Here is a 57,671-nt window from a genome sequence, read left to right on the forward strand (position 1 = left end):
GGTTGGTGATGTACTCAAAATCAAAACCTTTGTCCAGCAAGCGCATTTTTGTGGTCTTTGTTTTACCGTCCCTAAGGGGAAAGCTGTCCAAAATCCTATAATTCTTGCGAAGCTTATTGTTGATGTTCCGCACTAGATTTTTGCTATCTCTGTTGAGCAGATTGTTATAGGCATTCCTACAATGGTCGGAACAGTATTTTTGGTCTATACGGCCCAGTAGCTTTTCACCGCATACCAAACATTTTCTTTCGGGCATAGGATAAGATTAGGTAACCACAATATCATACTTTTTTAATAAACCGATTAATCCTTCTTTGCTGAAACGGGTTTTCTTTAAGTGATTGATGGATGGGTCGATATTAAAATTTATCGCAGAAGTAAAATCAGCTTGCTCTAGTCCGGTACCATCAAATAAGGCATTTTCAAAATCACAGTTTGGAAACTTGCCTTGTTTTAAAATACTCTCCGAAAAATCGGTTTGATGAAATTTACAACCTTGGAATACGGTACCCGATAGGTTTAAACCGTTAAAAGATGCGATAGAAAGATTGCACCCTATAAATTGTAAGGACAACAAAAGTGGGTTGCAGGTTTCAAACTGGACCCCTACCATTTTGCAATTTTCAAAAGTAGCATCGTTAAAAGTGGTATGGGCAATATTGGCATTGGTGAGATCACAGCCCTCAAAGGTGCAATCCACAAAATTTTGGTTGTCCAAGTACCCCTTGGAGAACAGGCAGTCCACAAAACGGCAATTTTCGTAATCGCCCTTGGGCAATTTTTGCTGTGTATAATCCTGTTTTGTGAACTCCTGATTCGTCCAAAAGGTAGATGCCATTACTCTCCTGTTAAAATAATAGCGGGTATGTCCAATGCTTTGAACATGTTGTTGTACTCTTTCATGCCGTTTCCTACAATGGCATTTTTCTCATTTTCAAAAGTTTTCCATTCAGACATATTGTCCCTGAAGAGTTCTTTTGCCCCTTCGGTTACTTTGGGCTCGGCCACGTCTATAAAACCTCTCAAATGCATAAAATCGGCATTTAGCTTGCTGCTGAAGTTGACTACATCTTGGAAAGTTTTTTGTTTGGGCTGAATCAAATTCTCTTCCCAAGTATTGATGCGCTCCAAAAGCGCATCGCCTTTCTCCAGCAATTCTTTGGCATTTTCATTGTCCTTGAGCAGTTCCTTATATTTTTTGAGCTGGCTTTTTGCCATGCGCATTTGGTTGACCGCCTTGTGCATATTCACCAAAGTTTCGTCAATTCGTGTCAAGTAGGACTGTTGTTCTGCATAATCGGCAGCAGTGGCATCGATCAATGGATCTGCCATTACAACCGCTTTGGTTTCTACTGTTTCATTTTCCATGGATAGGCGAAGTGTGTAGGTGCCTGGTGCCACTCGTGAACTTCCATAGCCATCATAGCCAAAAACATTTTCTATAGAAGGTGAGGGTTCACGGTAAAAATCCCAAGTAAATCGGTTGTACCCTTTAGCTGCGGGCAACACCTTTGGTTTTGAGGGTCCACCAGGCCAACTCTTGAAATCTTTGGGAGCTTGGTTGGTATAGGTTCTGATGACCTTTCCGCCCGAGAGTACTTCCAATTTTAGCTCGGTGGAATCCAATTTTTTGGGCAGGTAGTAATCGAATGTTACTCCAGATTTAGGGTTCTGGCCCAATCCTGGCACATATTCGTCAGTGCTACCGTTAAAAATTCGGTATGATGGTTTAGGTGTTACAATTTGAAGTGAAGTGGCAGGGGTCAAACTATTTTGAATGGCACCTAGATCGTCCAATATCCAAAAAGCCCTTCCTGCTGTAGCAGCAACCAAATCGTTATCTTGAATGATAAGGTCATTGATCGGAACAACAGGCAAATTCAATTGCAACGGTTGCCAATTTTGCCCGTCATCCATGTAAACATATAGTCCCGTCTCTGTTCCGGCGTATAACAATCCCTTTTGCTTTTTGTCTTCACGGACAACGCGTGCAAAGGTGTGCTCCCCATCTATTCCATTGGTGATCTTTGTCCAAGTTTGGCCATAATCCTTTGTTTTGAAGATGTAGGTGTCCAAATCCATGAACTTGTATCGCATTAAGGTAATATAGGCCGTAGCAGGGTCGTGTGGAGATACCTCAATACTGTTGATGATGCCTTCTTTAATGTTCGGGGGGGTGATGTTCTCCCAAGTTTCACCACCATTTTTGGTAATATGAACCAGTCCATCATCGGAACCTGCATAAAGTAACCCTTGCTCATGTGGCGATTCCACCAAGTACATGATGGTGTTATAGTTTTCACCACCTGCGGCTTCGTTGGTATATGGTCCACTTCCAGGACCCTGCTTTTCAATTTCGTTTCTTGTAAGGTCTGGGCTTACCACATCCCAGCTATATCCTCCGTCAGTAGTTCTAAAAACTACGTTACCTGCATGATAAATAGTGTTACGGTCATGGGGTGAACTAATGATGGGAGCATTCCAATTGTAACGGAATTTAAAATCCTTCGGAATGTTTCCAAGGCCCAATTCTGGATATTCCTTTATGGGTTTTGCCTCGCGGGAAGCTTTGACCCATTTTTCAATGATTCCCTGATAGCATCCACCGTAAACAAACTCCGGATTATCAGGGTCAAAGGCCAAATACGCACTCTCGCAACCCGCAACGGCGTACCAGTCTTTCCAATCTATACCACGATCTCTCGTTCTACTTGCAATGGCTACGGAAGAATTGTCCTGTTGTCCTCCATATACATGGTACGGCACTAAATTATCCGTGATTACGCGGTAAAACTGTGCGGTGGGCTGGTATTGTTGTGAGCTCCAGCTCATACCACCGTTATTGGACACATTGGCGCCTCCATCATTGGAGTTGACCATAATCTGATTGTTCTCCGGATGTATCCAAAGGTCATGATTGTCGCCATGTGGGGTTGAAACGGGGGTAAAGGTTTTGCCACCATCAATGGATTTGGTCACGGGAGCGTTCAGTACATATACGATGTTTTCGTCTTGGGTGTCGGCGAATATTTCCATGTAGTACCAAGATCGCGCAATATTGATTCGGTTTTTATTGGTCTGTTTCCACGTTTTTCCTGCGTCCACACTTTTGTATACGCCACCTTGTTCACCTTCGGCTTCAAGTACGGCATAGACCACATCCGAATTTGCCCTGGAAACGGAGATGCCGGATTTTCCAAATTCTTTGGGTAAACCTTTTTCCATTTTGTTCCAGGTAGTCCCTCCGTCGGTGGATTTATAAAATCCAGAGGAGGTTCCTCCAGAAGTAATCGTCCATGGGGTTCTTTCGTGTTGCCACAGAGCAGCGTACAAAATCAGGGGATTGTTCATGTCCATACTTAGGGACGAAGCTCCAGTGATGTCGTTTACGTAAAGTACTTTTTCCCAAGTTTCCCCTCCATTGGTAGAACGATAAATACCGCGGTCTTTGGATGGCCCATACTGTGCACCTTGGGCCGCAACAAAAATAATGTCGGGATTGGTGGGGTGAATGATCACATCGGAAATATGACGGGTATGATCCAGCCCAATGTGTTTCCAGGTCTTTCCTGCGTCGGTTGATTTGTAAACGCCATCGCCCATTGAGGTCATTACGCCACGAGCTGCATGTTCCCCCATTCCAGCGACAACGATGTTGGGATTGGTTTCGGAGACGGCAATGTCGCCTACGGTGCCTGTTTTTAGGAATCCATCGGAAACGTTTTTCCAAGTGATACCGTCATCGGTAGTTTTCCATATACCACCACCAGTAGATCCCATGTAATAGGTATGGGGCTGTCCTACAACCCCGGTCGATGTGACGCTTCGCCCGCCACGGAACGGGCCGATATTTCGCCATTTTAATCCTGGAAAAAGGGAGTCGTTGACTACAATGGAAGGTTGGTCTGATTTTTTGTTTCTGCGTTGGGCATCCATGGGATGCAATGCCAATAACATGGCACATAAAAGTAGAAGTCTTAGTTTCACGAGAGTGTTGGAATTAGTTAGTCTGTTAAAGATACTAATTCAACTTCTTCCAATGAAACTAAATTACTTTGCTCTTTTGTAGGCAAAAAGGATTTCCTCTGAGTCACCTTCTTCTTCCACAAGGACCCAGACATTCATTTGGTCGTCGCTTATTTTTTCCATAGTAAGCCCTTCAAAATACACCTTGTTCGGCTCCACTTTTACCAGTTTAAAATCGATGGTTTTCTCCTTTTCTTCCCAACCCCTCATATTTCCGTCAAAATGTTTGAGCTGCAGTATAATGGAATCGTCCAATTGTTGGATGTGTCCCGATTCGTAAAAGGAGACTTTGTCATCGTTCACCAATCGGAAAACGAACATCATGGAATTGCCCAAGGGGGCACTCCAAATTTCTTCGGCAATACCGCCAAAAGCTTTTCCCTTCCAATGGCCTTCTATCCAAGAAACATCCTCCAAACTTGCCTTGGGGGATGGTTGTCCTTCTGTGAGTTGCATGGTTTCTTGCCCAGAAACAAGACCCGCGCTGAACATTAAAATAAGTGCAATTGATTTCATAATTGGTTTTGTTTGATAATTGATTGCCTAATTGGACAAAGCGAATTTTACGTTGACGTTGGTCTCCACCTTTATTTTTTCAAAGTCGATGTCCAAAGGTTGTGCCTGACCCATATCTGCGGAAACGGCTTTCATTTCCATCATGGGAGCTTGGTTGTATCTGGGATAGTATTGTGAATTATCTGCGATATGGATGGCCATGCCCACTTTTTGACCTAGTGGTTTGGTCAGGGCCTCAGCTTTTTGCATGGCTTTTTTTACGGCCCTGGTCTTAAGCTCCAGTTCCAGTTCATCTATTTTGGAATATTCTGTTTTTTCAATACTGGTGTTGGCAATGTCCAATTGTTCGAGTGCCATCATCACTTCCCCCAATTCCTTTCCTGAATACACCAAAAGAGAGTATTGTTTGCTTTTGAGCACTTCTTTTTGGCGTAAAAAGTATTTTTTGAAGTTGCTGCTGGCATCCTTGATCACGAGTTGCTCGTCTACATCTATTCCCATGGCTTTAAACCGTTCTGCCATTTGGTTTTCCTGTTCTTCCACGGAAACCCGGCCTTTGGTATCCTTTTCTTGGATAATGATGTTGAGATATATTTTATCAGGGGTTACCATGGTATCCACTCTGGCCTGTGTTTCCAGGTATGGGGTGTCCAGAAAGTTTTTGGTTTGGGCAAAAATTGTGGTGCTGAATAAAACCGTTACTATAAAAATGATTGCTTTTCTCATGATGTAATTTTATTAAAGGTATATACTTAAGCCTTATGTTCAAAACCTGTGCCGCTTTGTATGTAACCCTTGTGTTAATTAAATTCTCTGGTTAAATGGATTAACTTGAGTACATTGTAGGTATGAAATTTATTTTGGCACCCGATAAATATAAAGGCTCCCTTACAGGACGTGAATTTTGTGAAACCGTTGCCCGAGGTATCGGAAAAGTTTTTCCGAACTCGGACATTATACATAGGCCTTTGGCCGATGGTGGCGATGGTACCATTGATGTGGTCGCTGATTATCTCAATGCCTCAAAAGTTTCTGTTCATGTGAAAGACCCGCTTTTTCGTGAAATCAGTACGCAATATCTGCTTTCGGAGGATAAGCAAACTGCTTTTCTAGAAATGTCCGAAGCTTCGGGCTATAAGTTGCTGCAAAAGTCTGAAATGAATTGTATGGATACCACCACCTTGGGAACGGGTGAAATGATTTTGGACGCCCTTGAAAAAGGGGCGAAGAATATTGTTCTGGGGATTGGAGGCAGTGCAACCAACGATGGGGGCATGGGGATGGCCAAGGCCCTGGGCTATGCGTTCTTGGACGTGGATGGAAACGAATTGGAACCGATAGGGAAGAACTTGGGCGAGGTAAAGAAAATTCAAAGAGACCAAGTAAACCCTAAGGTATATGATGCTAAAATCCAAGTAGCTTGCGATGTGAACAATCCCTTTTATGGTGAAAATGGTGCGGCCAAAATTTATGGGGCACAAAAAGGGGCATCAGCAAAAGAAATAGCGCTTTTGGACAAAGGTTTGGAAAGCTTTGCGGCGGTACTAAAATCCACTTTTGATGTTGATGTCCAAAACATTTCTGGAGCCGGAGCTGCTGGTGGTGTAGGTGGGGGTGCTGTGGTTTTTTTAAATGCAGAATTGGCCTCTGGTGTGGATTTGGTGATGGAGCTTGCCAATTTTGATCAAGTTTTGGAAGGTGCCGATTGGGTGATTACGGGCGAGGGACAGTTGGATGGCCAAACCTTTTCCGGAAAAACCATAAATGGAGTGGTGCAGGCTGCGAAAAAGCATCAGGTTCCCATTGCGGCATTTTGTGGTTCCATTGATGTATCCATAGAAGAAATGCAAGAAATGGGATTGGGTTATGCCGTTTCCATCTTGAATCAAATAGGAAACCTGGACGATGCCAAGACCAAAACGGTAGAAAACCTGGAATTGGCCAGTTATAATTTCGCCCATTTGCTGAAGTTGGGCAAAGGCTAGCTCACTTGGTTTTTGCCCAGCTTAAACTCCAACGCTGTTTTTACCGTTTTCCATTCACTGTTTAAAATGGAGTATACCACGGTATCCCGTAGATTTCCAGAGTCATCAACACGATGGTTTCTCAAAATGCCATCTTGTTTGGCCCCTAAACGGAGAATGGCATTTCTGGACGGATGGTTGTGAAAATGGGTGCAGAACTCCACGGCTATGCAGTCGAGGTTTTCAAAAGCATATTTTAGCAAAAGGTACTTGCACTCCGTATTTATTCCTGTTCGCTGCACTTTTTTCGCGTACCATGTCGCACCGATCTCCACCCGTTTGTTTGTTGCATCCACATTTAAAAAGCGGGTGCTCCCCACAATAGTGTTGGTTTTTTTGTTGATGATGGCAAAAGGCAATGCATGTCCGGATGCCTGCTGGGATAGGGCAATGTCCAAATAGGAATCTATGGTTTTTGGCGAGGGTACCGAAGTGTACCATAGTTCCCAAAGTTTTCCGTCCGATGCGGCAAATACCAGATCCACTTTTTGTGATTTCTGCAAGGGGACGAGCTTTACCAATTCGCCTTCCAATTGTATGGGACGTAACCAAGAATCCATAGGTTGAATTTATGGTTCAAATATAAGTTTTAATCGATTGATTAAAACAAAGAAAAAGCCAGGGTTTTCCCCTGGCTTTACATCAATCAAAAAACGAAATTATATCAACTATTTCGATTCAAATTCCTCGATAATAAAGAAGTTTTTGTTCTTCTTGTTCACGAGATAGTTGTTTTCCAGCACGTTGTAGTGCATGGATTTATCATCAACATTGATGTCAAAACCGTCATCGGTCTGTACAACCTCAAAGTCGTTGTTTTCGGTGCCCTTGTATTTAAGTACCATGTAGTCATCATAGTTTGCATCGGAATCACTGTCAATGGCTACCAATTTCGTCACAAAAGGCGAGGAAAGTTTTCTGTCTTGATTGACCATTCCCTTATCCTTGTTGTTCAATTTCATGCCATATTTTCTGCGTTCCATCACTTTTACGCTGTACTCTTTTTCAACACCGTTTTCGGATACGGTAAAGGTATTGAGCTGTGTGGTGGCCTTCATGATCCCAGAGTTTTGGCTTTGCCCATATCCTGCAAAGGCTGTTAAAGTTGCGAATGATAGTATAGTGAATAGCTTTTTCATAGTCTTGTTTTTTGCGGTTAATAAATCAGTTGTGTGAGAGAAATTTATGTTTCCTACTTTAGGAAAGAAGTGAACATCCAGTGTCTTTTCTCCAACTCGGTCATAAATTCAGTCAACATGTTTTCTGTGACAACGTCTCCAGTTTCGAGCGAAGCATTAACGGCATCTAACATGCTATCGTGCAATACTTCGTAATCATGCAGTACTTCTCTTACCATTTCCAATGGAGAAAGATTTTTATCTTTTTCTTCGATTTTGGAGAGCTCCAATGTTTTCTTCATGGTGAAATTGGTTTTCACACCAAACACCCGGATACGTTCTGCTACGATATCAATATTTTCTTTTACCGTGTTGTATTCATTTTCAAACTCCTCGTGGAGCTCAAAAAAGTCTGGTCCTTCAATATTCCAGTGAAAATTTCTCAGTTTATTATAAAATACCTGATAGTTGGCCAATAACGTGTTCAAACTGACCACGATTTCAGCTGTTTCCAAGTAAGTGAATCCTAATTTTTTAAATGTTTTATTTTTTGCTTTAATAGCTTCCATATAATAGATTTTTGATTTGTTTAGTATAAATGTACAAGTCTATACCCGTGAGGATTGATTGTAACGATGTAATTCTTAATGCAATAGGTTTTTGAGTAACCTAAACAGGGTGAATCAGTAGAATTAATGCCCTTTCAATAATCATTTTAATAGATATCTTTTACATTGCACATATAAAAAGATAAGTGTATGTTGCAGAAAACCAATTGTTTAACGTAATTTAACGCTTATTGGGATTTGTTTTGGTTTATGGGGTCGATATCGTCTCTAATAATGAAACCATTGCAAAGCGATTCGTAGACTTCAGAAGATATGTCGGTCAAATGTTCCTTCTCCTGACCAAATACTTTTTGAGGATTTCCATGGGTGAAATCTTTTTCCTGAATATATATGGTTTCGCATATATCGTACATTTTTTTACAGAAGCTGAACCTTTTGATGACTTTGTACTTATGGATGGTTCTAATGTGCATTGGGCAGAGGGTTTTCGGTTGCTCAATTGGACACAGTATTACCTCATAAGTCACTTTTAATTAAATACAATTGATTACATACGTTTACAAACGAAAACAAATGATTGCAAACCGAATATCTTTTTAGGGTGATTATAAGTTTGCCCTGTCGGACTATGAGAGTTTGATTGCAGAATTTTAAACTTAAATCTTACTATTATGAATTCACTTAAGAACAAAGTTCAATTGATTGGTAATTTGGGTAATGACCCAGAAATCATCCTTATGGAAAATGGAACCAAATTGGCCAAGTTTTCTCTCGCTACTAACGAAACCTATAAGAATGCCAAAGGTGAAAAGGTTACGGATACGCAATGGCACAATATTGTGGCGTGGGGAAAGTTGGCGGAAATCTCCGAAGACTTTTTGTCCAAGGGCAAAGAGGTCATGATCGAGGGCAAGCTTATGAACCGCACCTACGAGACCAACGAAGGCGAGAAAAGATATATTACGGAAATCAAGTGCAACGAATTACTGATGCTCGGAAAGTAAGTATATGGAAATTACAACGACTGAAAAGGGGCAACCGTCCCTTTTTTTGGTTTTTGTGTTAGGGTAAATCCTTTTTAAGTTGTTACATAGTCGAACGCCAGAACTTTTGTAAATGAACAAGGTATTTAGTAAAACTCAAACAAATGAGATTAAAAGTTCACATCACGATAGTATGGTTTACTTTAGGATTGGCGGCCATTGCTTTTGGGCAAGAAAAGAACGTTCCTTTTTATGAAAAGCAGGCTTGGAAAGATGCCCATCAAGAACAATCTACTACCTTTTCCAGTTTAGAAGATGAAAAGGATTTTTGGCAAGATCAAAATCGCTATGAAAACGATCTAAAAACCAAGGATGATCTTGCTTACTATAGTTATATGATAGCTAAAAGGGCTGCCTATTCAGAGCATGCCAAAACTTGCGGAAACCATTGTGCCCATAGCGATTATTACTACGAACAGGCAAGTATATATTTTACCTTTAAAAACAACAAAGATTTTTCTAAAGAAGCAATTGGGACTTTAGTTCAAGTAGCTTCCCCTCGAATATTTTAATGTGTATTTTAGTTAGTTAATCCAAAAAGCGCTCGATTTAATCGAGCGCTTTTTTAGTATTCCCTTATAGCTCAGATTTAGTTCTGACCACCATCTCTTTCAGGTGAACGTGGGGTGGGCCATTCCAATTGTTCTCCCGTTCTATTGCTTATGGGCAGCACTGCTTTTTCCCTCGATGTCTTTTCTGGATACTCGCTTGCCATATAGGCGAGAATTGCAGTAAGAATAGCATTGTTTCGAACGTCATCAAAAATAATTTTGTCGTAAGTGTCCCTATTGGTGTGCCAGGTATAGTTCCAGTAGGACCAGCTTAAAGAACTTAAACTAAAAGCTGGGGCTCCAGCGGCTTGGAACGACGCATAATCCGACCCACCGCGTGCAGGCGTTCCGGGAAAGGTCGTTTCGATTTCATCGGTAATCTCTCTAGGTACTTCGTGTAGCCATTTGCCCAAATAATCATAGGAATTCAAAAATCCACCACCGGAAATTCGAACCACTCTACCCGTACCATTGTCCTGATTAAATAGGGCCTGTACTCCTGCTACGATTTCTGGGTGGTCTTCCACAAAAGCCCTAGAACCGTTAAGCCCTTGTTCTTCGCTGCCCCAATGGCCAACTAAAATAGTTCGCTTTGGATTGGGATATACTTTTTTCAAAATACGCATGGCCTCCATCATTACCAAAGTTCCTGTGCCGTTATCCGTGGCGCCAGTTCCGCCATCCCAAGAATCAAAATGTGCTGATAGAATCACATATTCATCTGGTTTTTCAGAACCTTTTATTTCAGCAATGGTGTTGAATGTGGGTACTTTGCCTAATTCTTTGGATTTCGCTACAATATGTAGTTCTGGTTTTTGTCCGGATGCTACCAATCGATATAGCATTCCATAGTCTTCCAATTCCAAATCAACGGTCGGAATTTCTTTGGTGTAGGCCCCGAATATTTTGTTAACACCAAAACCTCTGGACCAGTAGGAAGCAACAATCCCAACCGCACCAGCGTCTTCGAGAGCAACGGGCAATGTTCTTCTGTTGAGTCCAGTGTTTTGCATGTTCTCTCTCCAGGCATCATTTTGCGCATCACGCTCTTTTTTCATTTTTTCAAAAGACTTTTCGGTAGCAAACTCCTCCCAATTATAATCGGGTCTTCCCGTGGGTTGCGGCATAGAGATCATTACGAGTTTACCTTTAACATTGGGTAGCCAGTTCACAAATTCCAAGGAGTCCGATACGGTTGGTAAAACCACCAATTCTGCGGTAACACCTTTTTTGGGAGTGCTAGGGCTCCAAGCCAATTGGGTTCCCCTTAAGCTCTGTACTCTGGGATGTACCATGTCTATATGGGTAATTCCACGTTCCCAGCCTTTCCATTCACCCCATTGTTCGTTGCGAGCGGGAATTCCCCAACTTTTGTATTTGGCAACGGCCCAATCGTGGGCATTCTTCATTTGTGGTGTGCCCACCAACCTGGGTCCTATGCCATCCATTAGCTGATGGCCCAAGGTTTCCAGTTGGGAATTTTCGTTGGCTTCTTGAATGATTGCTTCGATTGTAGCGTCCTTGTCCTGTGCCAACATCGAAATGCTGCAAACAAGGAGCATGGTAAATAAAAGGGAGGTTTTTTTGATCATGGTTTCTAGTTTGCCCTAAAAATAGCACAAATAAAGCAACCTTTGGTGGGACAGGGGGGAGAGTATACAGGCAGTTGGCCGAGTGATGTTTATGCCACTTTTTTAAGTAGATCAAAGCAAGGACATTTTTTACAGCGCTTGCTTTCACTTTTCTTATATTTTTTACAACATTTTGATTTTACCTTCCCGGTTGGTGGTAAATCTCTAAGCTTTGCTTTTTTGAGTTTCTTTTTGTCCTTTTTCTTTCCCATAAGTAGAAGCGAAATAGAGGACTAAAATAACTATTTTAAATCAATCTAAATAAAATTTAACGTTTTAGAGTTACAGCACAAGTATTTATGTTAAAATATCTTGTGCCAAACGAAAAGTATTGGCATGTGCTTCCACTATAATTCTGATTTCTGGCGAATAACCGCCGCCCATGCTACATTGAACCGGAATCTTGGCGTCATTGCAAGTTTCAAGTACAAAACGGTCCCGTTCCTTGCAACCATCCAATGTCATGGACAGAGTGCCCAATTTATCGGTTTCCAGCACATCAACCCCACAGAGGTAGAAAATAAAATCTGGACGGACCTCCTCCAATAATTCGGGAAGGGTCTTTTTTAAAATGGATAGGTACTCTTCATCCGTAGTGCCCTTTTCCAACGGGATATCCAAATCCGAAGTTTCCTTTTTAAAAGGGTAGTTGCCCTTGCCGTGCATGGAGAAGGTGAAAACAGCATTGTCGGTCCTAAAGATTTCGGCTGTGCCATTGCCTTGATGTACATCCAAGTCCACGATCAATATCTTTTCGGCCAATTTGTGCTTCAACAGATATCGAGCCCCAATGGCTTGATCGTTCAGCATACAGAAGGCCTCGCCTCTATCCGAATAGGCATGGTGCGTTCCTCCGGCAATATTCATGGAAATGCCATTTTCAAGGGCATAATGGCAACCTTTTATGGTTCCATCGGCTATAATGCGTTCACGTTTGACCAGCTCATCACTTAATGGGAAACCAATTTTTCGGGCTTCTCTTTTGGATAGCTCCAAGTTGATTAAATTTCTGTAGTAAGATTCATCGTGGGCTGCCAAAATATGATGGTCCTCTGGAAAGGAGGGCTCAAAAAAGTTGTCCTTGGTGCAAGTACCCTCATAAAGTAATTGCTGTGGCAACAGCTCGTATTTGATCATCGGAAACCGATGTCCCAAGGGCAATGGGTGTTTGTAGATGGGGTGATAGGCTATTTTGAGCATTAGGCACCTTGTTTATGCAAAGCCAACTGTATTCGCTTTCGAGGCACATCTACGTCCAATACTTTTACCACTACCTGTTGATGAAGGCTCACATGTTCGTTGACATCTTTTACAAAAGTATCCGATAGATTGGAAATGTGCACCAGTCCACTCTCCTTGATTCCGATATCCACAAAGCACCCAAAATTGGTGATGTTATTGACAATACCGGGTAGCAGTTGACCTTGTCGCAAATCGGTAATTTCTTTGATGTTTTGATTAAAGGTAAAAACCTTGGCCTTTTCCCGAAGATCTAACCCGGGTTTTTCCAATTCCTTTAAAATATCCTCCAGAGTGGGCATCCCTATGGTGTCCGTACAATAGGTTTTTAGGTTGATGTCTTTCAAAGCGGCCTTGTTCCCAACAATTTCAGTGAGCGAAACACCTTGGTCCTTGGCCATTTTTGACACCAAGCCGTAGCTCTCAGGGTGTACGGCCGAATCATCCAAAGGATTATCGCCATTTTTGATGCGCAGAAAACCTGCACTCTGTTCAAATGCTTTACCCCCTAATCGAGGTACGTTTTTAATTTCTTCCCTGCTTTTGAATGCCCCGTTTTCGTTTCGGTGGGCAACAATGTTTTCCGCGAGTTTGGGGCCAATGCCCGATACATAGCTTAACAGTGGTACACTTGCCGTGTTAATGTTCACTCCAACGGAATTCACACAGCTTTCCACCACTGTGTCCAAAGAAGTTTTTAGTTGGGTCTGGTCCACATCATGCTGGTATTGCCCAACTCCAATGGACTTGGCATCAATTTTCACCAATTCCGCCAAGGGGTCTGCCAAACGACGACCAATGGAAACTGCCCCCCTTACCGTTACATCGTAATTTGGAAATTCTTCCCGTGCAATTTTGGAAGCCGAGTAAATGGATGCCCCAGCTTCACTTACCACAAAAACGTCGATATCCTTTTTAAAAGGGACGCGCTTTATCAATTGCTCCGTTTCCCGGGATGCAGTTCCGTTGCCTATGGCAATGGCCTCGATTTTATAGGCATCCACCAAGGAGCTTATTTTTTTGATGGCCCCCGAACTATCTCGCTGTGGTGGATGGGGATAAATCGTTTCATTGTGTTTTAAATCGCCCTGCTCGTCCAAACATACCACTTTACAGCCCGTCCTAAAACCAGGGTCAATGGCTAAAATTCGTTTTTCGCCAAGAGGAGCGCCTAGCAACAATTGCTTTAAATTTTTGGAAAAAACCTGAATGGCAGCGGCATCTGCCTTTTCCTTGGCGATATTCAGAATTTCCTTGGACAATGATGGAAATAGGAGTCTTTTATAGGCGTCTGCAATGGCGAGTTCTATTTGCTCTGCACAGGCATTATTGGATTTGACCAAGCGGCGTTCCATATGTTGTAGCGCACGTTCACCATCAATTTCAACCTTGACTCGGATAAAACCTTCCTTTTCTGCTCGCATAATGGCCAAAAAACGGTGCGATGGGCATCGGTTCAAAGGTTCGCTCCAATCAAAATAGTCGCGAAATTTTTGGGCCTTTTCATCGTCTTTTTTGGTTTTGACAACCTTAGTCGTAATCAAGGCGTGCCGTTCCAACTGACCCCGCAATTGGTTACGGATATCGGTTCGCTCATTGATCCATTCAGAAATAATATGGCGGGCTCCTTCGAGGGCCTCATCTTCGTTGATGACATTCTTGCTGAGATATTTGGAGGCAATGAATTCAATTTCATCGCTCCGTTGTGCCATAATGATCTTGGCCAAAGGCTCCAATCCATTTTTACGCGCAGTCTCGGCTTTGGTCTTTTTACTCTTCTTAAATGGCAGGTAAAGGTCCTCCAAACTGGTTAGGTCGGAACAGTTCAAAAATTTGGCTTCTAGTTCAGGGGTAAGCGCATCCTGTTCCTTAACAGCTTTGATAATCGCAGCTTTTCGCTTTTCCAGCGCTTCGAACTGGTTTTTGAACTCAACGATGGAACCAATCTGAACCTCGTCCAAATTCCCGGTAAGTTCTTTTCGATACCTTGAAATAAAGGGAACGGTACAATCTTGGTTCAATAGCGTTACGGTATTCTCAACACTTCTCTTGGAAAGATTGGTGTGGCTAATGATGTAAGGGACAAGTTGCATAGCTTTGTTGAATTTTTAATTAGGTCATTTCACTTTCATTGGGTCGGTTAACCACGAAAATGTCACTTTTCAGTGATAAATGGACTTAATTAATTGTCTCCCCGTTGCTTACATTTTCTTCATCCGGGTTAACGAATACGAGTTTGCCATCCTTGTCTTCTGTCATCAAGATCATACCCTGACTTTCTACACCGCGAAGTTTTCTTGGGGCCAAGTTGGCAACAACGGTTACTTTTTTGCCCACAATATCTTCGGGTTTAAAGCTATTCGCAATGCCCGATACAATGGTTCGGGTATCCAGACCAGTATCCACTTTCAATACCAAAAGCTTATTGGCCTTGGGCATTTTTTCGGCTTCAATAATGGTCCCGACACGCATATCCAATTTGGAGAAATCATCAAATGTTATGGTGTCTTTTTGGGGTGTTGGTTCTTTGTCCATTTGGGCATTTGATTTTTTGGTGGCTTCCAATTTGTCCAATTGTTGTTGAATCTCTTTATCCTCAATTTTTCTGAAGAGCAATTCACTTTTGTTGATGGTGTGTCCTGCCGGAAGTAAAGCTTCGGCAGTTGCAACCCCAGCCCAGTCGGTCTCGACATTGCTTGAGCCTAGATTCAATATCTTCTTCAATTTTTCTGAAGTAAACGGTAAAAAAGGCTCGCTTAAAATAGCCAATCCCGTTGCGATCTGAAGCGCCACGTACATTATGGTTTTTACACGTTCTTCGTCTGTTTTAATGAGTTTCCATGGTTCCTGGTCTGCCAAATATTTGTTCCCCAACCGCGCCAAGTTCATCAATTGTTGACTCGCTTCACGGAAACGGTACCGTTCCAAAGAACTGGAAAGAATTTCTGGATACTCCTTCAAATCATTCAAAGCTTGTTTGTCAATGGCAGTAAAGTCAGATGGAGTTGGCACTTCGCCTCCATAATATTTATGTGTCAATACAGCCACTCGGTTCACAAAATTCCCAAAAATGGCTACCAGTTCGTTGTTGTTCCTCGATTGGAAATCCTTCCATGTAAAATCATTGTCCTTTGTTTCGGGCGCATTGGCCGTTAGGGCGTAGCGAAGCACATCCTGCATATCTGGGAACTCTTCCAAATATTCATGCAACCAGACCGCCCAGTTTTTGGAGGTGGAAAGTTTATTCCCCTCAAGGTTCAAAAACTCATTGGCAGGTACATTATCGGGTAATATAAAATCACCATTGGCCTTTAACATACTCGGGAAGATGATGCAATGGAACACAATGTTGTCCTTACCGATAAAGTGTACCAATTTGGTATCCTCGTCCTTCCAATACGGCTCCCAATCTTTGCCCTCGCGTTTGGCCCACTCCTTGGTGGAGGAAATGTAGCCGATGGGAGCGTCGAACCATACATAAAGTACTTTTCCTTCGCCGCCCTCAACGGGCACCGGGATACCCCAGTCCAAGTCACGGGTAACGGCGCGGGGTTTAAGGCCTTCATCTATCCAAGACTTGCATTGTCCATATACATTGGGTTTCCAGTCGGATTTATGCTCTTCCAAGATCCATTTTCTCAAAAAACCTTCGTAGCGGTCCAATGGCAAAAACCAATGCTTCGTCTTTTTTAAAGAAGGAACGGTCCCGGTTATGGTAGATTTTGGATTGATAAGATCGGTGGCATTCAATGAGGATCCACAATTCTCACATTGGTCACCATAGGCTTCTTCGTGCCCGCATTTGGGACAAGTTCCGATTACGAACCTGTCGGCTAAAAACTGTTTGGCCTCATCATCGTACAATTGCTCCGTTTCTTCCTCGATAAAATCTCCCTGCTCATACATTTTTTTAAAAAATTCCGAAGCAGTTTCGTGGTGGACCTTCGCCGAGGTCCTGGAATAATTGTCAAAAGAAATTCCAAAATCAGCAAACGATTTTTTGATGATGCTATGGTACTTATCAATAATTTCTTTTGGGGTTACACCTTCTTTTTTGGCCTTCATGGAAATGGCCACCCCATGCTCGTCGCTCCCACAAACAAAGGCTACATCGTTTCCTTTTAACCTTAAATAACGGGAGTAGATGTCCGCGGGGACGTAAACTCCGGCCAAGTGCCCAATATGAATGGGGCCGTTGGTGTAGGGGAGTGCCGCAGTAATGGTGTACCTGGAAGGTGATGTATTTTGAGCCATTTAATTTTTATTAGGCCCCAAAAATACTGATTTTAACGGGATAGACATAAAAAAGGAACCCTCCGAAAATGCGACCCTGTTTGGGGTAAGAGGTGCATCATCGAAGGGCTCCACAAAATGGATAACAAATTGTCCCGCTTCTTTACGCAATCATTACTGATTTGCTCATCTTTTTTTCTCCTACGGAGATTCGATATATATATTTTCCTGTGGATAAACTATCTCGCATACGTTCACGGATATTGATGTCCACTGCGCCTTCCAACATCATTTCGTTGAATAAGGTTCCCACACGTTGTCCCAAAATATTGAAGAGTTCAATATCTACATGGGCCGAAACTGGCATTTCCAAATGGATGTACGGATCTTTTGGAGATGTTGCTGGGTATACGGCTGCGTGTTCTATGGTATCCAAAATATCAATATTTGGGTCCAAAGGGTCTTGACTTGGTGGTGTTTCCGGTAATATTGGTGGATCGTTGTCCATGGCAATATCATCAAAAGTTTCCCCGCTACAATTAAATCCAAGGTCGATTGCCTGATAGGGATGCCCCAATAAATGTTGTTCTACGGATGCTCTTGGAACACAGAGCCATTCTGCCAATACAGTTCCATAGAGGTTTCTAAAGTCCATGGTATATTCCAGGTTTCCACGGTTATTGGGTTCGTCCAAGGATGGGTGGTCACCAACAAAAGCGCTTCCGCTTAATCCTGAACCAAAGAACAGGGTAGGAGCAGCCTTTCCGTGATCGGTACCGTTGGAGCCATTTTCGAATATTCTTCGACCGAATTCGGAAAAAGTCATGCTCAATACTTTATCATCCTGTTCAGTAAAAGTGAGGTCTTCGTAGAAATTATTGATGGCAACGGATAAGTTGGACATCAATCGTTCGTGTACAATGGGTTGGTTTCCGTGGGTGTCAAATCCTCCCATGGAGATCATATACACTTTGGTGCCCAAGTTTCCTTTGATCAAACGCGCCAATAGTGCCAATTGTCTTGCAAAACCATTGTCTTGATACTCTACTTGATTTTGACCTGCCATGTAGGCATCATGAATAATGCCGGCATATTCGTAAGTAGTGTTAGCCACACCACGAAGGAACTTCAATTGGTCCCCGTACATACAATCATCAAACGGGGCATTTTCAATATCGTAAAAGGTTCCGGTCTCTGCGATTTGTTCTAATTGATCTACGTTGTTGGTCACAAAGGCATAGTTGGTTTCTTCACCTTGGAAGACCAAGTTCGCCAAGTTTCCAATTTGAATAGCTGCCGGGGCAGCTGGTGGATTGATCAGATAATCTGGATAAAGCTCCTCAAAGTGACGGCCCATCCAGCCAGTGTTCTCCCCAGAGAAACCGGTTGTGGTCAAATCCGTATTGGCAAAAATATCCGAACCTGTAAAATGGGAAAGGCTTTGATTTTCATATCCAACCCCGTGCACAGCCTTAAATTGGCCATCTCCCCAAAGAGGTTCTAGGGCACTCATATACGTGGGCACCCCAAAATCGTCGGTAAGTTTCAGGACCTTACTTTCTGGAATATAGATGTTGGGCCTTGCATTTGCATAAGTATCATATTGTTGAATTGGGATTACGGTACTGAGCCCGTCGTTCCCTCCGGATAATCGTATCAGGATCAGAATATTGTCTGTTTCCGCAGCAGCAACCGCAGCCGTAAGTGGCGATGGTGCTGAAGCTGATATCATATGGCTTCCCAAAAACATGGAACCTGAACCTGCAATCCCCAAAGCTTGGATAAAGGAACGCCGACTCCATTTTTTATGTTCTAGATCATGGCCATCGTGTTCGATGCCCTTGTGAGGAGAATTATCGTGGTTATGGTGATTATCGCACATGATAGGGTTATTTGAGTTGAAATTCGGGTTCTCTTGATATATGACGTAATAAAACGTAGACCTGAGTAGGAACCTCCATACTTGATGAAAGAACCCACCATCCGTTACCGCCAGGAATATAATCTGATGAATAATATTCCTCAGGTACATCATCTATTTTGAAAGCATCCATGGCTTTTTCAAAATCAGCATCCGTTAAAAGGCCTTTGGGCGTAAATTTGTTCACCAATGCCCTAACCACTATTTCTGGATTACTGGTATTGCTGTCGGCAGGACCAACGGCATCCATGGCCAAAGTTCTGAATTGTTCTGGGTCGTTTTGAAAAAAGCGGTCTATGAACACCTCCATGGTGAGCCATCGCCCAATAATGAAATTGGTGTTGATCCACGTTCGGTCTCGTTGCCATCCTTCCACTTCGGGAGGTTGAAAAAAACGTTGTCCTATCAAGGAACAAGCATCGATCATATTTAAAACAGTTCCATCATCATAAGAGAAACCGTTTTCCTTTAGAAAGTTGAAGTATAGGTCTGCAGGACTTTTTATAATGACCCCAATGGCGGTTTCATCAAAAAAGTGTTGACTTTTAAAAAGCTGGCGTAATACAGGTGCTATCTCAAAACCATTGCTAATAAAGGTTTGGGCCAACCCATCAATAATCTGAGGTGCGATTCCTCCATCTTCGTTGGTGGAATCGGGATGAACAAAGAATTCATATAGTTTTTTACAGATGAACCAGCCAATCTCATCTGGCCTTTGATTAAATAGGATATCGATAACATCATCGTATCCCCAATTTCCTGTTTGACCAAATATGGTCTTGTTCTCGGTATTGAATTCCGTTGGGTCGAAAGTTACTTGGGTACACCCTTCCTCACCGCGTTCCGTATATCCTGATAAAGCTTTGGAAGTTTCAATGATGTCTTCTTCGGTGTAGTTGTTTCCCTCTCCCAAGGTAAATAGCTCGTATAGTTCACGTGCATAGTTTTCGTTGGGGTTATCCCCTCTGTTCCGAACACCATCCAAATAATAGAGCATCGCACTGGTAAGGCCAATTTCGCTGGTAAATGTCTTAAAATTGCCCAAGGCATTTCGCTGCAAGCAATTCATATAATAAAACAAAAACTGGGGGCAATCATAAGTCTCCAACTGGGTTACAAAGTGGTTGCTCCAGAAAAAGCTCATTCTGTCCAGCAACTCATTACTTACTAAAGCATTTCCGTATGTGGTAGTAAAATCTTCAATTTGAGCCCTACGTAATTGCCGAGCCATATCCTCGTCTGCAGGGTAATTGGTATCGTTCCAATCCGCCCATTCCGGTGCAGGAATGATGGGCGCGGCAAGCGCTTGATTTACCAAGTTATCGACTAAAGTATCGGCTGTTTGTCCAACAGCGGCATTGATGGTTTGCACCGAAGCACTGAAACCAAGCCTTCGGTACAAGTGGGCCGCACGTAACTCGTCCAATGGAGTAGTGTACGGCGTCAAGGTTGAGGAATTACAATTGATAAAGTACTCCATAGCAATTTCTGGCGTTAATTTGGTACATAGTTTTGGGGAAACTATATGCTTATGCTAGTGTTGGATGTGGTTCAATTGAGCCAACAAATTACAATCTTAACGCTCTTAAGTCCATGAACGACCAAATTTTTCGATGAAATGCGCATTTTTTTTAAATCTTTGCAAAATCTATGGCAAATCATAACACATTTGGGAAACTCGGAGAACAAAAGGCCGTAGACTTTTTAAAGGCTTCAGGGTATATAATCAAAGTACGTAACTATCGTTATCTCAATGCCGAAGTAGATATCATCGCCGAAAAGGATAACATCTTGGCGGTTGTTGAGGTAAAGTCAAGAAACAAAGGGTTCCTCGAAGATATTTCCAATGTGATCTCCCCTAAAAAAATCAAACTTTTGACCTTGGCGGCCAATCACTATTTAGAGGAAATCAATACCGATTTGGAGGTGAGATTTGATGTGATCACAGTGGTAAAAAACAGTAATGATTATGAAATTGAGCACTTTGAAAACGCTTTCTATCATTTTTAACCATTTGTTTGTTTTGTAACAATATGTTATTTTTGTTCAAAAGCAACCTAAAATAATGAAAACAATATCTGCTGTAGTAGAGCATTACATCAAGAAGAAACCTTTCCTTCAGACTGCCTTGGCTCAAGGGATCATCAACCTTACCTCTTTATCTCGACAAATAAAACCTGAAATCGCCGAAGAATTGGGTAAAGATGTAAAGGATGGCGCCATTGTTATGGCACTCAAACGTCTTTCGGATGATTTGGAGTTTAGGGCCACTCACAAAATCGTAAAAGTGCTCAAAAATATTGGCGAGATCACAGTGCGCTCCAACTTGACGGATTATACTTTTTTGGCTTCCGATACCATACTGCAACAGCAAGCTAGATTGTTGGAGGAAGTAAACGCCAACCAAGATGTTTTCTATACCTCTTCTCGTGGTGTAAACGAAATCAATATTGTGATCAGCAATGTAATGGATGGGGTGGTGGAAAAGTATTTTAAAATGGAGCGTTGTACCCAAAAGGCGGAAGGACTTTCTTCCATTACCGTGAAGTTGCCTGCCGAGAACGTTTCCGTACCCGGAATCTATTACTTCATCTTTCAGCGATTGGCCTGGGAGGGCATTGTGCTGTACGAGGTGATTTCCACAACCAACGAGTTTACTATTTTGGTGAACGATGAACAGGTAGACGTTGCTTTTAAAACAATAAAAGACTTAAAATCACTTTAAAATAAGTTTCCTTTTTATGGATCTAAACTAAAAAGGCATCTTCTTCGTTCTTGAAGGAGACACTTTTTGGAAATAATGACCAAAAAAAGGATTCTTTACGGTATTCTAGGCTTAATAGTACTGTACCTGTGCTATTTGGCCTATATTTTTATACTATCTCCCAGGACCAACCTGCAGTCCATTTACTTGATACCAAAAGATGCTGTTTTCATTATTGAATCGGAACAACCCGTAGAAAGTTGGGAAAAAATAAGTAAGAGCGAAGCTTGGCACCACCTTAAAAAGAACGACTATTTTTCGGACCTTACCGAAAACATTCAAAGGGTAGATTCTGTTTTCAACGACAATCATAAACTGTTCGAGTTTTTTGACAACCGTTCCCTGTTTATATCCATCCATATGATTTCCCAAAAGGATTATGGGATTTTTTATGTACTGGACCTCAAACGCATAGCAAAACTGCAATTGCTCAAAACCTATTTGAACACGCTATTGGATGATGGTTATGTGCTAAGCAAACGGACGTACCACGAACACGAAATTTTGGAAGTACACGACCTGGAGAGCAAGGAAACCATGTATCTGGCCTTTATCAAAAACCAGTTGGTGGCTTCCTATACACATACCTTGGTCGAAGCTTCCATTGATCAATATGTGGAACCGGTTTTGGGACGTAACCTCAATTTTTTGGAAATCAATCAGAAAGTCGGGCATGAGGATCTGTTTCGATTGTACACCCAGTATCATTATTTTGATGATTACATTAAAATGTATTCGGACAGGCCTTCCGATTGGGTAAAACGGGTTAGCGAAAACTTTTTGTTCTCGGGCTTCTATTTTGATCTGGATGATAACAGCACGCTAACGGCCAACGGATATACCAACATCAGCGCCGTGAACGAATACTATTTGGAAGCCCTGCAAAAATCGGGCAAGGCAGAGCGCTCCATTCCCGAAGTGGCACCGAATAGCACAGCACTCTACATTAGTTATGGGTTTGATAGCTTCACCGAGTTCTACAGGAATTTCGAGATGGTACAGCAGAACGACCCCGAACAGTTCGAGAGCTATCAAGAGGGAATTGGCAAGGTGGAAAAAATCCTCAAGATCGATATAAAGGAAAATTTTGTGAGTTGGATCGGTGATGAAATCGCCGTACTTCAAATCCAATCCCACATTACCAAAGGTAAAAATGATGTTGCGCTTGTACTCAAAGCCAACAATGCTAAAGATGCCAAAACCAATTTGGATTTTGTGGTGGAACAGATCCGCAAAAAAACACCCGTAAAGTTCAAGGCGGTAAATTACAAGGACTACGAAATCAATTTCCTCTCCATCAAAGGATTTTTCAAGATGCTCTTGGGTGGTAGGTTCGAGGAGTTTGACAAACCTTACTTCACCCAAATCGATGACTTTGTGATTTTTAGTGATAGCCCCAATACCCTAAAGGGTATAATTGATAAGGTCTCAGAGGGAGACATACTTGCGACCTCGGAAAGGTTCAAAAATTTTGATCAAAAATTCGATTCGGAATCCACTGTTTTCGTTTACAGCAACGTGCCTTTGCTGTTTGATAATATGTATGCCTTGGCTGATGCCCCGACCAAACAAAAAATGCGCAAGAACAAGGATTTCATTATTTGTTTCCCACAAGTGGGGTTGCAACTGACCCCTGAAGATGATTTGTTCGAAAGTCGTTTGGTGCTCAACTATCAAGATGTGGAGGAAGTAAAGAAAGCGACCAGTCTTCCGAAAAGGATCAACACAACGACTCCAAAAACTCAAAATACGGTTTCAACCGAGATCACTGATGCGGTTTTCGATCTAAATCCTATCTATCCAACGGATTTAAATGCCAAATCCTTCAGTAAAAAATACCCCAGCGGAAACATACGGTTTGAAGTGGACTTAAAAGATGGTTTAAAGCACGGGCGTTATGAGGAATTTTATCCGGACGGTACTCGAAAAATCCGTGGCCGCTTCCGCAATGACGAGCAAGTAGGTACTTGGCGCTATTATGATAAAGAGGGCGACCAAGTATATAAAAAGCGATTTTAGATTTCTCGTCGCTACGCTCTGTCGAAATGACCTCGAAACATTCCATGTCATTTCGAACGGATGTGAGAAATCTATTTTAAAATCCTAAGCGAAGCTAAGAATCCCTTTTAAAATTCCCCGATTGCGATGAGTGGATAAATTCGGCAACAATCACTACCTTTCTTGCTTAAAACCAAACCTCCGACAAATGAAAAACATGCTAGTTGCAGCAGCTCTTCTTGTTGCATTCACGACAACACTGGACACCAGCGCACAACAAATCAATTTCCCCAAACGCTATGAAACTTGGAAGTCTCCGGAAAAAGGGCAATTCAAGTATGATGAAGTAAAGCTGAACAAAGCTGTGGAATATGCCAATGCCAACGAGTATTCGGGTTCACGGGATATCCGACAAGCTATACTGGAGGGTTTTAAACGTGAACCTTTTCATGAAATTCTAGGTCCAACTAAAAAACGAGGTGGTCCTGCGGGCATGATCATGAAGAATGGCTATGTATTGGCTTCGTGGGGAGACACCAAACGGGTGGATATGACCTTTAGTGTTACCAAAAGCTTTTTGTCCACTGTGGCCGGACTTGCCGAAGATCAGGGATTGATAAAGGACACCAAGGACAAGGTGATTGATTACATCTGGGATGGCACTTTTGATGGTGCCCACAATTCCAAGATAACTTGGGAGCATTTGTTGCAGCAAAATTCCGATTGGTCGGGTGAACTTTGGGGCGGAAAAGATTGGGCCGACCGTCCACCGAGCGAAGGAGGTCTGGACGATTGGAAATTCCGAACGCTCAACGAACCAGGTACTGTAATGGAATACAATGACGTTCGTGTGAACGTGCTCGCCTATTCGCTTACCCATGTGTGGAGAAAACCGGTACCCATGGTACTCAAAGAAGAAGTTATGGACAAAATTGGTGCGACCACATCATGGAGATGGTTTGGGTACGATAACGCTTGGACTGTGGTGGATGGCCTTAAAATGAAATCCGTAACAGGTGGCGGACACTCGGGTGCCGGACTTTTTATTTCCACAGAGGATATGGCCCGTTTTGGAACCTTGTTTTTGAACAACGGGAAATGGGAAGATGAACAGATTATTAGTGAGAATTGGATCAAAAAAGCTACAACCCCATCAGTTCCGAATGTAAATTATGGCTATATGTGGTGGCTCAACCAGCAAGGTGGTAGATACTGGGAAGATGTTCCCGAGCATGTGTTTTATGCTGCTGGTTTTGGAGGTAATTTTATTGTGGTTGACCAAAAAAGTGGATTGGTCATCGTTACCCGTTGGTTGGAACCTTCAAAAATTGGGGAGTTTGTAAAACAGGTGTACGAGGCTTTCTAATAAAAGTTGATATAGTCAAATTTTGTAATGTGAGACAAAGTTAAGCGGGCCAAAGTTGGCCCGCTTTAATTTTATTGCTCTTCGCAGTTTGAGTCTATTGAAAACCTGAAATTTTTGTCATTTAACTTTGCGATAGAAGGGTCGTTTCTATGGTCAGGTTTATAAGATGCACCTGTACCTAAATCAACACCTATTCCTAAAATACCCCAAGTTAAGACACTTAAAATAAAGTTTCCGGTTCTAAAAGCATTTTCAAAGTTTTTTGTAACTGGTTCGCAGCCATCCTCCTTGATTTCTACCTTTACAGGCCTGTTACGTTTTAATATTTTAGTAACCTCACCTTGACCTGATTTTTCCCCATTGATATAAATATCAGCATTGGGTCTTCCATTTGCTACAAATGTTCCATTGTATCTACTACCACCGAACATTACACCGCAACTTGAAAATTGTAAACTAAGGAATAAAATGGTCATAAAAATACCTGCTCTTTTCATAATTATGAATTAGTTGTTTAGGTTTACTAAAATAGGGAGATTGGTTAAAACTGCATTTAATTTTTTCGCAAAAAATAAGAATTACCCTTATATTTTAAAGGAATTATCTGATAGCTAGGATTTTGGTTGATTGGTTGTAAGATGATTGACAATACTGCTGTATCAAACAAAAGTGGACTGGTCATTGTAACGCGCTGGCTGGAACCGTCAAAAATAGGGGAGTTCGTAAAATTGGTGTACGAGGCTTTTTAGTTGGTAAGTAAAAGTCCATCAACTTGAACTTGTTTCGGGGTCACATAATCCACTAAGGTTGAAAAATACAGGATTGATGTCATTCTGAGCGAAGCGAAGAATCTCCAATACCTAGTAATGGGATGCTGAAAAATAAGTTCGGCATGACGCACATTATGCGGAAACATTTTCCTTATGAGGGGTAAAAGGTTCCAGAACCTGTAACGCTTTGTCCACACTCGTAATCTTATCAAAAACCAAAAGCAATCGTAATCCATTTCGGGTTTGCTTCTCCTTAAGCTTTACCACTTGTGGGTGCGTTTGGGCGTATTGCAGTATTTGGGTAAATACGGCACTTTGGTAAAAACTGGATTGCTGGTCGGCTATAAAGTAACCGATGAACTTGCCCTTTTTCATAATTACCTTTTCCAAACCAATATGGGTGGCAATCCATTTAATTCGAACAGAGTTCATCAAATCAACCGCTGGCTCTGGCAATTCGCCAAAACGGTCCACCAATTGTGCTTCAAATTTTTGTAGACCTTCCTCATCCGCTACATCGTTCAATTGGGTATAAAGGTTGAGGCGTTCCGTAATATTGTTAATGTAATCATCCGGGAACAGCAGCTCAAAATCCGTATCGAGCTGCATTTCTTTCACATACACTTTCTCTTTGTCTCCCTCAACTTCATCATAAAGTTCCTTGAACTCATTTTCCTTGAGTTCATCAATGGCTTCGGACAATATTTTTTGATAGGTCTCAAATCCGATTTCGTTGATAAAACCGCTCTGTTCACCTCCCAAAAGATCTCCTGCACCACGAATTTCCAAATCCTTCATCGCAATATTGAAACCACTTCCCAAGTCTGTGAACTGTTCCAAAGCTTCAATACGCTTTCGGGCCTCTGTGGTCATGACTTCATAGGGAGGGGTAATAAAGTAGCAGAAGGCCTTTTTGTTGCTCCGACCCACACGTCCTCGCATTTGGTGAAGGTCGCTCAACCCAAAATTGTTGGCATTATGGATAAAAATGGTGTTGGCGTTGGTCACATCCAAACCACTTTCAATAATCGTGGTGGAAACCAATACATCAAACTCACCGTTCATAAAAGCGAGCATTAAGGATTCCAGTTTTTTGCCTTCCATTTGCCCGTGGCCGATTCCAATTTTGGCATCGGGAACCAAGCGTTGGATCATCCCTGCCACTTCCTTGATGTTTTCAATGCGGTTATGGATAAAGAACACCTGTCCGCCCCTTTGGATTTCATAGGACACAGCATCCCGAATAATATCTTCGTTCAATCGAATCACTTGGCTTTCGATAGGGTAGCGATTGGGAGGCGGGGTATTGATCACGGAAAGGTCCCGGGCGGCCATCAAACTAAATTGAAGGGTTCTCGGAATTGGAGTGGCAGTTAAGGTAAGTACATCTACATTTTCTTTGATGGAACGTAATTTCTCCTTTACCGAAACACCGAATTTTTGCTCCTCATCCACTATCAGCAAGCCCAAATCCTTGAACTTAACGTTTTTGTTAACCAACTGATGGGTTCCGATAATAATATCGATTTTACCAGAGGCCAATCGCTCCAATACATCCTTCTTCTCTTTGGCGGTACGGAAACGGTTGAGATAATCCACCGACACGGGCATCTCCTTTAATCGCTCCTTAAAGGTTCTGTTGTGTTGAAAGGCCAAAATGGTGGTCGGTACCAAAATAGCCACCTGTTTACCGTTGTCCACGGCCTTAAATGCGGCCCGAATGGCAACTTCCGTTTTCCCGAAACCAACATCCCCACAGATCAAGCGGTCCATTGGTCTTTCACTCTCCATATCCTTCTTTACATCTTGGGTACTTTTTTCCTGATCTGGAGTGTCCTCGTACAAGAAAGACGCTTCCAACTCGTGCTGTAGATAGCTGTCCGGAGCGTATTGAAAACCTTTTTCCAATCGACGCTTGGCGTAGACTTTTATAAGGTCGAAAGCAATTTTTTTGACCCGAGCCTTGGTTTTTTGCTTTAGCTTTTTCCAAGCAGCCGATCCCAGTTTGAATATTTTTGGAGGAGCCCCGTCCTTACCGTTGTATTTGGATATTTTGTGCAGTGAGTGGATGCTGACATAGAGAATGTCACGGTCGCCATAAATCAGTTTGATGGCCTCCTGTTTTTTGCCCTCCACATCAATTTTTTGTAATCCACCGAACTTACCGATACCGTGATCAATGTGGGTAACATAATCCCCAATTTCCAATTTGTTGAGTTCCTTTAAGGTGATGGCCTGTTTTTTGGCATAGCCGTTCTTTAAATGGAATTTGTGGTAGCGTTCAAAAATTTGATGATCGGTGTAGCAGGCAATTTTTAAATCTTGGTCAACAAAACCTTGGTAAAGCGGGAAAATGATGGTCTGATAGTGTACCGTTTCATCGACTTCATCAAAAATATCGTGAAAACGCTTGGCCTGTTGTTCCGTGGAGCAGAAAATATAGTTGCTATAACCTGCATCACGATTGTCGTTGAGGTTCTCAATGAGGAGGTCAAACTTTTTATTGAAGGAAGGTTGGGGCTTGATGTTGAACTGGATTTCGTCACCCTGAACTTGTTTTAGGGTCTCACTGGAAACTCCAATCTCAATACATAAATAATCTTGCAACTGCTCTTTCAGCGAAGCTGAATCCAAAAACAGTTCTTTGGGCTTCGCATGCTTTATTTCCTCGCTTAATTTGGCAAAACTCTCCTCCGCTTTTTCAAAAAAGGAATCAATACGATCATAGATTAAAGCAGGATTCTTGGCAAATACCACCGTTTTGGCAGAAATATATTTCAAGAAGCTTTCCCGAATTTCCTCGGTGAACTTGTTCTCCACATTCGGGATAATGGTAATCTTTTTTACTTTGTCGGTAGAGAGCTGTGTTTCCACATCAAACGTTCGGATGCTGTCCACTTCATCCCCAAAAAACTCGATACGGTAAGGCTCATCGTGCGAGAACGAAAAAACATCTACAATACCGCCCCGAACAGAAAATTCTCCTGGTTCGGTCACAAAATCCACCCGTTTGAACTGATATTCAAAGAGGACCTCGTTTAAAAAATCCAACGAAATCTCGTCGCCTATTTTTATTTTCTGGGTATTCTTGTCTAATTCCTTCCGTGTGACCACTTTTTCAAAAAGCGCATCGGGATAGGTGACGATCACCGCGGGTTTTTTTCTGGAATTGATACGGTTGAGCACTTCGGCACGCAAAAGTACATTGGCGTTGTCCGTTTCCTCAATTTGATAGGGTCTACGATAACTTCCTGGATAAAAGAGCACGTCTTTTTCACCGATGAGTTGCTCCAGGTCGTTTAAAAGGTAAGCGGCTTCCTCCTTGTCGTTTAAAATCAACAAAAATGGGGATTCAGCGGATTTAAAAGCTTCAGAAACCACAAAGGAAAGTGAGGAGCCGACAAGCCCTTTTATATTGATTTTTTGTGATGAAGCGGATTCGTTATCTCTTGTTTGGGCAATACTATCCCTCAGTTTCCCAAGTTGGGGAGACTGTTCAAAAAGTTGCGAAATCGGGGTTTTGGTCAATCCAAAAAACTTTGGTGCAAAGATAAACCGCGAAAAGCTTTACTAAAAATGTTTTTTTGCGTTTCTCGTCCTTGCTGAAAAATACCTGGCCATTCTGAGTAAAACGAAGAATCTGTTGGTTACAGATAGGCCAAAAGCTTAACCTAATCGGCACGACTTATCTCAAATAAAGGGTGTGTCATTCCGCACCCGATGCGGAATCCATATGCTTTTAAGTGGATTCCTGCTTTCGCATGAATGACAATTGGCTACAGGTCCCTGAGCAGAGTCGAAAGGACATTGTGGTTTTTAAACCTTAATAATGCTATCCTCCACAATGGCATACACTTCATCCGAATCTTTAGGGTCAAGGGAATGAGTACCCGTGAATTGACCAAAGGCAGGCAAGATCATTTGGTTGCTGGACTTAAAAAAGCAGGGCAGTTTTATGCGTTCCCTTCCAAAACCCTTGAGTTTTATGGATGGGTGTATATGTCCGCAAAACGTAAAGTACTCTTCTCTTTCCTCAGGATGATGGGTCAATAGAAAAGAACCAATAACCAACTCTGGAAATATGGAAATCTTGAGCTTTTCGAATTTTTCAGGCGCAATAACGTCATGGTTGCCGGCCACCAATAGTATTTCGGCAGGCGTTTTGCCCACCCAATTTTCAAACAATTCCCACTCTTTGTTCAACGATGAATGAAAGAGGTCACCCAAAAAACAGATCTGAAAGGGTTGAAAATCGGAAACGATCTTATCCAGAAGCAGAAAGTTTTTGTGTATGGCCTTTCGGGGAACGGCAGCTCCGAACTTTCTAAAATGGGATACCTTGCCCAAATGCACATCACTGATCAGCAAAAGTGATTTTTCCTCCCAAAACAGTCCACCCAAAGGGTGGAGTTGAAAATCTTGATTATGGATCGTTAGCTTCATTTGGTCAATTTAACCATCATTCGTTTAATACGGTCCGCCAATTTTTCGTTGGACAATTTTTCTCGTAACCTATCTGTGATGATGGGAAAGGAGAGAGGGGTGGGCTGCGAACACGGCTTCCATACGATTTCTTGTTGGGCAATCCGTTCCAGGGCCAAACGTAATCGGCCCTCCTCCAATTGATGCTCAAAAGTTTCGGTGTAGGCCTGCTGGTAGAGCAAATTATCATCCTCAAAATCACGGAAAACATCAAACAGTAATTCCGAACTGCTTTGCAGATGTTTCATTTTGATTCCTTTTTCGGGATATCCGGTGAACACCATTCCGCTGATTACGGCAATGTCACGGAATTTTCTACGCGCCATTTCGTTGGAGTTCAAACTTTTTTGAAGGTCGGACAACATATATTCCGGTGTAAAAAGGTTGTTGTCCAAAATTTCCTGAATATCAATTTCCCTGTCCGATAGCAATTCAAATCCATAATCGTTAAACGCAAGGGAACAGGTAATAGGCCTCAGCAGGCTGATGCGATAGGCCAATAAACTGCTCATTCCCTCATGGATGGCCCTGCCTTCAAACGGGTAGAACATATGGTGGTAGCCATCCCGAGTTTTGAAGGTCTCAATCAAAAATTGATGGGGCTGCGGAACAATGCTTTCTTCCCGTTGTTTGGCAAACATAGGTTGTAGCGCTTGGATTTCTTCCGACTGGTCCGAAAAATCCAACGCTGCGGTGTACAGCTCTTGTCGCAACAGCTCGGACATTTTTGCGGAAAAGCTCAAGCGCCCGCCCATCCAGCTGGGTACTTTGTTTGTCCTTTTTTTGGAGTTGCGCACGTGCGCGGCCATCCCCTTGATCCTTATAAATTCCAGATTTCGACCTGCAAAGGTGAAGACGTCGCCAGGGCTCAATTTGGAGATGAAGTATTCCTCAATACTACCAATGTACCCCCCTTTTTGATATCGTACTGAAATTGTGGCGTCCCCGACAATGGTTCCGATCTGGAAACGATGCCGCATCGCCACTGCCCTGCTGTTCACTTTAAATTTGCCATCTTCTTCGACTTCTACTTTTTTGTATTCGTCGTAACTCTTCAGACTTTGGCTACCCATTACCAAAAAATTGAGCAACCATTGCCATTGTTCTTCGGTCAAGGTCTGATAACAGAATGTTTGTTTGATCTCGGGATAGATTTCATCAGGATAAAACCCATCCGATACTGCCAAGGTGGTCAAATACTGGATGAGGACATCGAAACTGCTCAAGTAGGGAATACGGTCTTCCACGGCACTGTTCAAAACCGCTTTTTGCATGGCCGAGGCCTCAACCAATTCAATAGCGTGCGTGGGCAAAAAATAAATGACGCTTTCCTTACCCGGTCTGTGGCCGCTGCGCCCCGCGCGTTGTAAAAACCGGGCCACCCCTTTGGGTCCGCCAATCTGTATCACCGTTTCCACGGGTGCAAAATCGACACCCAGATCCAAGCTCGATGTGCAGACCACGGCCTTTAGGCTTTCGTTGCGAATAGCCTGTTCCACCCAAAGGCGGGTTTCTTTATTGATGCTACCATGGTGCATTGCCATTTCTCCGGCGAACTCTGGATATTTTTCCAGTATTTTCTGAAACCAAATCTCGCATTGGCTTCGCGTGTTGGTGAAGAGCAAAGTGGTTTTACTGTTGTTAATAATGGGAACAACCTGATCCAAAAGGTGCAATCCCAAATGCCCACGCCAAGGAAAGGTTTCCATTTTACTTGGAATAATACTTTTTACCGTGATTTTTTTGTTGAGGTCGGCCTTAACGAGCATGGAATTTTCCAATTCCGGGGATGTTGGTCCCAACAAGACTTCACGGGCTTGCTCCAGGTTTCCAATAGTGGCCGATATACCCCAAATCCGTAATGTTTCACAGACCGTTTTTAGTCGGGATAGGCCCAACTCCATTTGAACACCTCGCTTGGTGCCCAATAGTTCGTGCCATTCATCTACCACAATAGCGGAGCAGTCCTTGAAGGTTTTTTCGTAGCCTTTGGATGATAGCAACAATTGTAAACTTTCGGGGGTAGTAATCAATAGGTCGGGCATGTTGGTGCGCATTTTTGCCCTTTCTTTTGCCGAAGTATCCCCCGTTCGGATACCCACGGTCATTTGGGTTCCCAGATCTTTGGTGATGCGTTCCGCAGATTGTTTTATTTCTTGGGAAAGTGCCCGTAATGGCGTGATCCAAATAGCTTTTAGCCCTTTTTTATGCTTAGTCTTATAGTTTGGATGGTTTTTGATGTAGTTGAGTACGATCGGAAACCAAAGGGCATAGGTTTTTCCACTACCGGTGGGCGCATTTAAAAGCCCGTGCTTACCATCTAAAAATGCTTTCCAAGTCTCTTTTTGAAAAGGAAAGGGTTTCCAGTTTTGATCTTGGAACCAATTTTCGGCAATTTGAAAAAGTTCTTTTTGCTTCATTTAGATAATCAAACTTTTTAGGTCGTCCAAAGAATTGGCCTCTTCGATTTTTTTATCCTTTCTCCAGCGTAAAATTCTGGGAAAGCGTGTTGCTACACCACTTTTATGGCGCTTGGAGGGAGCAATGCCTTCAAAGGCGATTTCAAAAACATGATGAGGGGTAACGCTTCTCACGGGACCAAAGCGTTCCAACGTATTTTTCTTGATCCAGGCATCCACTTGCCGAAATTCTTTGTCCGTAAGTCCCGAGTAGGCTTTGGCAAAGGTGACCAGTTCTTTTTCACCCTGTTCGTTTTCATCCCAGAGTGCAAAGGTGTAATCGGTGAACAGGTTACTTCGCCGACCATGGCCCCGCATGGCGTAGGTGAGTACTGCATCGATGGTAAGCGGGTCGACCTTCCATTTCCACCAATCGCCTTTTTTTCGTCCTACTTGGTAGGTGGAGTCGTTACGTTTGAGCATCAGGCCTTCACTATGTTTTTCTCTGGACAAGCCCCTTTCTTGGGCAACATTGTCCCAAGAATTGAATTGCATCCGTTCGGATAAAAGCAAGGGTATGGCTCCCTTGTTTGATTTCATCGTGTTTTTGTAAAATGCTTCGAGGATATCCCTTCGCTCCAAATAGCTTTTGTCCCTGACGTCTTTTCCTTTCCACTCCAACAAATCATAAACCTTCAATTTGACCGGGATTTTTTCCAAAAGTGATCTTGAAATGTTCTTTCGCCCAATTCGGGTCTGTAAATCTTTAAAAGTACCGATTTCACCTTTGGGATACGGCAGCAATTCCCCATCCAACACAGTTCCGTTGGGAACAACGCCCACAAATGCCTCAAACTCTGGATATTTGTCGGTGACCAGTTCTTCCCCTCGGCTCCAAACAAATAGTTCATCATTACGTAGAATGACCTGGCACCGAATACCGTCCCATTTGTGCTCTGCGGACCATTGGTTGACATTTCCCAGTTCAGAAACATCGTCTTCCACAGCATATGCCAAAAAGAAAGGATAGGGTTTGGATAGGTAATCGCTCTCCTTTTCTTCCAAAACCAGATGGTGGAAGGTAATACGGTTCGGGTTCCAATTCCCCATTAATTTATAAGCTAAAATATCCTCTTCGATACCTGTGGCTTTTGAAAGTGCACGGGTCATTAATTTTTGGCTGACCCCGATTCTAAAGCTGCCCGTAATCAACTTGTTGAAGACAAAACGCTCGTAATAATCCAGCACGGACCAATGCTGGAAAAGGTATTTCTTTTTCTCTGTTTCTGGTTTTTGTTTCAATGCTAGCATCTCTTGCAAAAAGAACGTTAATGATTTGTCAGTGCCTTGTTCTGTAGAGGGCACCACCAAGGCTATGGTCTCGGCCAAATCGCCAACAATGTGACAGCTTTCCTCGAACAACCATGTTGGTATCTTTGATAGTTCAGCGGCCCAAGTACGCAATAGGGTTGTGTTTACCGGGCGCGGAGGCCTTCTATGGGAAAGAATGGCTATGGTCCAAACCTTATCCTGGTCGCTGGCTTCTTTAAAATATTGGGACAGCGCTTGCACCTTTACATTGGTTTTGTTGGTGCCGTCCAAAGTTTTTATGAGTTGGGCAAACTGTTTCATTCTGCTTCCGATTTTTCTTTTTCCGAAGTATTGATCTCGGACAGTTCGCCTTCATATTGAGTGGCTTCGGTTCGGGCATCGTAGCCAAGTTCCATCAAATATTTGGAGAAAATATCGATGTAGCCATGGGTGCATATTACTTTTTCTGCTCCAGTGGCTTCGACGGTCTCCAGTAGTCCTTTCCAATCACAATGGTCGCTCAGCACAAAACCTTTGTCTATGGCCCTGCGTCTTCGCGCTCCCCTAAAGGCCATCCAACCACTGGCCGTGGCCGTAACATAAGGGACCATTTTTTTAATCCATGTGCTTCCATGTGCACTTGGTGGAGCAACAACAATGTTACCTAAAAGTTCGGCTTTCTTGGTTTCCCTTGTGATCAAATGAGTTGGTGGTAAATCAATCAAGGGACGCAGTACATCCGTCATATTTTCCACTGCCCCATGTGTATATATTTTGCCTATGGAAGTGTCCAAATGCTTGATCAGACGTTGTGCCTTGCCGAGAGAATACCCAAAAAGAACTGAGGTTTTTCCTTCCGATCGGTTCTGTGCCCACCATTGGTTAATGTCATCGAACACTTCTTGCTGCGGTCTCCACTGAAAAGCGGGCAATCCGAAGGTGCATTCGGTAATGAAAGTATTACATTTCACAAGCTCAAAAGGGGTTGTGACCCCATCATCTTCGATTTTATAATCTCCGGTAAAGACCCATACTTCACCTTTGTGTTCTACTCTTATTTGCGAAGACCCAACAATGTGCCCTGCAGGGTGAAAACTAAATTTTACATTATTTACGGTAAATGTTTCACCCCAATCTTTTCCAGAAATGTGTACTTCTCCAATACGATGCTGTACTATGGGTATATTCTTATGGTGAGTGATGTATTTTTTATGCCCCCAACGGCTGTGGTCGGCATGCCCATGTGAAATAATGGCCTTGTCCACTGGTTTCCAAGGATCCAAATAAACATCCGCTTCTTTACAATAAATTCCTTTGGAGGTGAATTGGAGCAAAGGTGTTTTCATAGCAGGGGTAAATTACAAATTTCTTTTGGTGACTTTTTTCATATTTTAATCTGTTTTAAAAATTTATATTTGTGCCACAAAATTTTCGATATGCCAATTTTAGATTTATACGAGCACGGAGATCACAGGACAAATTTGGCCCATTTTGCCACTTTGGCAAGTTTGGCAGCTGTTGATGGGGATATCAACGAAAAGGAGATGGCCGTTTTGGAAAAATTTGCCTTTAAGCTCAATATTAGTGAGGATGAGTTTAAGGAGGTAATGAAAAGGGAGAACAAATATCCTATTGAAACTCCACATAGTGGCGAAAAAAGATTTAAAAGGCTATTCGAGTTTTTCCAGATTATTTTTTCTGATCATTATATAGATGATGATGAGCGCAAGATTGTTGAAAAATATGCCGTTGGTTTAGGTTTTGCCCCTAAAAAAGCATCCGAAATCATCGATAAGTCCATCGCTATTTTCTCTGGTCAGATTGCCTTCGAAGATTACCATGTATTGATAAAGCGTGAGTGTAACTAGGCATTGGCCATAAACTCCTCCGCTTTTTCGACCATTTGTTTGCTTCCACAGAAAAAAGGTACGCGTTCGTGCAACTCGGTAGGTTGTATGTCCATGATGCGCTGGTATCCATCGCTGGCCTTTCCTTTGGCTTGTTCGGCCAAAAAAGCCATAGGGTTGCATTCGTACAATAACCGTAATTTTCCATTTTGGGCTTTGCTGCTTTTGGGGTACATGTAAATACCTCCCTTGATCATGTTACGGTGAAAATCCGAAACAAGAGATCCTATGTATCTTGAGGTGTAAGGTCTGTCACCTTCTTCCATTTGACAGTACTTAATATAATCCTTGACCCCTTGTGGAAAATGAATGTAATTTCCTTCGTTCACCGAATAAATTTTGCCTGTTTCAGGGAACTGCATATCTGGATGGGATAAATAAAAAGTACCCAGAGCTGGGTTCAAGGTAAAACCATTGACACCATCTCCGGTGGTATAGACCAACATGGTCGACGTTCCATAAATAATGTATCCTGCAGCTATCTGGTTTCTTCCAGGTTGTAGGAAGTCTTCCAATGTTACAGGAGTGCCCTCCGGGGTTACCCGTCTGTAAATCGAAAAAATGGTTCCTACGGAAACGTTTACATCAATATTGGAGGAGCCATCCAAAGGATCAATAAGTACAACATACTTGTTCTTGTGCTGTTTGTCAAAGCTGTTAATACTGATAAAATCATCTTCTTCCTCAGAAGCGATTCCGCATACAATTTCGCGATTCTTTAAGGTTTGAATAAACTTTTCATTGGCAAGGACATCTAATTTTTGCTGGTTTTCACCTTGGATATTAGTGTCCCCAGCGGCACCGATAATATCTACCAATCCCGCTTTGTTAACTTCGTGATTCACTACTTTTGCAGCCAAACGGATGCCGTTCAACAGTCGTGATAGTTCCCCGGAAGTGTATTGAAATGAGTTTTGATTGGCGATAATGAATTCGCCAAGAGTGCGATGTTGCTTTTCAAACATGGAAAGGCTGTTTTATTTATGGACAAATATCGGGCATTTTGTGAAACTACAACGTTTTCGAAAGACTTTAATTATGTAATTTTATAACTTTGAGTTTTATTTGTAACAATTATGGAATATACAATCAGAGAGGCCAAACCAGAGGATATGGGGCAAGTATTAAGCTTGATACAGGAACTGGCAAATTTTGAAAAGGAACCGGATGCAGTGGAAATCTCGAAAGAGGATTTGGTAACCCATGGTTTTGGGACAAAAAAGATGTTCCATTGTTTTGTTGCCGATACCCAAGATGGCATAGCGGGCATAGCCTTGGTATACCCCCGATATTCCACCTGGAAAGGTCCTGCCATTCATTTGGAGGATTTAATCGTGTCCGAAAAGATGCGTGGAAGCGGTCTCGGGACGGCTTTGCTGGATGAGGTGGTAAAGTACGGAGATAGTTTGGGCGTAAAACGCATCTGCTGGGAAGTTCTGGATTGGAACGAACCTGCCATCGAGTTTTATGAGAAGAAAGGGGCAAATGTCCTAAGGGATTGGGATGTGGTTCAATTGGATGAAAAAGGAATCAAAAATTATATCGAAAGCCTGAACTAGGCATTCAAAATTCAAGAATATAAATACATGAGGGTATTTAAGTTTGGAGGAGCATCCGTTAAAGATGCTGATGCGGTTAAAAATGTGGTCAACGTTTTACAGGAAGTGGGGTATAACGATACCTTGGTGGTCATTTCCGCCATGGGAAAAATGACCAACGCTATGGAAAAAGTGGTGGAATCCTACTTTAACGACAAGGATGAGGTCAATGCCTCCATTCAGGAGGTGATTGATTATCATAACGGGATATTGTCCGAACTTTTCCAAAACCCGAACCATCCTGTTTATACTAAAGTGAAAGGTCTTTTTGAAGAAGTAAAGGGATTCTTGGCTTGGAACAAATCACCCAAATATGGATTTGTATATGATCAAGTGGTATGCTACGGGGAACTGCTGTCCACAACCATTGTTAGTGCATATTTGAACGAGGTCGGTGTTTCCAATACTTGGTTGGATGTTAGAACACTCATTAAAACGGACAACAGTTATAGGGATGCCCAAGTACAATGGGAACGTACCCAAGAGGAAGTCGTGTCCAGAGTAGATGTTTCCAAATTAAATATCACCCAAGGATTTTTGGGGAGCGACGACAATAACTTTACCACTACTTTGGGTAGGGAAGGCTCCGATTATTCTGCCGCAATCCTGGCCTATTGCCTTAATGCGGAATCGGTTACCATTTGGAAAGATGTTCCTGGAGTCTTAAATGCCGACCCTAGAAATTTTGAGAATGCCCAATTATTGGACAAAATATCGTACCGTGAGGCCATAGAGCTCGCATTTTACGGAGCTTCCGTAATTCACCCAAAAACATTGCAACCCTTACAGCGCAAGGAAATCCCTTTAAAGGTAAAATCCTTTGTAAACCCTAAGGACAAAGGCACAACAGTGGGTAAAGGAAATGGCATTGAGCCAAAGGTGCCCTGTTTTATAGTAAAGAAGAATCAGGTATTGTTGAAACTTTCTTCTCTTGATTTTTCCTTCATAGTAGAGAATAATATCAGTGAAATCTTCAAGTTGTTCCACGACCACAGATTAAAAGTGGACCTTATACAGAACTCAGCCATTAGTTTTTCTGTTTGCTTGGACAATAAATTCCGGGGATTACCGCCTTTGTTGGACGAACTTAAGCGAAAATTTAAAGTGGTCTGTCATGAAGATGTATCACTGTATACCATTCGCCATTTTAATGATGAATCGGTCAAATCCCTTCAAAATGGAAAGTCCGTATTGGTAGAGCAAAGAGGTAAGGAAACGGTTCAATTGGTTGTTAAGTAAGAGCTTATGCCCAATAGTTAGGTAAAAAGGCCTATAGGGTTTATTTTCTATCTTTACAGGGACCTAAATACTTTTTCTATGGGCTTGGTTTCTGCTAAAGAGGTGGCGAAAGTCATCCATCTGGACAAATATGGCGTTTTGGGCACTTTTGTGGGATGGCTTTTAATGGTAGCTACCAGAATTAGCACTATCAACAGATTTTACGACAAGAACAAGGACCTTTCAGGGCCCGAATTCCTTGATTCCATCTTAGATCATTACGAAATCGACTTCGAAATTCCGGAAGAGGACATTAAACGTTTGCCCAAATCTGGCCCGTATATCACAATCAGTAACCATCCGTTGGGCGGTATTGATGGGGTGTTGTTGCTTAAATTATTACTGAACGAGCGACCCGATTATAAAATAATCGCCAACTTTTTATTGCATCGCATAGAGCCATTAAGGCCTTATATAATGCCAGTGAATCCTTTTGAAAACCATAAGGATGCCAAGAGCAGTATCGCAGGTTTTAAAAATGCGCTCAAACATTTAAGGGATGGTCACCCGTTGGGGATTTTCCCGGCAGGAGAAGTTTCTACCTATCGTGATGGGAAGTTGGTTGTTGACCGTCCGTGGGAGGAAGCGGCCATAAAATTGATACGAAAAGCAGAGGTACCTGTTGTGCCCATTTATTTTCATGCACGGAACAGCAGGTTGTTTTACCGGTTGTCCAAAATTGATGATGTATTCCGCACCGCTAAATTGCCTTCGGAACTTACTTCGCAGAGTTTGCGTCCCATTAAGGTTAGAATAGGTCAGCCTATTTCGGTAAATACGCAAAATGAGGAAGAAACTTTGGAAGGTTTTGCGGAGTTGCTCCGTAAAAAAACGTATTTGTTGGCCAATGTTTTTGAAAAGGAGCGGTTTATTGATAAGGTGCCTACGTCGTTGAAAATTCCAAAACCACCCAAAAAAATAGCCACTGCCATCAGTGCAAAGGTGTTGGAAGGCGAGATTGAAAAATTACGAGAGAAAGATTGTCGTATGCTGCAAAGCAAAAATTACGAGGTTTTTCTTGCCCAGGCCAAGGACATGCCTTTTTGCTTGAACGAGATCGGCCGGCAGCGTGAGGTTACCTTTAGAGAAGTGGGCGAGGGGACCAACAATGCCATAGATCTGGATAAGTTTGATTCGTATTACCACCATTTGTTCTTGTGGGACAATGATACCAAAACCATTGTTGGCGCCTACAGAATGGGATTGGGTTCGGAAATCTTTAAAAATTATGGGATCGATGGTTTTTATCTTCAAGACCTGTTCCGGTTTGAACCCGAGCTCTATGGTATGATGGAGAAATCCATTGAGATGGGAAGGGCATACATTGTAAAGGAATATCAGCAAAAACCTATGCCCCTGTTTTTACTCTGGAAGGGAATCGTCCATACGACTTTGAGACACCCGGAGCATAAATATTTGATAGGGGGGGTAAGTATCAGTAATCAATTCTCCAATTTTTCCAAGTCGTTGATGATCGAGTTTATGAAATCCAATTACTGGGATCCTTATGTTGCACAATATATTCGTCCTAAAAAGGAATTCAAGGTAAAACTTAAGGATGCCGATAAGGAGTTTGTTTTCGACGAAACACAGGCCGACCTGAACAAATTTGACAAACTGATCAGTGAAGTGGAGCCAGGGAGTTTACGGTTGCCCGTATTGATCAAAAAATATATCAAACAAAATGCCAAGGTGGTGGCCTTTAATGTGGACCCCTTGTTCAATAACTCTGTGGATGGGTTAATGTATATCCGAATTGCGGATTTACCTGAAAGTACCGTTAAACCAGTGATGGAAGAATTCCAGGCCGAGTTGGAACGAAAGGTGGCAGAAGGAAATGGGCCGCCAGAGGAGGATTAATCGACACCGACGTTGCAACTGCGTTTCTCGAACAGTAAATTGTCTTTCCAGACTCCATGGATTTTGCCCACACGTTCCCGTTTGCCAATATAGCGAAAGCCCATTTTTTCGTGTAATTTGATGCTTGCCGTATTCTCAGGGAATATTCCTGATTGTAGCGTCCAAAAACCAGCCCTTTCACTTTCGTCGATCAAATGCTGCATCAGTAATTTACCAACACCCTTACCACGACTTTTGTCCGAAATATAAATGCTCACCTCCCCGACACCGCCATAAACACATCGACTGGAAACAGGGGAAAGTGCCGCCCAACCCATGATTTCGCCATCCGTTTCAGCGATTAAACGGCATTTGCGGGAATGGGCATTGTCCCAATGTTCGTAAGTAGGTGACTGGGTCTCAAAAGTGGCAAATCCTGTGGCTATTCCTTCCAAATATATTCTGGAGACTTCTTCCCAGTCCGAAGTTTTCATATTTCTAATAACCATATGTATAATAGGTATTATTGTAATATTACGATGAATAATGGTCTAAAAAAAGCCAGATGGTTATATCTGACTTTTAAATTCGTTTTACAGGCCCTTGAACCAACTCTGGAAGTACTCACCCACCAAGAAAACAGGTTTTTTATTCCCGTTGATGGCTCCTACCAAGCTAACAATCCATAAAATGAGTGGAAAAATCCATGCAATAAAGTTAATTACGGGAATAAGTCCCAAAACTAACCCGAGCAATCCAATACCTAAGGTTTGTCTTATGTAAAAAGAGCCAAGCTCTGTTTTGTTGCTGCTGTTCATTATTAGAGCAATTACCCATCCAATAAGGGTTAAGTGAGCAACAATGGCAACCGTTTTACCGCTTTCTGGGTTGGCAGGGTCAAAGGCTTTGTTCACATCCTCTTTAAAATCTTTTGCTGCTTCTTCAGCTTTATCGCCAAAGTCTTTTTTTTCTTCTTCTGACATGGTTCTAATGTGTTGGTTAATGTATGTTAAATGTAGCAAATAATTCACTATTTAAAGAAAGGCTTTATCAACAGGCTCCCAAAGTTCCAATTTGTTGCCTTCGGGATCTAGAATCCATCCAAATTTTCCATATTCATACTCTTCCATTTCACCTACAACCGTAACCCCTTCTTTTTTTAATACCTCTAGCAGTTCCGCCAAGTTTTCAACCCTAAAATTCATCATGAACTGTTTTTCGCTGGGCCTAAAGTATGCTGTTTTTTCATCCATAGGGCTCCATTGTGTAGAACAATCATTTCCTTCCTTGTCCTTCCACCAAAATGTGCATCCATATTGGTCAGTGTTCAATCCCAAATGATTTTTATACCATTCCTTAATGCTATTTGGGTCTTTGCTTTTAAAGAAAAACCCTCCTAATCCTGTTACTCTGTTTTTCATGATCTCTTGATATTTTTTTCATACAATGCAATCCATTCTTGCGGTGTCATTTTTTGGCAAAGCTCCGCTATCAACTCATAGGGTATGGTGTTGGTGTTTTTGAACCGGATACAACTTTTGCCCATATCCAGTTTTGTTTTTACATGTTTTGGATACGCTCCTACGAACCAATCATGGAGTTTTGTATCAGCATAAATTCCAGAGTGATATAACGCGATAAAGTTTTTCTGTGAAGCAATATTGATAAAAGGTAGTGGAAGCTTGGGGTTGCAATGATACCCATCTGGGTATAAAGTGTGGGGCACCACAAACCCTATCATTTTGTAATTGATGCACTCCTCGAAACCTTTTGGCAAGTTGTTTTTAACGGTATCCCGAAGTTTGGTAACGGCTTCTTTCCGCTCAACAGGGAGTTTTTCGATATACTCGTCCGGTGTTTTGGCATCTATGGTCATATCTGGTTAGGTTTTATCCAATGCCAGAGCCAAAAGCAGGGTAGAATTGGAACTTAAAGTTAAGAAAATCTTTCCTTTACTTTGTCCACAATGGTCTGTGCCAATTTTTCCTTGCTTTCCACAGTCCAACCTGCCACATGGGGGGTAAGCAATACATTCTTGGCCTTGCGTAGATATTTGAATGCCTTTGGTTTTTTGGCGAACATATTTTCAAAGGACTTTTTTTCGTATTCCAAGACGTCCAATCCTGCGCCGAGTATTTTGCCCGACTTTAAACCTTCCACTAAATCCTTCGTAACCACACATTTTCCTCGAGCTGTGTTCAGCAGCCAAAAAGGTTTGTGGAACCCTTCAATAAATTTGGAGTTTACCATACCAATGGTTTCTTGGGTCTCTGGAACGTGCAAACTGACTACATCTGATCGCTGTTGAAATTCCATGATACCAACTTGACGTGTATTTTCATCGCCCACACCTCCAACAATATCGTAACAGATGACCTCTACATCAAAGCCACGAAGCTTTTTGGCGAAGGCCTTGCCCATATTTCCGTAGCCAATAATGCCCACAGTTTTTCCATCCAGTTCTACGCCCCGGTTGTTCTCGCGCTTCCACTTTCCTTTTTTTACCTGGCGATTGGCTTTGCACATTTGGTTCATTATGGAAAGTAACATACCTAGGGTGTGTTCGCCTACCGCATTGCGATTGCCTTCTGGGGCAGATGCCAAAAATATATCCTTGTACTTGGCATAGTCTATATCTATATTCTCTAATCCAGCTCCGACCCTTCCAATAAATTTTAGGTTGGTGGCCTTGTCCAAAAACTGTTGGTCTATGGTAAACCTGCTTCGGATAATGATTCCATCGTAGTGGTGTATCTTTTTTTCGATTTCTTCTTTGGTCGAGGTATAGTCTTCGTGATTCTCATACCCAAGCTCTGCGAATTGCTCAATAAGCAAGGGATGATTGGTGTCGAGGTGGAGAACTTTCATGGGGGCAAATATACAATTCCTAGATTTTTGGGTAGTGGTTCTGTGTTTTTTCATGCTGTACATTCCCTGTATGAGCGGTGCTCATTTTTTCGAATAGGAGCACATGCACTTCTTCCCCGTTTTTGGTCATGGGATTGTGCTCTACACCTTTGGGTACCACGATGATTTCACCTTCGTTTACCACTTCGGTCCTATCGCGAAATTGCATGTACAGGGTACCTTTTACCACTTGAAACAATTCATCTTCGTTTTCATGGGCGTGCCAAACAAACTCACCCTGCAGTTTGGCCAAAAGCACTTGCATATCGTCTACCACTGCAATTTGATGTGGGTGCCATTGCTTGGTGAATTCTGCGTGTTTTTGTTTCAGATTGATCGGTTTCATGAAGTGGTTTTAAATCCCCAAGATCATTTTGGCTATCCAAAAATAGATAAGGATTCCGAATATATCGTTGCTCGTCGTGATAAAGGGCCCTGTGGCAATAGCTGGGTCAATATTTCTTTTGTGAAGGAACAAAGGAATAAAGGTTCCTATCAATCCAGCAACAACAATTACCACAACCAAGGATAGTGATATGGCCAAGGCTGTAGAAAAGGCATCTTTCCAAATCCATGTAAAGATTAAAAGCAAAATAGCGAGGATAAATCCATTTAAGAGCGCCAAAAGCATTTCTTTTAACAAATGGTTCCTAACGCTACCTTTTAAATCATCGTTGGCAAGACCTTGCACCACAATGGCACTGGATTGTACTCCTACGTTACCGGCCATCGCTGCAATCAGAGGTGTAAAGAAGAATAAAACAGCATGTTTCGAAATCATGTCCTCAAAAGTACCCATGATGGCTGCAGCCCCTAGTCCTCCTAAAAGTCCAAGTATCAACCAAGGCAAACGGGCACGGGTCAATATCCAAATACTATCGCTTACCTCAACGTCTTGGGAAATACCTGCCGCCATTTGATAATCCTTATCGGCTTCTTCACGGATTACATCCACAATGTCATCAATGGTGATACGCCCGACCAGTCTTCCTATTTCGTCTACCACGGGGATGGCCTCCAAATCGTACTTGGACATAATTTTGGCGACTTCCTCTCCTTTTTCGTTGACATTCACGGAATCCACCTTGGGAATGTAAATATCCTTGATATGGCTTTTGGTGGGTGCTGTAAGCAAATCTTTTAAGGAAAGTCTGCCCTTGAGTTTTCCCTCGTCGTCCACAACATATATAGAGTGGACTCTGGTCACATTTTCTGCTTGGGACCGCATTTCTTTAACACAGGATGTTACGGTCCAATTTTCGTTGACTTTCACCAACTCTTTCGCCATCAGACCACCAGCGGAATCATCTTCGTAACGCAAAAGGTCCACAATGTCCTTGGCGTGTTCGCGGTCCTCGATTTCCGAGATTACCTCTTGAACCAGTTCCTTGGGAAGTTCGTTGATGATATCGGCCGCGTCATCCGTGTCCAGTTCGGACAGCTCGCCTGCGATTTCTTTTGCGGTCAGGTTTTTAAGTACCGCCTCTCGGATATCCTCGTGCATTTCTGCAAGGATGTCCGAAGTTTTCTCGCTTTCCAGAAGTTTGATCAGGTAGGTGGCTTCTTCAACTTCAAGTTCATCCGCTATCTCGGCAACATCCGCATAGTGGAACTCCTTCATCATGGTTTGAAGCGCGGCGTTCTTTTTATCGGCAATCAGTTGCCTGATTTCTTCTAAAAGTTCGTCTGTGAGTTTAAATGGGGTCATTGGCTATCTTCTGTGTCAACGTTACAAAGTCAGCTACACTTAGCTGTTCGGGGCGTTGGTCAAAGATAGCATCTTCTTTTAGATTATCGGAAAGGTTGAAGGTTTTAAGACTATTGCGGATGGTTTTCCGCCTTTGGTTAAAAGCGGTTTTCACCACTTTAAAGAATAGGCGTTCATCGCAGGGGAGATTCAGTTCTTTTCTGCGCGTCAATCGTAGAACGCCCGAATCCACCTTTGGTGGTGGATCAAAAACCCCCGGTGGAACAGTGAACAAATACTCTGCTTTGTAATACGCTTGGACCAATACAGAAAGTATCCCGTAAGTTTTGCTCCCCGGTCCTTCGCAAATACGTTTGGCCACCTCTTTTTGAAACATTCCGGAAAATTCGGGGACCTGTTGCCTCATGTCCAACATTTTAAAAACAATCTGGCTGGAAATATTGTAAGGAAAGTTGCCTGTAATGGCGAATTGTTCCTCGCCATATAGTTCGGTAAGGTCGAATTTGAGGAAATCGGCCTCTATGACATTCAGACGGTTGTTTTGTTTTAGGATTGCGGCATGTTCCAAAGGAAAACTGTGGTTGAGGTACACAATGGATTCTTGGTCCAGGTCCATTGCCACTAGATCTAGATCCCGTTGCAGTAAATGTTTGGTAAGTACCCCCATTCCGGGACCTATCTCCAGTACATTTTTATAACCGTCCAACGATAGCGTCTGCGCAATTTTTTGGGCTACGGACTCATCTTTAAGGAAATGCTGGCCTAAATGCTTTTTTGCCTTTACGGCACCATCATTTTGTGTATGTTTTGGGTTGTATTGACCGCTGCTGGAGTACTTTTTTCGTTTCTTTTTGGACACGGATGGTTTTTTTGCAAGTTAGTCGGAATTTTCGATATAGATCCAAGCTTCATCCCCGGATTCCAACGAAAATTTTTGACGCTTGTAAGCGCTGGTTTCGTAAATATCCGCCTTTTTCAAGTCGGTTTCATTGACTTGGTAGGCTATTCCCATGACTTTGTCTTCGGGATTATTGGTGTTGATGACCAACGCATAACGACCGTAAACGGCATTTTCCAGTTTTTTGAATCCCAGTGCAGCATCGGTTCTTCCTTTGAGAAAGCGACCAAAAATATATTGCTGCACTTGCAGGTCCTGAAGCGTTCCATAGGAAAAAAGATATTCCAAAGGGCTAAGGTATTTGTTGACTGATGACTTCGAGTTCGGTTCTAAAGGCGACGAATTTGTTGGGAAACATTTTTTGGGCATCGGCACGCAAACGCTCCGCATCTTCTTTGTAATATGCTTCCAACGTGCCCCTGTCTTGCGTGGTGTATTGGACGGAATAGGTAATGCCACCCATATCTTCCTCCACCAAAACCTTGACCATTTTGGCATGGGAAAATTTTCCCGTTGCCAGCATATCGGGCAGGTGTTTGTCCTTCATCCAATCCAACCATTGGTCGTGGACACTTTCATCTATATTGATGGTAACATTATATATAAGCATTTGCCTTTTGTTTATTGGGGCTAAAGTAGGAAAGAATTAGTTAATGGCGTCCCCGCGCAGTCTCCTAAAATTCTTTCGGGCCTGAGGAAAGTAATAACTGTCCTGATAATTATAGATGATTTTCTCGTAATGGCTCTTGGCCTTTTCAGGTTCGTTCAGAATATTTTCATACAGTTCTCCAAGGGCAAAGTGGGCATCGTCCGCCAAAATACCATCAGCATAGAACTCTACAATTTTTTGATAGTTGAACTCGGCACCTTCATAGCTTTTTTGTTCCACTAAAAGTTCGGCTTGTTTTAGTAAAGCTTCGTCCTCGATTTTCTCCCCTTTATGGTTTTGTAAAATATCTTCAAGCTCCTCAATGGCTTCCTTGTCTTTATTTTGATAGGCCAGTAAGTCTGCCCTGGCATATTTTTTCAAGGCGGTTTGTGTGGAGTCTTCTAAAGAGTTGTCCGAAATAAGCAAGCTCAATTGCATAGCATCATTGGCGATAAGTTGCGATGTGGAACTCCGCAGTACTTTCAATTGAGTAAGGGCCCAGTCAAAATCGCCTTTGTAAAAGCTGGTCTGTGCCACTTTAAACCGTGCATCTTGACCAAGCACATCGTTTTTGACGCTTTTTTGAACTTGTGTAAAAAGGATCAAGGCTTCGTTGAACCTTTGATCGTACACAAGGATATCCCCAAGAGCCAATTTTACATAAGCCATTGTCATTCGTCCCATCGGGAGCTCCAAGCTTTCCTTGAGCATGGCAATGGCAGGTTCGGGCTCTTCTTTTTTGAAGGTAAGAAAGTTTGCGTAGGCAATCTGTAGCTGCAAGGTAATGCTCTGGTTGCCATACTCCGCTACCAAGTCTTCAAACTTTTCTTCCACATCCTCCAACACCTTTTCCGTAGGGTTTTCCAAGGCAATGTCTATTAGGTTGAGTTCTGCATTGAGCCTGGTTCTGGGATTTTCCGTGTTGTCCACGATATATTCGTAAATCTCGGTCGCGGTTTCCCACTCCTTATCCTCCAAAGCTATGCTGCCCAAATTTTCCAATCGATCAACGGATTGCCCCTCGCTACGTTTGTAGATGGCTTTTTCCTGACCAAAAGCACTGTTGTATTGCTTTTGCTGTACAAAAAGCCAGCTCAAGAGCTCGTTCCAAAGTATATCTGGAGCTTTCTGTGCATTTTGTAGCAAGACTTTTCGCAGCAGCACATTGTTTTCGTTGGATGGGTCCTCGGAAATAAAATCATCGATATTGCGCAGCACATTGGAGCGTGAGGTACGTCCTTCCCAAATAAGGTTGAGGTAGGATTGGTACATTTTTGCGATATCGCCCTGCTCACCATATATACGTGCCAACTGAAAATCGTAGTTGAGATCGGGCTTTAGTTCCATTGCCCGGGTATAGGCTTGTATGGCATAATCCAATAGGGCGTATTTTTGGAAACGATACCCAACGCTATATCCATAATTAGGATTGTCCTCTATTTTGTTGATGGCCCTATCATAATAGCTATTGGCCTTTTCAGCTTCATTTTTTAAGGTGAAATTGTACCCTAGTTCAATGTAAAAAGTAGGAAAAGCGTAACTGTCCTCTATTTTTTCAAGTAAAAAAGTCTCTGCATCATCGTAGCGTTCCAATTGTTGGTAGCAGGCCACCAATCCCTCGGCATAATCGGTACGCCTTGGGTTGGTATCCACCAATTTTTCGTAAAAAACCACGGCTTTCTCGTAATCACCATCCTTAAAGTATTGTTTGGCCAAGAAATCCTCTTGGGCCCATCCAATACCGCCGGATAAAATAAATATGAGAAATAAAAGACGTCGCAATGGGATGTGCATCATTAACAATTAATCAGAGTGTCTTGTCATTTCGAACGTAGTGAGAAATCCCATTTCAAGTTCAGGATTATGAGATTCCTCGTCACTTCGCTCTGTCGGAATGACATTTGTACTCAAAAAGACCTCTTGGATTTTAATCCATAGCGGTTTATTTCAAATATAACGCAGAAATGTGGGGGATTCTGTTAAGCGAATCCAAATTAATCGCAGAAAACCTTAATCGATGGTGTCAAAACCGCAATAAGGAACCAAGACTTCGGGTATTTTTATGCCCTCGTCGGTCTGATAGTTCTCCAAGATTCCTGCCAGTACTCTTGGCAATGCCAATGAGCTTCCGTTCAAGGTGTGGGCCAATTGACTTTTTCCGTTTTCGTCCTTGTAACGAAGCTTTAGGCGATTGGCCTGGAAGGTCTCAAAATTGGACACGGAGCTTATCTCCAACCACCGATCTTGTGCGGTCGAGAACACTTCAAAATCAAAGGTGAGTGCCGATGTGAAACCAAGGTCTCCCCCGCAAAGACGCAGAATACGGTAAGGTAATTTGAGTTCGCGAAGTATGTTTTTTACGTGCTCGACCATTTCATCTAAAGCTTGGTAGGAATTGTTCGGGTGTTCCATTCGTACGATTTCGACCTTGTCGAATTGGTGCAAACGGTTCAAACCGCGAACGTGCGCCCCGTAGCTTCCGGCTTCACGACGAAAACAAGGAGTGTAGCCGGTATATTTGATCGGGAAATCACTTTCTGCCAAAATATCACCTCTGTGCAAGTTGGTCACGGGAACTTCAGCCGTTGGAATAAGGTAGAGGTCATCTGCCTGAACATGATACATTTGGCCTTCCTTATCGGGTAACTGACCTGTTCCATAACCAGAATCTTCGTTGACCATTAATGGCACCTGCATTTCAGTGTAGCCAGCTTCGGCATTTTTGTCCAAGAAGTAGGCGATCAGGGCACGTTGCAAACGGGCACCTTTTCCTTTGTACACAGGAAAGCCAGCTCCTGTAATTTTAACGCCGAGCTCAAAATCGATGATGTCATATTTTTTTGCCAATTCCCAATGAGGAAGTGCTTTTTCCGATAAGGTCGGGATATCCCCTTCCTTGAAAACCTCTTCGTTGTCCTCCTCGGAATTGCCTGCAGGAACAGAGTCGTGAGGAACGTTGGGAATCAAATACAATTGCTGCTGAAGTTCATCGGCAACGGCGTTCAGGTCTTCCCCTAATTTTTTGGATGCTTCCTTGAGTCCAGCAGTTTTTTCCTTTAGAGCATTGGCCTCCTGTGCCTTTCCTGTTTTGAAAAGCATACCAATTTCCTTGGAAAGCTTGTTGGATTCGGCCAGGGTAGCATCCAGTTCGGTTTGGATGGAACGTCTTTTTTCGTCGAGTTCCAAAACCTTTGATATCATAGGTGCTGCATCGATGTTACGCTTTTTTAAAGCGGTAGTGATACTTTCTTTGTTTTCCCTGATGTTCTGTATTTGAAGCATGGCCTTGTTTTGAGCCGCAAATTTAATTTAATCTGAAGAAGTGCCCAACTTTATTCCAATGGAGAAGGCAGAATCCAATCGATGTGGGCAAAATGTTTGCACGGAACGCTGGCCAAATCCACATTCAGCACTGACCAATAGTCCATAAAATACCCTGAAAACCACAAGTTGTGCGATATCAATCTTTTTAAAAAGAAACTGGTTGATCATTTATTTGGAAATTAGATCCAAAGAGCGGCTTTTATCCTTTTTTAATTGTTCCTTAAGTTCTTCGACTGAATTGAACTTATGCTCGTCCCGTATGCGGTGTAGCAGTTCTACCTGAATCTTTTTGTTGTAGAGATCTCCTTCAAAGTCAAAGAAGTTAACCTCAATGCTTTTTTGGGAACCGTCCACAGTTGGGTTGAAACCGATATTCATCATTCCAAAATACTCTTGCCCTTCAATGGTACTTCTAACCACGTAAGCGCCGTTTTTTGGAATAAGTTTATAGGCTTCCTCAATATGAAGGTTAGCTGTTGGGAAACCAAAGTCCCTGCCCAAGCCTTTTCCTTTTTTAACGGTTCCAGTGAGCATGTACGCATAACTCAAGTAATTGTTGGCGGTTTCTACATCTCCATCCAAAAGTGCCTTTCTGATTTTTGTGGAACTCACGGAAACATCTTCTATTTCTTGGGCTGGAATTTCCTCAACTTCAAAGTCAAAAGTATTTCCAAAGGAAATCAGGTCCTGTATATTGGCATTTCGGTTACGGCCAAACCTATGGTCGTAACCAATGATTATTCTTTTTGCCTTGATGTTGTTCACAAGAATGTCGCGTACAAAATCTATTGCGGAAAGCCTTGAAAATTGCTTGGTAAACGGGTGGATGATCAAATAATCAAGCCCCAAGGTCTCCAAAATTTGCTTTTTTTCTTCGAGTGTGTTCAACAGTTTAATGTCCACATCTTTTTGCAATACCATTCGCGGATGCGGGAAAAAAGTGAGCACTGTGGATTTTAACCCTGTGTTTTTGGCATTGTTTGTGAGACGTTCAAGTATCTTGCGATGTCCAAGATGTACACCGTCAAAGGTGCCGATGGTCACCACTGTATGGTGCGGAATGTCCTTAAAATCAGAAATGTTGTGGATTGTTTCCAACTATCAAGAAATAAAAAAAGGCTTACATTTGAAATTATACTATGCCCTAACCGTGTATGAAAGCTAAATTACATCTTGTTTTTTCAATAACCATATTTTTTAGCTGCTTTTGTATTTATGGACAGCAAGGTTATTGGAAAACAGTGCCCAAACAGCCCAACCTACGAAGTGCCTCCTTACAGGACATTTCCGGTGTGAAAAAGGTTTTGACACTGGATGAAAAGATTTTTTCCGACGAGATGAAATCTTTTTCAACTTTAAAGGGAAATACGCAAGTTGTGTATCTGCCGGACAACCAAGGAGACATCGTTCAGTTCAATTTAAGGGAAACACCGGTCTTACATCCAGATTTGGCCAAGAAATACCCGAATATAAAATCTTACACCGGGGTAAGCTCCAATGGAAGGTACAAAGTGAAACTCAGTAACTCCCATAAAGGATTACAAGCTATGGTGGTAGACCAGCAAAACAACAAAACGGCTTTCATGGAACCTGTTTCCAATATGTCGGATGCATATGTTTTGTATGATAAGGACTCAAGGGTCGCAAAAGATCAGAATTTTATTTGCGCGACCAGTAAAGATTTATTTGGAGGGAGCGGTAAAGCATCGAATATGACAGGAAAAACGCTAAGTCCATTGGTAGATGACCAATTGTTGCGTAAATATAGAATCGCTGTTTCGGCAACGGGTGAGTATACTGAGGAAATGGGAGGTACTGTTGCGGATGCACTTGCAGGAATCAACGCTACCATAACAAGGGTGAACGAGGTTTTTGAAACGGACCTTGGGGTTACACTGGAGTTGATACCGAACAATGACCTTATCATATTCACCGATGCCGTTAATGATCCTTACGATAATAGTTTAAATGCTGAGGTACAGGCAACAATCACTTCCATAATTGGTGAAGGGAATTATGATGTTGGCCATCTTTTTCATAAAGTTGGGGAAGGGGAAGATAATGGTAATGCTGGTTTTGTTGGTGCTGTTTGTATCGATAATAGAAAGGGTAGTGCTTTCTCTTCAGCGTTTAATCCCCAAGGAGATATTTTCGATATTGATTATGTGGCCCACGAACTTGGGCATCAGTTTGGTGCCAACCATACTTGGTCATTCGAATCTGAAGGAACGGGAGTACAAGCTGAGCCGGCCAGTGGAACCACAATAATGGGGTATGCCGGGATTGTTGGCGAGAATAATGTGGCTGCCAATGGGGATGATTACTTTCATTACAACAGTATTCTTCAAATATCGACTTATTTGGAAACAACATCCTGTGCCCAAACTACTGCATTGATCAACGCTCCACCTCAGCTTACTCCGGTAAATGATTTTACCATTCCAAAGGGAACCGCATTTGTTTTAGAGGGTAACGCGACCGATCCCGATGTAGGGGATGTGCTCACCTATACTTGGGAACAAATAGATGATGGGGTGGTAACCGTCTCTTCCTTTGGTCCGTCCAATCCCAGTGGAGCAAATTTTAGATCACTTCCTCCAACCACAGAACCTTCAAGATATTTCCCAAAACTGTCTGAGGTTGTTCAGGGTAATTTAACCCAGGTAACGCCGGTAATAGGAGATGCATGGGAAACTGTATCGGATGTGGAGCGCAACTTTAGCTTTGCTTGCACCGTTCGGGACAATGCTCCAGGAGGAGGGCAGGTGGTTTCAGATTTATTGGATGTAATGGTGGTAAAGGCAGCAGGACCATTTGTAATAACATCCCAAACAGCAGGTGAAGTTTATCAAGCAGGTTCTATCCAAGAAATCACTTGGGATGTGGCCAATACCAATATTACTCCGGTAAATGCTCAAAACGTTGATATTTTTCTTTCGTTGGATGGGGGACAAAGCTTTCCTATTACATTGTCCGAGAACACTTTAAATGATGGGTCCGAAGAGGTGCTATTGCCAGGGGATGCCACAACTACAGCTCGAATAATGGTAAAGGCCAGCGATAATATATTTTATGCCGTTAACAGTGCCGATTTTACCATTGAAGAATCACAAGTGGTTCTGAATTTCGATACATTGAATTATGAGGTTTGCCAACCGGACGATTTGGTGATTCCCTTTACATATGAAACCTATGCCGGATTTAATGAGAACTCTACGTTTTCTGCAGATGTGCCCGTAGGGTTGTCCGCCGTTTTTTCGCTGACAAATGCCAATGCCGATAATACAGCGGTAGATTTAACCCTGAGCAATACAAATACCATTGCCGCCGGGATTTATGATATAATTGTTACTTCGACCGCTGCCTCTGTAACCAAAACAGTGATTCTATCAGTATCCGTACAAGATGGTACTTTTTCGGATGTGGTACTATTGTCCCCTACTAATGGAGGTATTGGAATTTCTTTGGATGCCGAGCTTAGTTGGGAGGATAACCCCTTATACTCCGTTTATGATGTAGAAGTGGCCACAGATGTCGGTTTTACAAATATAGTTGAGTCCGCAACGGTACCTTTTACCACCTACAGAACCACTAGTTTAATAGCGGAAACAGAATATTTTTGGAGAGTTAGGCCAAGCAATGGTTGTGGAACAGGAACATTTGGACCTCCCTTTAGTTTTATTACCTCACAGGTAGACTGTAAGAATAGGGAAGCAAATAACTTACCGATCAATATTCCATCTTCAGGTACACCAACCATTACTGCATCTGTATTCTTTTTAGAAGATTTGCCCGTTTCCGATGTAAATGTAAACTTGGAGTTGGACCATACCTACTTGGAAGATTTGGTCATTACCCTTATTTCCCCTTCAGGAACAGAGGTGACTTTGATTTCCAACACATGTGGGGACTTGAATAATATCAATGCAGTTTTCGATGATGACGGAAGCCCTATCGAATGTACAGGAAGTCCGGCTATTTCCGGAGCCGTTACGCCTCTTGGTTCATTGGCTTCTTTAAAAGGAGAATCTATCTTAGGGGAGTGGATATTGGAAATACAGGACACGGCAGCGAGTGATGGTGGAACACTGATAGGCTTTTCTTTGGACATGTGCATAGAAGGAAATTATCGTCCAGATGAAGATGATGATGGGGTTTTTGATGATGGTGACGATCTTTGTTTGGGAACCCCCAAAGGAGTTGAGGTAGATACCAATGGGTGCGCCATTTACAGATTTGCATCAGATAATTTTGAGGTTGAAATTGAAAGTGAGACCTGCCGCAGCAGTAATAATGGTTCCATTACCGTTACACCTTTTGATACTTCTATAACCTATACCGCTGTGCTGACCGGACCCAATGGTACGGATTCTTTTGATTTTACCGACTCACAAATCTTTAACAACTTAACGGCTGGTGATTATTCTCTTTGTATTACGGGAACCAATGGAATGATAACTTATGAAGAGGTATGTTTCAATGCGGTAATTACGCAACCGGATGTATTGGATATGAATGCATTGATAGATGCTGGCATTTTGAGTTTAGAATTGAGCGGCGCTTCCTTTTATAATATAGAGTTAAATGGATTGGTCACTCAAACTGAAGCATCAAAGCTCCAACTGAATTTGCAGGAGGGCGTTAATACATTGAGAGTTTATTCAAACCTACCGTGTCAGGGTGTATTGGAAAAGACGTTGTTTTATTCTTCCAAGCCCATTATTTCGCCGAACCCGGTAGAGAGTACCACAAAAATATATTTGGGAGGGTACGTCGGTGAAGTGGGAATTCAAATTTTCACGGCCAATGGAAGATTGGTTCATGCCCAAAGGGCAACAGTCCATGGTGCTGACCTTGAATTGAATTTATCCCATTTACCCAAAGGAATCTATTATCTGAGAGTTGAAAAAGCAGGGGCAAAAGAAATGTTTAAATTTATAAAACGATGATTCGGAATATAATTCGACTATCCATATTGGCTTTGTTGGTTTCTTGTGGTGATGATGGTCCGCCTCCAGCCCCTCAAGGAGCTCTTTTAGTGTTTCCAGAGGAAAATTCTGAGTGTACTACAGGAACAGATATCAATCAAACATCTACACAGGTCACTTTTCGTTGGATGGCTTCCGACAATACCGACACTTATACCTTGAGTGTTGTTAATTTAGATTCCAATGTTCCGCAGAATATCTCCACAGCATCAACTTCGGCGAGTCTGACCATTACCAAGGGAACACCTTTCGCGTGGTCCGTAACTTCCCGGAACTCGGAATCCGATCAGGTGGCCTCTAGTGAAACCTGGTTGTTCTACAATGCGGGCTCGCAAACTACATATGCACCTTTTCCAGCACAACTGGAAAACCCCCAATCCGGCGCTACGGTCCAACCGGATATTGCAAACGAAGTACTTTTGGAATGGTCCGGCGCAGATGTTGACAACGACATTGCATATTTTGAGGTGTTTTTTTCTGAAACCAACCCGCCTACAACTTCTGTTGGGTTAACAAACGCCTCTACCATGGAGCTGCCTGTTGGTGTTGTTTCTGGAACTGTTTACTATTGGAGGGTGGTAACCACCGATTTAGAGGGCAATACCTCGGATTCGGGTGTGTTCGATTTTAAAGCACTCTAAATTTATTTGCCATTGAACTGGTTCATGGTGTTTTTGGCACCGGCAAATATGAATGACCTGATGAGGTCGGCAGATATTTTTAAACGTTCGGGCATGGCTTTTTGCTGGTCATCGTCCCATTGTCCCAAAACATAATCCACTTGTTTGCCTTTACTGAAATCGGAGCCTACACCAAATCTAAAACGATTGTATTTTGTGGTCTGCAGTACATTTTGAATGTCTTTTAACCCGTTGTGGCCTCCATCGCTACCTTTACCCTTTAACCGTAAGGAGCCAAAGGGAAGATTGATGTCGTCCGTGACCACCAATATATTTTCCAAGTTTATGTTCTCCTTGTCCATCCAATATTTTACTGCTTTGCCACTAAGGTTCATGTAAGTGGAGGGTTTTAGGCAAACTACACTTTTCCCTTTATGTTTAAAGGTGGCAACAGCTCCAAGTTTGGAACTTTCAAATGTAAAACCTTCCTGTTCCGCCAAAAAATCAAGAATCTTGAATCCGATGTTGTGGCGGGTGTCATCATATTTAGGTCCGATGTTTCCAAGACCAACGATTAAAAATTTTTTCATGGGGTCCGTTTCTTGCAGTAGTTGTTTTGAAGAACCAAAAAGCTTATTGAATAATTTGAGCATCGACAGCGTTCAGTTTTTCTAAAAATACAAAAGCATCCCAAATTACCTAAGTAAAAAGGGATGCTCTTGTTAGATTTAAAAAGTGCTATTCCGCAGCTTCTGCTTCTGGAGCTTCACCACCTTCGGTAGCTTCTCCTTCTGCACCTTCTACGCCTTCTTCATCTTCATCTTCCAGCTCCTCATCAACAGAAGTTCTAGAAGCTTTAACCTGAACGATAGCAGTGCTATCTGGGTGCAAGAACGTGTAATCGTCGTTTAGAACGGTTTCTACAGCAATAGTCTGACCGATTCTCAACTTGGAAATATCGATTGTGATAAAATCCGGAAGCAAATCGGGCAATGCACGAATAGAAAGCTTTCTTTTTCTGAAAAGTAAGCGACCACCATTTTTTACCCCTGGAGAATTCCCTTCCAAACGTACTGGAATTTTCATGGTAATTGGTTTGTCTTCGAACAATTGATAGAAATCTATGTGAAGAATGTTGTCCGTGACAGGGTGAAATTGAATATCCTGCAAAACAGCGGCAAACTTTTCATCTTCCAATTCAATTACTACGGTGTGCGCGTTGGGAGTGTACACCAAGTCTTTGAATGCGATTTCATCAGCTGAAAAATGCACTGGTTTATCCCCTCCGTACAGCACGCAAGGGACCTTTCCAGCATTACGTAAGGCTTTGGTAGAAACCTTGCCCACGCTTTCTCTTTGGGATCCTTTGATTGTAATTGACTTCATTGTTATATATTAAAATTGATTTACATTAAAAATTTTGAAGATATTGATGTATTGTGGTGAACCCTGTGCATCACATCAGCAAACAGATCGGCGCAGGACAATATCTTTATTTTGTTTTTATTCTGGGCTATTGGAATGGAATCGGTTACAATTAATTCCGTTAATTTTGACTTTTCTATTTTTTCGTAGGCATCACCGGACAGCAATCCATGGGTGGTTACGGCACGAACGCTTTCTGCACCTCTTTCCATCATCAAATCTGCTGCTTTGGTCAGTGTTCCAGCAGTATCGACCATATCATCCGCTAAGACTACATTCTTTCCTTTTACATCGCCAATAAGTTCCATATGGGAAATTACATTGGCTTTGGCTCGCTGTTTATAACAGATCACCACATCGCACTCCAACGCTTTGGAATAGGCATAGGCTCTTTTGGAACCTCCCATGTCTGGTGATGCAATGCATAGGTTGTCCAGATTTAACCCTTTTAAATAAGGTAAGAACAGTGTGGAAGCAAACAGGTGATCTACAGGTTTTTCAAAGAAACCTTGAATTTGGTCTGCATGCAGGTCCATGGTGATGATTCTGGTGGCACCGGCGGTTTCCAA

52 protein-coding genes (2 of these 52 cut by a window edge) are annotated in these 57,671 nt (G+C 42.4%); 13 read left to right on the forward strand and 39 right to left on the reverse strand.

Annotated elements, in window-relative coordinates; translation table 11 throughout:
• The 5 genes from J0654_RS11900 to J0654_RS11920 form a co-directional block, all read right to left on the reverse strand.
• Positions 1–256 carry the 5' portion of a hypothetical protein gene (locus J0654_RS11900; RefSeq protein ID WP_207029231.1) on the reverse strand. It extends 98 nt beyond the left edge of the window, so the window shows 256 of its 354 coding nt (coding positions 1–256); it begins with the start codon at positions 254–256; its stop codon lies beyond the left edge, outside the window.
• 9 nt (positions 257–265) lie between these two features.
• Positions 266–838: a pentapeptide repeat-containing protein gene (locus J0654_RS11905; RefSeq protein ID WP_207029233.1), complete on the reverse strand. Its 573-nt coding sequence runs from the start codon at positions 836–838 to the stop codon at positions 266–268.
• Positions 838–3,987, reverse strand: a complete 3,150-nt coding sequence (locus J0654_RS11910) for a VPS10 domain-containing protein (RefSeq protein WP_313783781.1) — start codon at positions 3,985–3,987, stop codon at positions 838–840. The genes J0654_RS11905 and J0654_RS11910 overlap by 1 nt, the downstream gene beginning before the upstream one ends.
• A gap of 63 nt (positions 3,988–4,050) precedes the next feature.
• Positions 4,051–4,542 carry a DUF6265 family protein gene (locus J0654_RS11915; protein WP_207029235.1) on the reverse strand — a complete coding sequence of 164 codons (492 nt, stop codon included), beginning with the start codon at positions 4,540–4,542 and terminating at the stop codon, positions 4,051–4,053.
• Between the two features lie 27 nt (positions 4,543–4,569).
• The gene (locus tag J0654_RS11920) at positions 4,570–5,268 is read right to left on the reverse strand and encodes an SIMPL domain-containing protein (RefSeq protein WP_207029236.1); all 699 of its coding nucleotides are present in this window, start codon (positions 5,266–5,268) and stop codon (positions 4,570–4,572) included.
• Between the two features lie 122 nt (positions 5,269–5,390).
• Between J0654_RS11920 and J0654_RS11925 the strand changes: the two genes are divergently transcribed.
• A complete protein-coding gene (locus J0654_RS11925; RefSeq protein ID WP_207029238.1) occupies positions 5,391–6,527 on the forward strand; it encodes a glycerate kinase in 1,137 nt (378 codons plus the stop codon).
• On the opposite strand, the gene J0654_RS11930 is transcribed toward J0654_RS11925, so the two are convergent.
• From J0654_RS11930 to J0654_RS11945, 4 genes are all read right to left on the reverse strand, one after another.
• Positions 6,524–7,126, reverse strand: coding sequence for a GNAT family N-acetyltransferase (locus J0654_RS11930; RefSeq protein WP_207029240.1), 603 nt, complete (start codon positions 7,124–7,126; stop codon positions 6,524–6,526). The two genes, J0654_RS11925 and J0654_RS11930, sit on opposite strands and share 4 nt — an antisense overlap.
• Positions 7,127–7,234: 108 nt before the next feature.
• Positions 7,235–7,705, reverse strand: coding sequence for a hypothetical protein (locus tag J0654_RS11935; RefSeq protein ID WP_207029242.1), 471 nt, complete (start codon positions 7,703–7,705; stop codon positions 7,235–7,237).
• Between the two features lie 53 nt (positions 7,706–7,758).
• Positions 7,759–8,253 carry a Dps family protein gene (locus tag J0654_RS11940; RefSeq protein WP_207029244.1) on the reverse strand — a complete coding sequence of 165 codons (495 nt, stop codon included), beginning with the start codon at positions 8,251–8,253 and terminating at the stop codon, positions 7,759–7,761.
• A 227-nt stretch (positions 8,254–8,480) separates the two neighbouring features.
• Positions 8,481–8,726, reverse strand: a complete 246-nt coding sequence (locus tag J0654_RS11945; protein WP_207029246.1) for a hypothetical protein — start codon at positions 8,724–8,726, stop codon at positions 8,481–8,483.
• A 198-nt stretch (positions 8,727–8,924) separates the two neighbouring features.
• Here J0654_RS11945 and J0654_RS11950 point away from each other — a divergent pair, with 198 nt between their 5' ends.
• Positions 8,925–9,257 (forward strand): single-stranded DNA-binding protein, encoded by a 333-nt coding sequence (locus J0654_RS11950; protein WP_207029248.1) that lies wholly within the window; start codon positions 8,925–8,927, stop codon positions 9,255–9,257.
• Between the two features lie 143 nt (positions 9,258–9,400).
• Positions 9,401–9,808, forward strand: a complete 408-nt coding sequence (locus tag J0654_RS11955) for a hypothetical protein (protein WP_207029250.1) — start codon at positions 9,401–9,403, stop codon at positions 9,806–9,808.
• Positions 9,809–9,885: 77 nt separating this feature from the next.
• Here J0654_RS11955 and J0654_RS11960 read toward each other — a convergent pair whose 3' ends face one another.
• From J0654_RS11960 to J0654_RS11985, 6 genes are all read right to left on the reverse strand, one after another.
• Positions 9,886–11,439, reverse strand: coding sequence for a M20/M25/M40 family metallo-hydrolase (locus J0654_RS11960; protein ID WP_207029253.1), 1,554 nt, complete (start codon positions 11,437–11,439; stop codon positions 9,886–9,888).
• A gap of 336 nt (positions 11,440–11,775) precedes the next feature.
• On the reverse strand, positions 11,776–12,678 hold the full coding sequence (locus tag J0654_RS11965) for a histone deacetylase family protein (protein WP_207029255.1): 903 nt from the start codon (positions 12,676–12,678) through the stop codon (positions 11,776–11,778).
• A complete protein-coding gene (locus J0654_RS11970; RefSeq protein WP_207029257.1) occupies positions 12,678–14,810 on the reverse strand; it encodes a Tex family protein in 2,133 nt (710 codons plus the stop codon). Before J0654_RS11970 ends, J0654_RS11965 begins: the two co-directional genes overlap by 1 nt.
• A gap of 85 nt (positions 14,811–14,895) precedes the next feature.
• A complete protein-coding gene (gene metG, locus J0654_RS11975; protein ID WP_207029259.1) occupies positions 14,896–16,971 on the reverse strand; it encodes a methionine--tRNA ligase in 2,076 nt (691 codons plus the stop codon).
• A 142-nt stretch (positions 16,972–17,113) separates the two neighbouring features.
• Positions 17,114–18,832: a DUF1501 domain-containing protein gene (locus J0654_RS11980; RefSeq protein WP_207029261.1), complete on the reverse strand. Its 1,719-nt coding sequence runs from the start codon at positions 18,830–18,832 to the stop codon at positions 17,114–17,116.
• 7 nt (positions 18,833–18,839) lie between these two features.
• On the reverse strand, positions 18,840–20,351 hold the full coding sequence (locus tag J0654_RS11985; RefSeq protein ID WP_207029263.1) for a DUF1800 domain-containing protein: 1,512 nt from the start codon (positions 20,349–20,351) through the stop codon (positions 18,840–18,842).
• Between the two features lie 170 nt (positions 20,352–20,521).
• Here J0654_RS11985 and J0654_RS11990 point away from each other — a divergent pair, with 170 nt between their 5' ends.
• From J0654_RS11990 to J0654_RS12005, 4 genes are all read left to right on the forward strand, one after another.
• Positions 20,522–20,881 (forward strand): YraN family protein, encoded by a 360-nt coding sequence (locus J0654_RS11990; RefSeq protein ID WP_207029267.1) that lies wholly within the window; start codon positions 20,522–20,524, stop codon positions 20,879–20,881.
• A gap of 55 nt (positions 20,882–20,936) precedes the next feature.
• Positions 20,937–21,596, forward strand: a complete 660-nt coding sequence (locus J0654_RS11995) for an aspartate kinase (protein WP_119607470.1) — start codon at positions 20,937–20,939, stop codon at positions 21,594–21,596.
• 75 nt (positions 21,597–21,671) lie between these two features.
• Positions 21,672–23,654: a DUF3352 domain-containing protein gene (locus tag J0654_RS12000; protein WP_207029269.1), complete on the forward strand. Its 1,983-nt coding sequence runs from the start codon at positions 21,672–21,674 to the stop codon at positions 23,652–23,654.
• Positions 23,655–23,850: 196 nt separating this feature from the next.
• Positions 23,851–24,999 (forward strand): serine hydrolase domain-containing protein, encoded by a 1,149-nt coding sequence (locus J0654_RS12005; RefSeq protein ID WP_417949078.1) that lies wholly within the window; start codon positions 23,851–23,853, stop codon positions 24,997–24,999.
• A gap of 71 nt (positions 25,000–25,070) precedes the next feature.
• Here the strand turns inward: J0654_RS12005 and J0654_RS12010 are convergent, their stop codons facing one another.
• From J0654_RS12010 to J0654_RS12035, 6 genes are all read right to left on the reverse strand, one after another.
• Positions 25,071–25,496 (reverse strand): hypothetical protein, encoded by a 426-nt coding sequence (locus J0654_RS12010; RefSeq protein WP_207029273.1) that lies wholly within the window; start codon positions 25,494–25,496, stop codon positions 25,071–25,073.
• A gap of 405 nt (positions 25,497–25,901) precedes the next feature.
• On the reverse strand, positions 25,902–29,297 hold the full coding sequence (gene mfd / locus J0654_RS12015; RefSeq protein ID WP_207029275.1) for a transcription-repair coupling factor: 3,396 nt from the start codon (positions 29,295–29,297) through the stop codon (positions 25,902–25,904).
• Positions 29,298–29,585: 288 nt separating this feature from the next.
• Entirely contained in the window at positions 29,586–30,212 is a 627-nt protein-coding gene (gene pdeM, locus J0654_RS12020; protein WP_207029276.1) for a ligase-associated DNA damage response endonuclease PdeM, read from the reverse strand.
• Positions 30,209–32,671 carry a ligase-associated DNA damage response DEXH box helicase gene (locus J0654_RS12025; RefSeq protein ID WP_207029278.1) on the reverse strand — a complete coding sequence of 821 codons (2,463 nt, stop codon included), beginning with the start codon at positions 32,669–32,671 and terminating at the stop codon, positions 30,209–30,211. Before J0654_RS12025 ends, pdeM begins: the two co-directional genes overlap by 4 nt.
• On the reverse strand, positions 32,672–34,282 hold the full coding sequence (locus J0654_RS12030; RefSeq protein WP_207029280.1) for an ATP-dependent DNA ligase: 1,611 nt from the start codon (positions 34,280–34,282) through the stop codon (positions 32,672–32,674).
• Positions 34,279–35,307, reverse strand: a complete 1,029-nt coding sequence (locus J0654_RS12035) for a ligase-associated DNA damage response exonuclease (RefSeq protein ID WP_207029282.1) — start codon at positions 35,305–35,307, stop codon at positions 34,279–34,281. Before J0654_RS12035 ends, J0654_RS12030 begins: the two co-directional genes overlap by 4 nt.
• A gap of 90 nt (positions 35,308–35,397) precedes the next feature.
• Between J0654_RS12035 and J0654_RS12040 the strand changes: the two genes are divergently transcribed.
• Complete coding sequence (locus tag J0654_RS12040; RefSeq protein WP_207029284.1) at positions 35,398–35,829, forward strand: tellurite resistance TerB family protein; 432 nt, start codon at positions 35,398–35,400, stop codon at positions 35,827–35,829.
• Here J0654_RS12040 and fbp read toward each other — a convergent pair.
• A complete protein-coding gene (gene fbp, locus J0654_RS12045; protein WP_207029286.1) occupies positions 35,826–36,833 on the reverse strand; it encodes a class 1 fructose-bisphosphatase in 1,008 nt (335 codons plus the stop codon). The two genes, J0654_RS12040 and fbp, sit on opposite strands and share 4 nt — an antisense overlap.
• 111 nt (positions 36,834–36,944) lie before the next feature.
• Here fbp and J0654_RS12050 point away from each other — a divergent pair, with 111 nt between their 5' ends.
• The 3 genes from J0654_RS12050 to J0654_RS12060 all read left to right on the forward strand — a co-directional run bounded on the left by J0654_RS12050 (position 36,945) and on the right by J0654_RS12060 (position 40,604).
• Entirely contained in the window at positions 36,945–37,427 is a 483-nt protein-coding gene (locus tag J0654_RS12050; protein WP_207029288.1) for a GNAT family N-acetyltransferase, read from the forward strand.
• Positions 37,428–37,454: 27 nt separating this feature from the next.
• Positions 37,455–38,705, forward strand: a complete 1,251-nt coding sequence (locus J0654_RS12055; protein WP_207029290.1) for an aspartate kinase — start codon at positions 37,455–37,457, stop codon at positions 38,703–38,705.
• A 78-nt stretch (positions 38,706–38,783) separates the two neighbouring features.
• On the forward strand, positions 38,784–40,604 hold the full coding sequence (locus tag J0654_RS12060; RefSeq protein ID WP_207029293.1) for a GNAT family N-acyltransferase: 1,821 nt from the start codon (positions 38,784–38,786) through the stop codon (positions 40,602–40,604).
• Here J0654_RS12060 and J0654_RS12065 read toward each other — a convergent pair.
• The 14 genes from J0654_RS12065 to J0654_RS12130 all read right to left on the reverse strand — a co-directional run bounded on the left by J0654_RS12065 (position 40,601) and on the right by J0654_RS12130 (position 51,167).
• Positions 40,601–41,092 carry a GNAT family N-acetyltransferase gene (locus J0654_RS12065; RefSeq protein WP_207029295.1) on the reverse strand — a complete coding sequence of 164 codons (492 nt, stop codon included), beginning with the start codon at positions 41,090–41,092 and terminating at the stop codon, positions 40,601–40,603. The two genes, J0654_RS12060 and J0654_RS12065, sit on opposite strands and share 4 nt — an antisense overlap.
• Positions 41,093–41,176: 84 nt before the next feature.
• On the reverse strand, positions 41,177–41,566 hold the full coding sequence (locus J0654_RS12070; RefSeq protein WP_207029297.1) for a YtxH domain-containing protein: 390 nt from the start codon (positions 41,564–41,566) through the stop codon (positions 41,177–41,179).
• 51 nt (positions 41,567–41,617) lie between these two features.
• The gene (locus J0654_RS12075; protein ID WP_207029299.1) at positions 41,618–42,004 is read right to left on the reverse strand and encodes a VOC family protein; all 387 of its coding nucleotides are present in this window, start codon (positions 42,002–42,004) and stop codon (positions 41,618–41,620) included.
• Positions 42,001–42,459 carry a DUF1801 domain-containing protein gene (locus tag J0654_RS12080; protein ID WP_207029302.1) on the reverse strand — a complete coding sequence of 153 codons (459 nt, stop codon included), beginning with the start codon at positions 42,457–42,459 and terminating at the stop codon, positions 42,001–42,003. Before J0654_RS12080 ends, J0654_RS12075 begins: the two co-directional genes overlap by 4 nt.
• 59 nt (positions 42,460–42,518) lie before the next feature.
• Positions 42,519–43,451 (reverse strand): 2-hydroxyacid dehydrogenase, encoded by a 933-nt coding sequence (locus J0654_RS12085; protein ID WP_207029304.1) that lies wholly within the window; start codon positions 43,449–43,451, stop codon positions 42,519–42,521.
• 19 nt (positions 43,452–43,470) lie between these two features.
• Positions 43,471–43,836, reverse strand: a complete 366-nt coding sequence (locus tag J0654_RS12090; protein ID WP_207029306.1) for a cupin domain-containing protein — start codon at positions 43,834–43,836, stop codon at positions 43,471–43,473.
• Between the two features lie 9 nt (positions 43,837–43,845).
• Positions 43,846–45,198 (reverse strand): magnesium transporter, encoded by a 1,353-nt coding sequence (gene mgtE / locus J0654_RS12095; protein WP_207029308.1) that lies wholly within the window; start codon positions 45,196–45,198, stop codon positions 43,846–43,848.
• Entirely contained in the window at positions 45,185–46,057 is an 873-nt protein-coding gene (gene rsmA, locus J0654_RS12100; RefSeq protein WP_207029310.1) for a 16S rRNA (adenine(1518)-N(6)/adenine(1519)-N(6))-dimethyltransferase RsmA, read from the reverse strand. The genes mgtE and rsmA overlap by 14 nt, the downstream gene beginning before the upstream one ends.
• An 18-nt stretch (positions 46,058–46,075) precedes the next feature.
• Complete coding sequence (locus J0654_RS12105) at positions 46,076–46,384, reverse strand: gamma-glutamylcyclotransferase family protein (protein ID WP_207029312.1); 309 nt, start codon at positions 46,382–46,384, stop codon at positions 46,076–46,078.
• 4 nt (positions 46,385–46,388) lie between these two features.
• Positions 46,389–46,706: a DUF4286 family protein gene (locus J0654_RS12110; protein WP_207029313.1), complete on the reverse strand. Its 318-nt coding sequence runs from the start codon at positions 46,704–46,706 to the stop codon at positions 46,389–46,391.
• Positions 46,707–46,742: 36 nt separating this feature from the next.
• Positions 46,743–48,542 carry a tetratricopeptide repeat protein gene (locus J0654_RS12115; RefSeq protein WP_417949005.1) on the reverse strand — a complete coding sequence of 600 codons (1,800 nt, stop codon included), beginning with the start codon at positions 48,540–48,542 and terminating at the stop codon, positions 46,743–46,745.
• A 213-nt stretch (positions 48,543–48,755) separates the two neighbouring features.
• On the reverse strand, positions 48,756–50,027 hold the full coding sequence (gene serS / locus J0654_RS12120) for a serine--tRNA ligase (protein ID WP_207029315.1): 1,272 nt from the start codon (positions 50,025–50,027) through the stop codon (positions 48,756–48,758).
• 27 nt (positions 50,028–50,054) lie between these two features.
• On the reverse strand, positions 50,055–50,237 hold the full coding sequence (locus tag J0654_RS12125) for a hypothetical protein (RefSeq protein ID WP_207029628.1): 183 nt from the start codon (positions 50,235–50,237) through the stop codon (positions 50,055–50,057).
• Positions 50,238–51,167 carry a bifunctional riboflavin kinase/FAD synthetase gene (locus J0654_RS12130; protein ID WP_207029317.1) on the reverse strand — a complete coding sequence of 310 codons (930 nt, stop codon included), beginning with the start codon at positions 51,165–51,167 and terminating at the stop codon, positions 50,238–50,240.
• Between the two features lie 56 nt (positions 51,168–51,223).
• On the opposite strand from J0654_RS12130, the gene J0654_RS12135 reads away from it, so the two are divergent.
• Both J0654_RS12135 and J0654_RS12140 read left to right on the forward strand, forming a co-directional pair.
• Positions 51,224–55,018: a reprolysin-like metallopeptidase gene (locus J0654_RS12135; protein ID WP_207029320.1), complete on the forward strand. Its 3,795-nt coding sequence runs from the start codon at positions 51,224–51,226 to the stop codon at positions 55,016–55,018.
• Positions 55,015–55,698 (forward strand): hypothetical protein, encoded by a 684-nt coding sequence (locus J0654_RS12140; protein ID WP_207029322.1) that lies wholly within the window; start codon positions 55,015–55,017, stop codon positions 55,696–55,698. The genes J0654_RS12135 and J0654_RS12140 overlap by 4 nt, the downstream gene beginning before the upstream one ends.
• A gap of 2 nt (positions 55,699–55,700) precedes the next feature.
• Here the strand turns inward: J0654_RS12140 and pth are convergent, their stop codons facing one another.
• The 3 genes from pth to J0654_RS12155 all read right to left on the reverse strand — a co-directional run.
• Positions 55,701–56,330: an aminoacyl-tRNA hydrolase gene (gene pth, locus J0654_RS12145; RefSeq protein WP_207029324.1), complete on the reverse strand. Its 630-nt coding sequence runs from the start codon at positions 56,328–56,330 to the stop codon at positions 55,701–55,703.
• Positions 56,331–56,415: 85 nt separating this feature from the next.
• Positions 56,416–57,063, reverse strand: a complete 648-nt coding sequence (locus J0654_RS12150; RefSeq protein ID WP_207029326.1) for a 50S ribosomal protein L25/general stress protein Ctc — start codon at positions 57,061–57,063, stop codon at positions 56,416–56,418.
• Positions 57,064–57,083: 20 nt separating this feature from the next.
• A protein-coding gene (locus J0654_RS12155; protein ID WP_207029328.1) for a ribose-phosphate pyrophosphokinase crosses the window boundary here: on the reverse strand, positions 57,084–57,671 show its 3' portion. Its footprint extends 354 nt past the window's final position; the window shows 588 of its 942 coding nt (coding positions 355–942); the start codon falls outside the window, past its right edge — the gene reads right to left on this strand; the stop codon is at positions 57,084–57,086.

This window comes from Flagellimonas profundi (genome assembly GCF_017313275.1).
GTDB lineage: Bacteria > Bacteroidota > Bacteroidia > Flavobacteriales > Flavobacteriaceae > Flagellimonas > Flagellimonas profundi.

What these genes read in the sequence shown, in the direction of transcription:
- J0654_RS12035 (WP_207029282.1), bottom strand. Translation starts at nt 35,307, where the DNA reads ATGAAAACACCTTTGCTCCAATTCACCTCCAAAGGAATTTATTGTAAA.
- J0654_RS12070 (WP_207029297.1), bottom strand. Translation starts at nt 41,566, where the DNA reads ATGTCAGAAGAAGAAAAAAAAGACTTTGGCGATAAAGCTGAAGAAGCA.
- J0654_RS11935 (WP_207029242.1), bottom strand. Translation starts at nt 7,705, where the DNA reads ATGAAAAAGCTATTCACTATACTATCATTCGCAACTTTAACAGCCTTT.
- J0654_RS12075 (WP_207029299.1), bottom strand. Translation starts at nt 42,004, where the DNA reads ATGAAAAACAGAGTAACAGGATTAGGAGGGTTTTTCTTTAAAAGCAAA.
- J0654_RS12150 (WP_207029326.1), bottom strand. Translation starts at nt 57,063, where the DNA reads ATGAAGTCAATTACAATCAAAGGATCCCAAAGAGAAAGCGTGGGCAAG.
- J0654_RS12125 (WP_207029628.1), bottom strand. Translation starts at nt 50,237, where the DNA reads ATGATCAACCAGTTTCTTTTTAAAAAGATTGATATCGCACAACTTGTG.
- J0654_RS11980 (WP_207029261.1), bottom strand. Translation starts at nt 18,832, where the DNA reads ATGTGCGATAATCACCATAACCACGATAATTCTCCTCACAAGGGCATC.
- J0654_RS11940 (WP_207029244.1), bottom strand. Translation starts at nt 8,253, where the DNA reads ATGGAAGCTATTAAAGCAAAAAATAAAACATTTAAAAAATTAGGATTC.
- J0654_RS11930 (WP_207029240.1), bottom strand. Translation starts at nt 7,126, where the DNA reads ATGGATTCTTGGTTACGTCCCATACAATTGGAAGGCGAATTGGTAAAG.
- J0654_RS12040 (WP_207029284.1), top strand. Translation starts at nt 35,398, where the DNA reads ATGCCAATTTTAGATTTATACGAGCACGGAGATCACAGGACAAATTTG.
- J0654_RS11955 (WP_207029250.1), top strand. Translation starts at nt 9,401, where the DNA reads ATGAGATTAAAAGTTCACATCACGATAGTATGGTTTACTTTAGGATTG.
- J0654_RS12135 (WP_207029320.1), top strand. Translation starts at nt 51,224, where the DNA reads ATGAAAGCTAAATTACATCTTGTTTTTTCAATAACCATATTTTTTAGC.
- J0654_RS11995 (WP_119607470.1), top strand. Translation starts at nt 20,937, where the DNA reads ATGAAAACAATATCTGCTGTAGTAGAGCATTACATCAAGAAGAAACCT.
- J0654_RS12055 (WP_207029290.1), top strand. Translation starts at nt 37,455, where the DNA reads ATGAGGGTATTTAAGTTTGGAGGAGCATCCGTTAAAGATGCTGATGCG.
- J0654_RS12110 (WP_207029313.1), bottom strand. Translation starts at nt 46,706, where the DNA reads ATGCTTATATATAATGTTACCATCAATATAGATGAAAGTGTCCACGAC.
- pth (WP_207029324.1), bottom strand. Translation starts at nt 56,330, where the DNA reads ATGCTCAAATTATTCAATAAGCTTTTTGGTTCTTCAAAACAACTACTG.
- J0654_RS12060 (WP_207029293.1), top strand. Translation starts at nt 38,784, where the DNA reads ATGGGCTTGGTTTCTGCTAAAGAGGTGGCGAAAGTCATCCATCTGGAC.
- fbp (WP_207029286.1), bottom strand. Translation starts at nt 36,833, where the DNA reads ATGTTTGAAAAGCAACATCGCACTCTTGGCGAATTCATTATCGCCAAT.
- J0654_RS11970 (WP_207029257.1), bottom strand. Translation starts at nt 14,810, where the DNA reads ATGCAACTTGTCCCTTACATCATTAGCCACACCAATCTTTCCAAGAGA.
- J0654_RS11905 (WP_207029233.1), bottom strand. Translation starts at nt 838, where the DNA reads ATGGCATCTACCTTTTGGACGAATCAGGAGTTCACAAAACAGGATTAT.
- metG (WP_207029259.1), bottom strand. Translation starts at nt 16,971, where the DNA reads ATGGCTCAAAATACATCACCTTCCAGGTACACCATTACTGCGGCACTC.
- J0654_RS11990 (WP_207029267.1), top strand. Translation starts at nt 20,522, where the DNA reads ATGGCAAATCATAACACATTTGGGAAACTCGGAGAACAAAAGGCCGTA.
- J0654_RS11950 (WP_207029248.1), top strand. Translation starts at nt 8,925, where the DNA reads ATGAATTCACTTAAGAACAAAGTTCAATTGATTGGTAATTTGGGTAAT.
- J0654_RS12050 (WP_207029288.1), top strand. Translation starts at nt 36,945, where the DNA reads ATGGAATATACAATCAGAGAGGCCAAACCAGAGGATATGGGGCAAGTA.
- mgtE (WP_207029308.1), bottom strand. Translation starts at nt 45,198, where the DNA reads ATGACCCCATTTAAACTCACAGACGAACTTTTAGAAGAAATCAGGCAA.
- J0654_RS12085 (WP_207029304.1), bottom strand. Translation starts at nt 43,451, where the DNA reads ATGAAAGTTCTCCACCTCGACACCAATCATCCCTTGCTTATTGAGCAA.
- serS (WP_207029315.1), bottom strand. Translation starts at nt 50,027, where the DNA reads ATGCTTCAAATACAGAACATCAGGGAAAACAAAGAAAGTATCACTACC.
- J0654_RS12025 (WP_207029278.1), bottom strand. Translation starts at nt 32,671, where the DNA reads ATGAAGCAAAAAGAACTTTTTCAAATTGCCGAAAATTGGTTCCAAGAT.
- J0654_RS12115 (WP_417949005.1), bottom strand. Translation starts at nt 48,542, where the DNA reads ATGATGCACATCCCATTGCGACGTCTTTTATTTCTCATATTTATTTTA.
- J0654_RS11965 (WP_207029255.1), bottom strand. Translation starts at nt 12,678, where the DNA reads ATGCTCAAAATAGCCTATCACCCCATCTACAAACACCCATTGCCCTTG.
- J0654_RS12065 (WP_207029295.1), bottom strand. Translation starts at nt 41,092, where the DNA reads ATGGTTATTAGAAATATGAAAACTTCGGACTGGGAAGAAGTCTCCAGA.
- J0654_RS12030 (WP_207029280.1), bottom strand. Translation starts at nt 34,282, where the DNA reads ATGAAACAGTTTGCCCAACTCATAAAAACTTTGGACGGCACCAACAAA.
- J0654_RS11915 (WP_207029235.1), bottom strand. Translation starts at nt 4,542, where the DNA reads ATGAAATCAATTGCACTTATTTTAATGTTCAGCGCGGGTCTTGTTTCT.
- J0654_RS11985 (WP_207029263.1), bottom strand. Translation starts at nt 20,351, where the DNA reads ATGGAGTACTTTATCAATTGTAATTCCTCAACCTTGACGCCGTACACT.
- J0654_RS12005 (WP_417949078.1), top strand. Translation starts at nt 23,851, where the DNA reads ATGCTAGTTGCAGCAGCTCTTCTTGTTGCATTCACGACAACACTGGAC.
- J0654_RS11925 (WP_207029238.1), top strand. Translation starts at nt 5,391, where the DNA reads ATGAAATTTATTTTGGCACCCGATAAATATAAAGGCTCCCTTACAGGA.
- J0654_RS12090 (WP_207029306.1), bottom strand. Translation starts at nt 43,836, where the DNA reads ATGAAACCGATCAATCTGAAACAAAAACACGCAGAATTCACCAAGCAA.
- J0654_RS11920 (WP_207029236.1), bottom strand. Translation starts at nt 5,268, where the DNA reads ATGAGAAAAGCAATCATTTTTATAGTAACGGTTTTATTCAGCACCACA.
- J0654_RS11945 (WP_207029246.1), bottom strand. Translation starts at nt 8,726, where the DNA reads ATGCACATTAGAACCATCCATAAGTACAAAGTCATCAAAAGGTTCAGC.
- J0654_RS11960 (WP_207029253.1), bottom strand. Translation starts at nt 11,439, where the DNA reads ATGATCAAAAAAACCTCCCTTTTATTTACCATGCTCCTTGTTTGCAGC.
- pdeM (WP_207029276.1), bottom strand. Translation starts at nt 30,212, where the DNA reads ATGAAGCTAACGATCCATAATCAAGATTTTCAACTCCACCCTTTGGGT.
- J0654_RS12080 (WP_207029302.1), bottom strand. Translation starts at nt 42,459, where the DNA reads ATGACCATAGATGCCAAAACACCGGACGAGTATATCGAAAAACTCCCT.
- J0654_RS12010 (WP_207029273.1), bottom strand. Translation starts at nt 25,496, where the DNA reads ATGAAAAGAGCAGGTATTTTTATGACCATTTTATTCCTTAGTTTACAA.
- J0654_RS12000 (WP_207029269.1), top strand. Translation starts at nt 21,672, where the DNA reads ATGACCAAAAAAAGGATTCTTTACGGTATTCTAGGCTTAATAGTACTG.
- J0654_RS12140 (WP_207029322.1), top strand. Translation starts at nt 55,015, where the DNA reads ATGATTCGGAATATAATTCGACTATCCATATTGGCTTTGTTGGTTTCT.